The sequence below is a fragment of the Streptomyces sp. NPDC091279 genome, from assembly GCF_044757465.1.
GTDB lineage: Bacteria > Actinomycetota > Actinomycetes > Streptomycetales > Streptomycetaceae > Streptomyces.
Genome location: NZ_JBIVVA010000002.1, coordinates 230009 through 283446, shown reverse-complemented (window position 1 = coordinate 283446; position 53438 = coordinate 230009). Strand labels below are relative to the sequence as shown.

General features: G+C 70.3%; 34 protein-coding genes (1 of these 34 cut by a window edge). 8 read left to right on the top strand and 26 right to left on the bottom strand.

Annotation, left to right across the window (positions count from 1 at the left end; all coding sequences use genetic code 11):
* Positions 1 to 287 precede the first annotated feature (287 nt).
* Positions 288 to 1505, top strand: a complete 1218-nt coding sequence (locus ACIQOU_RS04920) for a thiolase family protein (RefSeq protein WP_401533917.1) — start codon at positions 288 to 290, stop codon at positions 1503 to 1505.
* Positions 1502 to 3631, top strand: a complete 2130-nt coding sequence (locus ACIQOU_RS04915) for a 3-hydroxyacyl-CoA dehydrogenase NAD-binding domain-containing protein (protein WP_401533915.1) — start codon at positions 1502 to 1504, stop codon at positions 3629 to 3631. Before ACIQOU_RS04920 ends, ACIQOU_RS04915 begins: the two co-directional genes overlap by 4 nt.
* A 158-nt stretch (positions 3632 to 3789) precedes the next feature.
* On the opposite strand, the gene ACIQOU_RS04910 is transcribed toward ACIQOU_RS04915, so the two are convergent.
* The 6 genes from ACIQOU_RS04910 to galE all read right to left on the bottom strand — a co-directional run bounded on the left by ACIQOU_RS04910 (position 3790) and on the right by galE (position 14160).
* Entirely contained in the window at positions 3790 to 8298 is a 4509-nt protein-coding gene (locus tag ACIQOU_RS04910) for a glycosyltransferase (protein WP_401533913.1), read from the bottom strand.
* Entirely contained in the window at positions 8298 to 9617 is a 1320-nt protein-coding gene (locus ACIQOU_RS04905) for a CDP-alcohol phosphatidyltransferase family protein (RefSeq protein ID WP_401533911.1), read from the bottom strand. The genes ACIQOU_RS04910 and ACIQOU_RS04905 overlap by 1 nt, the downstream gene beginning before the upstream one ends.
* Before the next feature lie 385 nt (positions 9618 to 10002).
* Positions 10003 to 11601: a hypothetical protein gene (locus ACIQOU_RS04900; protein ID WP_401533909.1), complete on the bottom strand. Its 1599-nt coding sequence runs from the start codon at positions 11599 to 11601 to the stop codon at positions 10003 to 10005.
* A complete protein-coding gene (locus ACIQOU_RS04895) occupies positions 11598 to 11855 on the bottom strand; it encodes a hypothetical protein (RefSeq protein ID WP_401533907.1) in 258 nt (85 codons plus the stop codon). The genes ACIQOU_RS04900 and ACIQOU_RS04895 overlap by 4 nt, the downstream gene beginning before the upstream one ends.
* Positions 11852 to 12949: a hypothetical protein gene (locus ACIQOU_RS04890; protein ID WP_401533905.1), complete on the bottom strand. Its 1098-nt coding sequence runs from the start codon at positions 12947 to 12949 to the stop codon at positions 11852 to 11854. Before ACIQOU_RS04890 ends, ACIQOU_RS04895 begins: the two co-directional genes overlap by 4 nt.
* 209 nt (positions 12950 to 13158) lie before the next feature.
* Positions 13159 to 14160: a UDP-glucose 4-epimerase GalE gene (gene galE / locus ACIQOU_RS04885; RefSeq protein ID WP_401533904.1), complete on the bottom strand. Its 1002-nt coding sequence runs from the start codon at positions 14158 to 14160 to the stop codon at positions 13159 to 13161.
* Between the two features lie 179 nt (positions 14161 to 14339).
* Between galE and ACIQOU_RS04880 the strand changes: the two genes are divergently transcribed.
* Complete coding sequence (locus ACIQOU_RS04880; protein WP_401533903.1) at positions 14340 to 15443, top strand: LCP family protein; 1104 nt, start codon at positions 14340 to 14342, stop codon at positions 15441 to 15443.
* A 369-nt stretch (positions 15444 to 15812) separates the two neighbouring features.
* Here the strand turns inward: ACIQOU_RS04880 and ACIQOU_RS04875 are convergent, their stop codons facing one another.
* Complete coding sequence (locus ACIQOU_RS04875) at positions 15813 to 16829, bottom strand: hypothetical protein (protein WP_401533901.1); 1017 nt, start codon at positions 16827 to 16829, stop codon at positions 15813 to 15815.
* Positions 16830 to 16940: 111 nt separating this feature from the next.
* On the opposite strand from ACIQOU_RS04875, the gene ACIQOU_RS04870 reads away from it, so the two are divergent.
* Positions 16941 to 17840 (top strand): NAD(P)-dependent oxidoreductase, encoded by a 900-nt coding sequence (locus tag ACIQOU_RS04870; RefSeq protein WP_401533899.1) that lies wholly within the window; start codon positions 16941 to 16943, stop codon positions 17838 to 17840.
* Between the two features lie 31 nt (positions 17841 to 17871).
* Positions 17872 to 18246 (top strand): NTP pyrophosphohydrolase, encoded by a 375-nt coding sequence (locus tag ACIQOU_RS04865; protein ID WP_401533898.1) that lies wholly within the window; start codon positions 17872 to 17874, stop codon positions 18244 to 18246.
* 134 nt (positions 18247 to 18380) lie between these two features.
* Here the strand turns inward: ACIQOU_RS04865 and ACIQOU_RS04860 are convergent, their stop codons facing one another.
* The 10 genes from ACIQOU_RS04860 to ngcE all read right to left on the bottom strand — a co-directional run bounded on the left by ACIQOU_RS04860 (position 18381) and on the right by ngcE (position 32254).
* On the bottom strand, positions 18381 to 19832 hold the full coding sequence (locus ACIQOU_RS04860) for an ArnT family glycosyltransferase (protein WP_401533897.1): 1452 nt from the start codon (positions 19830 to 19832) through the stop codon (positions 18381 to 18383).
* Between the two features lie 72 nt (positions 19833 to 19904).
* Complete coding sequence (locus tag ACIQOU_RS04855; RefSeq protein WP_401533896.1) at positions 19905 to 21407, bottom strand: amino acid permease; 1503 nt, start codon at positions 21405 to 21407, stop codon at positions 19905 to 19907.
* Between the two features lie 382 nt (positions 21408 to 21789).
* A complete protein-coding gene (gene dxs, locus ACIQOU_RS04850) occupies positions 21790 to 23718 on the bottom strand; it encodes a 1-deoxy-D-xylulose-5-phosphate synthase (RefSeq protein WP_401533894.1) in 1929 nt (642 codons plus the stop codon).
* Positions 23719 to 23898: 180 nt separating this feature from the next.
* Positions 23899 to 25197 carry a sugar ABC transporter permease gene (locus ACIQOU_RS04845; protein WP_401533893.1) on the bottom strand — a complete coding sequence of 433 codons (1299 nt, stop codon included), beginning with the start codon at positions 25195 to 25197 and terminating at the stop codon, positions 23899 to 23901.
* Entirely contained in the window at positions 25194 to 26003 is an 810-nt protein-coding gene (locus ACIQOU_RS04840; RefSeq protein WP_401533892.1) for an ATP-binding cassette domain-containing protein, read from the bottom strand. Before ACIQOU_RS04840 ends, ACIQOU_RS04845 begins: the two co-directional genes overlap by 4 nt.
* Positions 26004 to 26304: 301 nt before the next feature.
* Positions 26305 to 27408, bottom strand: coding sequence for a substrate-binding domain-containing protein (locus tag ACIQOU_RS04835; RefSeq protein ID WP_401534658.1), 1104 nt, complete (start codon positions 27406 to 27408; stop codon positions 26305 to 26307).
* A gap of 133 nt (positions 27409 to 27541) precedes the next feature.
* Complete coding sequence (locus ACIQOU_RS04830; RefSeq protein WP_401534656.1) at positions 27542 to 28741, bottom strand: ROK family transcriptional regulator; 1200 nt, start codon at positions 28739 to 28741, stop codon at positions 27542 to 27544.
* A 184-nt stretch (positions 28742 to 28925) separates the two neighbouring features.
* A complete protein-coding gene (locus tag ACIQOU_RS04825) occupies positions 28926 to 29846 on the bottom strand; it encodes a carbohydrate ABC transporter permease (protein WP_401533890.1) in 921 nt (306 codons plus the stop codon).
* A 4-nt stretch (positions 29847 to 29850) separates the two neighbouring features.
* Positions 29851 to 30777 carry a carbohydrate ABC transporter permease gene (locus ACIQOU_RS04820; RefSeq protein WP_401533888.1) on the bottom strand — a complete coding sequence of 309 codons (927 nt, stop codon included), beginning with the start codon at positions 30775 to 30777 and terminating at the stop codon, positions 29851 to 29853.
* 16 nt (positions 30778 to 30793) lie between these two features.
* Entirely contained in the window at positions 30794 to 32254 is a 1461-nt protein-coding gene (ngcE, locus tag ACIQOU_RS04815) for an N-acetylglucosamine/diacetylchitobiose ABC transporter substrate-binding protein (protein ID WP_401533886.1), read from the bottom strand.
* A 423-nt stretch (positions 32255 to 32677) separates the two neighbouring features.
* Here ngcE and ACIQOU_RS04810 point away from each other — a divergent pair, with 423 nt between their 5' ends.
* Entirely contained in the window at positions 32678 to 36421 is a 3744-nt protein-coding gene (locus ACIQOU_RS04810) for a GH92 family glycosyl hydrolase (protein WP_401534654.1), read from the top strand.
* A 20-nt stretch (positions 36422 to 36441) separates the two neighbouring features.
* Entirely contained in the window at positions 36442 to 38421 is a 1980-nt protein-coding gene (locus tag ACIQOU_RS04805) for an alpha-glucuronidase (RefSeq protein WP_401533884.1), read from the top strand.
* On the opposite strand, the gene ACIQOU_RS04800 is transcribed toward ACIQOU_RS04805, so the two are convergent.
* The 6 genes from ACIQOU_RS04800 to ACIQOU_RS04775 all read right to left on the bottom strand — a co-directional run bounded on the left by ACIQOU_RS04800 (position 38415) and on the right by ACIQOU_RS04775 (position 46283).
* Positions 38415 to 40427, bottom strand: coding sequence for a beta-galactosidase (locus ACIQOU_RS04800; protein ID WP_401533882.1), 2013 nt, complete (start codon positions 40425 to 40427; stop codon positions 38415 to 38417). The genes ACIQOU_RS04805 and ACIQOU_RS04800 overlap by 7 nt on opposite strands.
* Positions 40424 to 41143 carry a hypothetical protein gene (locus ACIQOU_RS04795; protein WP_401534651.1) on the bottom strand — a complete coding sequence of 240 codons (720 nt, stop codon included), beginning with the start codon at positions 41141 to 41143 and terminating at the stop codon, positions 40424 to 40426. Before ACIQOU_RS04795 ends, ACIQOU_RS04800 begins: the two co-directional genes overlap by 4 nt.
* 101 nt (positions 41144 to 41244) lie before the next feature.
* Entirely contained in the window at positions 41245 to 42747 is a 1503-nt protein-coding gene (locus ACIQOU_RS04790; RefSeq protein WP_401533881.1) for a xylan 1,4-beta-xylosidase, read from the bottom strand.
* Positions 42744 to 44399 (bottom strand): extracellular solute-binding protein, encoded by a 1656-nt coding sequence (locus ACIQOU_RS04785; RefSeq protein WP_401533880.1) that lies wholly within the window; start codon positions 44397 to 44399, stop codon positions 42744 to 42746. Before ACIQOU_RS04785 ends, ACIQOU_RS04790 begins: the two co-directional genes overlap by 4 nt.
* A gap of 31 nt (positions 44400 to 44430) precedes the next feature.
* A complete protein-coding gene (locus ACIQOU_RS04780; protein WP_401533879.1) occupies positions 44431 to 45303 on the bottom strand; it encodes a carbohydrate ABC transporter permease in 873 nt (290 codons plus the stop codon).
* Positions 45297 to 46283: an ABC transporter permease gene (locus ACIQOU_RS04775; protein WP_401533878.1), complete on the bottom strand. Its 987-nt coding sequence runs from the start codon at positions 46281 to 46283 to the stop codon at positions 45297 to 45299. The genes ACIQOU_RS04780 and ACIQOU_RS04775 overlap by 7 nt, the downstream gene beginning before the upstream one ends.
* Positions 46284 to 46512: 229 nt before the next feature.
* Here ACIQOU_RS04775 and ACIQOU_RS04770 point away from each other — a divergent pair, with 229 nt between their 5' ends.
* Positions 46513 to 47517, top strand: coding sequence for an acetylxylan esterase (locus tag ACIQOU_RS04770; RefSeq protein WP_401533877.1), 1005 nt, complete (start codon positions 46513 to 46515; stop codon positions 47515 to 47517).
* Here ACIQOU_RS04770 and ACIQOU_RS04765 read toward each other — a convergent pair.
* From ACIQOU_RS04765 to ACIQOU_RS04755, 3 genes are all read right to left on the bottom strand, one after another.
* Entirely contained in the window at positions 47498 to 50752 is a 3255-nt protein-coding gene (locus tag ACIQOU_RS04765) for a GH92 family glycosyl hydrolase (protein WP_401533876.1), read from the bottom strand. The two genes, ACIQOU_RS04770 and ACIQOU_RS04765, sit on opposite strands and share 20 nt — an antisense overlap.
* A gap of 196 nt (positions 50753 to 50948) precedes the next feature.
* Positions 50949 to 52016, bottom strand: a complete 1068-nt coding sequence (locus ACIQOU_RS04760; RefSeq protein ID WP_401534648.1) for a lytic polysaccharide monooxygenase — start codon at positions 52014 to 52016, stop codon at positions 50949 to 50951.
* 366 nt (positions 52017 to 52382) lie between these two features.
* Positions 52383 to 53438, bottom strand: the 3' portion of a protein-coding gene (locus ACIQOU_RS04755; protein WP_401534645.1) for an ATP-binding protein. It continues 534 nt past the right edge of the window; the window shows 1056 of its 1590 coding nt (coding positions 535-1590); the start codon falls outside the window, past its right edge; its stop codon occupies positions 52383 to 52385.

The window sequence follows — 53438 nt, the reverse complement described above, 5'->3', positions numbered from 1 at the left end:
CGCGGACCTTGTCGCGACCTCGTGGCGGAGCCGCATGTCGATACAGCCCCGCGCCCCTTGGCGGTGATGCCCGGAGGTCGCTTGATGGGCTCGCGGGACCTTGTCGCGACCTCGCGGCGGAGCCGCGCATTGGCGCGGTCCCGGGGGATTTCGGGGTGGGGGGCGGTGTGATGTTTGGCTTTTGGGGGGTGTGGGGTGTGCAGGTACGTTACTGGTTAGTAGCATGGGGGTGAGCGCGCGCTCAGCGTGTCGTAGCAGTGCCGTCCCGCATCTGGAGGAGAGCCATCGTGCCTCGTACCGTCAAGGACGTCGTCTTCGTCGACGGCGTCCGTACCCCGTTCGGCAAGGCGGGTCCGAAGGGCATCTACCACGAGACCCGCGCCGACGACCTCGTCGTGAAGGCGATCCGGGAGCTGCTGCGCCGCAACCCCGGCCTCGACCCGAAGAAGATCGACGAGGTCGCCATCGCCGCCACCACGCAGATCGGCGACCAGGGCCTCACCCTCGGCCGCACGGCCGGCATCCTCGCGGGGCTGCCGCAGTCCGTGCCGGGCTACTCGATCGACCGGATGTGCGCCGGCGCGCTGACCGCCGTGACCACCACCGCCGGTTCCATCGCGTTCGGCGCCTATGACGCCGTCATCGCCGGTGGCGTCGAGCACATGGGCCGCCACCCGATGGGCGAGGGCGTCGACCCGAACCCGCGGTTCGTGAGCGAGAAGCTGGTCGACGAGTCGGCGTTGTTCATGGGCATGACGGCCGAGAACCTGCACGACCGCTACCCGTCGATCACCAAGCAGCGCGCCGACGAATACGCCGTGCGCTCGCAGGAGAAGGCCGCCAAGGCGTACGCCGACGGCAAGATCCAGCAGGACCTGGTGCCGATCTCGGTGCGCAACACCAACGCGGAGGTCGGTGAGACCGGCTGGGGTCTGGTCACCGCCGACGAGCCGATGCGTCCGGGGACCACGCTGGAGAACCTGGCCGGGCTGAAGACGCCGTTCCGGGTGCACGGCCGGGTCACCGCGGGCAACGCGGCCGGTCTCAACGACGGCGCCACCGCCTCGATCATCGCCAGCGAGGACTTCGCCCGCGCGCACGACCTGCCCGTGAAGATGCGGCTCGTGTCGTACTCGTTCGCCGGTGTCGAGCCGGAGGTCATGGGGTACGGGCCGATCCCGGCCACCGAGAAGGCGCTCGCCCAGGCCGGTCTGTCGATCTCCGACATCGGTCTGTTCGAGATCAACGAGGCGTTCGCCGTGCAGGTGCTCGCCTTCCTTGAGCACTACGGCATCGCCGACGACGACCCGCGCGTCAACCAGTACGGCGGCGCCATCGCCTTCGGGCACCCGCTGGCCTCCTCGGGTGTGCGTCTGATGACGCAGCTGGCCCGCCAGTTCGAGGAGCAGCCGCATGTCCGCTACGGCCTGACGACCATGTGCGTCGGCTTCGGCATGGGCGCCACCGTCGTCTGGGAGAACCCGCACTTCGAGGGGGACAAGTGAGCACCACCGCTGAGCTTTTGAAGGGTGCGGCCGAGCTGTTCCCGGACGAGGTCGTGACGTCCGCGCACGTCCGCCACCTCGAACTGCCCTCCGGCGCCGGGCGGTTCGCCCTGATCACGCTGGACAACGGGCTCGACCACACCAAGCCGACCACCTTCGGCCCCGCCTCGCTCGCCCGGCTGGACGCGGCGATCGACCAGGTCGAGAAGGAGGCCGCGGCCGGGGAGATCGTCGGCGTCGGCATCACCGGCAAGCCGTTCATCTTCGCGGTCGGCGCCGACCTCAAGGGCGTCGAACTCCTCAAGGAGCACGAGCACGCGCTCGCCATCGGCAAGGGCGGCCACGAGGTCTTCAAGCGGCTGGCCGGGCTCGCCGTGCCGACGTTCGCCTACTACAACGGTGCCGCCATGGGCGGTGGCGTCGAGGTCGGCCTGCACTGCGCGTACCGCACGGTGTCGAAGGCGATCCCCGCGTTCTCGCTGCCCGAGGTGTTCCTCGGCCTCGTCCCGGGCTGGGGCGGCTGCACGCTGCTGCCCAACCTGATCGGCGCCGACAAGGCCGTCTCGGTGATCATCGAGAACAGCCTCAACCAGAACAAGCAGCTCAAGGGGGCGCAGGTCTTCGACCTGGGCATCGCCGACGCGCTCTTCGAGGGCGTCGACTTCCTGGAGCAGTCGCTGATCTGGACCGCGCAGGTGCTCCGGGGTGACATCACCGTCGAGCGGCCCGCGATCGATCGCGGCGAGGGCTGGGACCAGGCCGTCGCCAAGGGCCGGTTCGTCGCGGACTCCAAGGTGCACGGCGCCGCCCCGGCCGCCTACCGGGCGCTGGACATCATCGCCGCCGCCAAGAACGGCGACCTCCAGCAGGGCTACGACGCCGAGGACGTGGCACTCGCCGACCTGATCATGGGCGGTGAACTGCGCGCCGGCATCTACGCGTTCAACCTGGTACAGAAGCGTGGCAAGCGGCCGGCCGGGGCACCGGACAAGTCACTCGCGCGTCCCGTCACCAAGGTCGGTGTGGTCGGCGCCGGTCTGATGGCCTCGCAGCTCGCCCTGCTGTTCCTGCGCCGGCTGGAGGTGCCGGTCGTGCTGACCGACATCGACCAGGAGCGCGTCGACAAGGGCGTCGGCTATGTCCACGCCGAGATCGACAAGCTGCTCGGCAAGGGCCGCGTCAACCAGGACAAGGCCAACCGTCTCAAGGCGCTGGTCTCCGGTGTCCTGGACAAGGCCGAGGGTTTCTCCGACGCCGACTTCATCATCGAGGCCGTCTTCGAGGAGATCGGCGTCAAGCAGCAGGTGTTCGCCGAGGTCGAGGCCGTCGCCCCGGCGCACGCGATCCTCGCCACCAACACCTCGTCGCTGTCGGTCTCCGAGATGGCGTCGAAGCTGAAGCACCCCGAGCGGGTCGTCGGCTTCCACTTCTTCAACCCGGTCGCGATCCTGCCGCTCCTGGAGATCGTGCGCGGCGAGCAGACCGACGACGCGGCGCTGGCCACGGCGTTCGGGGTCGCCAAGAAGCTGAAGAAGACGGCGGTGCTGGTGAAGGACGCCCCGGCGTTCGTCGTCAACCGCATCCTCACCCGCTTCATGGGCGAGATCCAGAACGTCATCGACGAGGGCACGCCGGTCGCGGTCGCCGAGAAGGCCGTGGAGCCGCTCGGCCTTCCGATGTCCCCGCTGGTCCTGCTTGAGCTGGTCGGTCCGGCGATCGGCCTGCATGTCTCGGAGACCCTCAACCGGGCCTTCCCGGACCGCTTCACCGTCTCCCCGAACCTCGCGGCCGTCGTCAAGGCGGGCAAGCGCGGCTTCTACGTCTACGACAGCGGCACGCCCGAACTCGACCCCGAGGTCGCCGCGTTGCTCCAGCAGGGCGACTCGGTGCTGACCGAGGAGCAGGTGCGGGACCGGGTGCTGGACGCGGTGGCGCAGGAGATCGGGCTGATGCTCGACGAGGGCGTCGTCGCCGAGGCCCAGGACATCGACCTCTGCCTGATCACCGGCGCCGGCTGGCCCTTCCACCTGGGCGGCGTCACGCCGTACCTGGACCGCGAGGGCATCTCGGAGCGCGTCAACGGCAAGCCGTTCCTGGCGCCCGGGGTGGCGTCCGTACCGGCGTGACCGGGTGACGGTCCGGCTGCCGGACCGTGAAGAGGGGGCCTCCGCGCACTGCGGAGGCCCCCTTTTTCTCAGCCCAGTTGGGATGAGAGGGCCTCAACCCCCGTTGGCGGAACGGGACTTCGTCCCACCCGGCCTCGCGGGGCTCAACTCCCCTGCTCTCAGGCCGCGTCCACCCAGCGGGACGCCGCCGTGTCCTGCTGGGGCAGGGCGCCGATCGGGCCGGGTGGGGCGAGGGCGGCCGCCGACGCGGTGCCGAGGGCGTCGATCGCCTCGAAGACACGCTCGCAGTTGCCGCCGCCCCGGTGCACGAAGAACTCCGCGACCCTCGCGCGGTGGACCGGCTCCACGGTGAAGCCCCGGCGGACAGCGGCGATGATCTCGTCGACGGCCTGGTCGACGGTCCGGCAGACCGGGCCGAAGCCGTCGTCGGCGAGATGGAAGTAGCCGCGCTTGTAGTGCCGCCCGTAGAAGTCCTCCTCGTCGAAGGGGACATGGACCAGCGGGATGCCCATGTACGCCACGTCGAAGAACACCGACGAGTAGTCGGTGACCATCAGCGAGCACTCCTTCATCGCCTGCTGGACACTGCGCCGGTGCGGGTCGGCGACCTCGATGGACGGCGAGGAGAACTGGAAGGTGTGCAGATAGGGGCGGATCTCGTAGTGCGGGAAGAACTCCAGGTCGACGCCGAAGTGGTCGAGCGCGCGGCCGAGTCGGGGGTCGGAGAGCAGCGCCTTGTAGAAGCGGTAGTACTCGGACTGGGTGAAGGTGGTCTTCGCCGGGCCCGCCGACTTCTTGTAGGAGGCGGTGACGATCCACTGCCGCCAGGTCGGCATCAGCAGGATGCGCGGTTTGTGTCTCGGCTCCCGCTGGAGGGCGTCGAACCGGGGGAACCCGAGCGCCTGGGCACGGTCGCCGTAACCGGCCTGAGACGCCATGAACTCCCGTTCCTGACGGCCCGCGGTGACCAGCAGGTCGTAGCTGGCGATGCGCTGGTCGGCACCGGAGGTCACGTCGTTGTAGGTGACGCCGTGCTGGAGGAACACCCGCTGGTATCGCACCAGTTCACCGAAGCGGTGCAGGAACAGCGCCTTCTTGTAGCCCTCGGGGACGAGGTAGGACTCCGAGTCGTAGGAGCCGATGAGTTTGGTGGCGTGCAGCAGATAGGCGCGGTGCTTGAAGGAGCCCAGCTTCAGAACGTTGCCGTAGCGGGCGACCTTGGCGTGGTCGGCGCTGGCCGGGTCGATGACGTAGTACACGCCCCGGCGCCCCCGGTGCTGCCGGGCCCATGTGAAGAAGTGGAACGAGTTGTCCTGCGCGGTGTCGGAGCGCTCGCCGACCAGCCAGATCTCCTTGCCGTGCAGGAAGGGATAGGTCAGCCAGTAGGCGAGGCGCATCCGCCAGCCGGGGTTGCGGGTCTTGAGGATGCGCAGCTCACGCCCGGTACGCCAGAGCGCGTGCCGTATCCGGGCCAGTGGGCCGCGTGCCACCACCCGCAGGTGCAGGGCGTCCTGGGCGCCGATGGTCAGCATGTACGGGTGCCCGCCGACCTTGCCGGGACCCTTGAGGCGGTGCAGGGCGAGCCGGGCCCGCATGACGACGTTGCGGTGCCGGGTGCCGTCGGCGCGGTGCACGCGCAGCCGGAAGTCACCGACGCCGAACCCGGTGTCGGCCAGCCGGGCCGCGGGGATCTCGGCGTACCAGCCGGCGTACAGGTCGCGGTTGCCGCGCGCGTTGTAGAGGTCGCGGCGGTAGACCTGGGTGAGCGGGACGGTGACCTTCAACTCCCCCACCTGGTAGACGAGTTCGAGGCGGTTGCCCATCGGGCGGCCGAGGTCGATGCCGGGGAAGGCCATGCACCCTTCGAGGACCAGCACGTCACCCCGGGTGCGGACGCTCTCCACGACGACGTTGGGGTCCTTGACCCTGGCCGCGCTGCTGGGGAGGTTGCCGCCGGGGAAGGTGCGGTAGAAGCCGTCGTCGTCGACCTCCAGGAGCGGCGGGGCGGCGGCGAGGGCCGGTTCCGGGTCGCAGAACAGCGGGAAGTTGCCCGTGCGGGCCGCGTAGTGGTCGAGCTGCTGGGCGGGGCTGGTGACGAACTCGGTGAGGACGTCGTCGGGGATCTGCGCGTAGTGCCGGTGCAGGTCAGGGAACATCTCGGCGAGCTGCGAACGGCCCATCACATTACGGGCGTTGCACAGGAAGCCCTTGTAGGTGCGGGTGGCGTAGCGCTGGAACATGCGGCGGATCTCGGGCCGTTCCTCGGCGCTGTAGTTCAACAGGAAGTGGTTGAGCCGGAGATGGTCGCGGTAGTTGGCGGGCTTGCTCCACAGCGAGTCCATGATGGAGGAGCCGTCGGGGCGCCCCCGGTACCAGTAGACGGGCCGGTCGACGATGCTGAGGGCACCGGCGCGCAGCAGCGCGGGCAGCGTCAGCCAGGCGTCCTCGAAGTGCACGCCCTCGCCGAAGCGCAGCCCGAGACGGCGCAACAGGGCGGTGCTGAACAGCTTGTTGCAGGCGGACCCGCTGAAGACCATGTCGGGGATCTCCGCGAAGTCGGTGACCAGCCGGTCGCCGGAGCCGAAGTACTCCTTCCACGGGCCGTAGGGCCGGTCAGGGAAGTTGACGAGGTCACCCATGACGACCTCGGAGCCGTCCCGCCGGGCCGCCTCGACCAGTGCCGCGAGGGCGTCCTCACCGAGGATGTCGTCGGAGTCGAGGAAGGTGACGTACGGCGCGACGACCTGGTCGAGCCCGGTGTTGCGGGCGTTGCCGAGGCCGCCGTTGCGCTGGTGGACGACGGTGACGTTGGCGTAGTAGGCGGCGAACCGCTCCAGCATCCGGGGCGTCTCGTCGGTGGCGCCGTCGTCGACCAGGATGACCTGCACGCGCTCGAAGCCGCGCTGGGCGGCGAGGGAGCCGAGACAGTCGTCGAGGTACCGCTCGACGTTGTAGCAGGGGACGACGACGGCGAGTTCGTAGCCGCCGGTGACCTGGTGGATCGGCGGGTGCAGGCGGCCGCGCCACCACATCCAGGGGGCGGCGGGGTCGTTCTGCTCGGTCTCGAAGGTACGCCGGCCCGCCGTCGCGGAGCGGAAAGCGAGGTTGCCGCTGACCGTGCGGTAGCCCTCGAACTCCTCGCCGTCGCGCGTGAAGGTCAGGCCGTCCAGGGCGATGTCGCGGACGTTCAGCGCGGAGCGGGAGCGGCTGCGCTTCCACTCGACGACGACGGAGACGTTCCACACGGTGGCGTCGGCGAGGTCGTCGCCGAGCAACGTGCCCAGATCGGCGGTGCCTTCGAAGGTGACGAGGCGTTCGTCGACGGCGGTGCCGGCGACCGGCACGAGCACGTCCCGTTTCGTGTGGCGGTTGCGGACGGCGAGGAAGAGGGAGACGGAGTCGGCGGCGGCGATCCGGCCGAAACGGTTGACGAGTTCGCCGGTGTAGGTCAGCTCGGTGCCCGTCACCTCCCAGCTGTCGAGCTGGGCGAAGAGCGGGATCTGTGTGACGGGGGCGGCGGCCAGGCCGAGTTCGGTGACGTCGAGCATGCGGCGGGCGTCGGGCAGGTGCAGATGGTCGGCGGACCAGTGGACCCGGCCGTCCTCCTCGACCAGGTGGGACGAGAACACGCTCTTGCGCTGTGTGTAGTCGAGCGTGGTGAGGGCGGCCTCGATCTCCTCGTACATCAGGAAGTAGGCGCGCACCCGGTCGACCGGGCCGCACAGTTCGAACGCCTCCTCGCTCAGCGAGAACAGATAGCCGCTGACGATCTCGGCGAAGCGCTGCTGGAAGTCGGCGTCGCCCTCGGCCAGCGCCCGCATGTACAGGCGCAGGTCATGGGTGAGGAACTTGGCGTCCTTGCGCACCTTCAGCTGCCACAGCCCGCGCTCCAGGAGGAAGCCGTCGGTGGCGCGGTGCACGGCGATCCGGTCGGTGATGCTGCGCAGTTCGCCGGTGCGCCCGGTGATGGAGGGGCCGTCGGGCTCCCACATCCAGCGGTAGACGGGCTCGGTGAGGACGGTGATCCCGCGCGCGAGGCACCCGACGACGGTGGAGAAGTAGGTGTCCTCGTAGAAGACGCCCTCCGGGAACCGGACGCCGGACGAGCGCAGGAACTCGACGCTGTAGAGCTTGGCGGCGGCGATCGGGTCGGACAGCAGGAGCGGGAACTCCTCAAGTCCGGTGACCGTGCGGCCCATCGCGTACACCTCGGGCGCCCAGGCCTCGGACTCGCCGGTGGCCCGGTTGACGCGCAGGGCCTTGCCCGCGGTGATGTCGCTGCCGGTCTCCAACGCGCTCGCGACCAGGCGTTCGCAGGCGCGCGGCGGGAGTTCGTCGTCGGCGTCCAGGAAGAGCAGCCAACGGCCCTCGGCCTGGGCGATGCCCCAGTTGCGCGGGGCGCCGACGCCGCCGCTGTTCTCGGTGCGGCGCAGCACCCGCACCCGGGGTTCGCTGCCCGCGAAGTTGGCGACGACCTCGATGGTGCCGTCGGTGGAGGCGTCGTCGACGACGATCACCTCGACCAGTTCGTAGGTCTGGTTGACGGCGGACTGGAGGGCCTTGCCGATGGTGGTGGCCGCGTTGTGGGCGGGGATGACGACGGTGACCCAGAGGTTGCCGTCGTCGTGGGCCCGGTGCTGCTCGGGGTGGCCGGTGCCGGGTCTCATCAGTAGTCCTCCCAGCCCGCCGGGGCCTTGCGGGACGGGCCGTGCCAGGCCTGGCCGATCTGGGTGAGCGGCATGGTGTCGCCGTGCGGCGGCGGGATGCCGGGGAGTCCTGGGGTGGGTTCGTCGGCCGGGTCGGCGGCGGGTCCGGCGGTGGGGTCGGCGGCGTTCAGGAGGACGGGGTTGGGGCGGGGGTACGGCTGGAAGAAAGGATTCTCTTCCGGTTCGGGCGCCCGGTACCGGTCGTCGTCGAGGAGTGCGTCGGCCGCGCCGCCGCGCTGGCGGTGCCGTCCCTTGTGCAGGTGCGGGGCGATGGTGCCGACGGTGTCGGTGTCGGGGTTCAGCTCCTCCATGACCCGGGTGAAGTCACGGGTGGAGAGCCAGAACTTGTACATGATCACCAGCTCGAAGGCGATCAGGAGCGCGGCCGACACCGCCGTCGTCCACAGGATCTGGCCGATCAGCGGGCCCACGATGAACACGAACATCTGGAACTCGATGCCGCTGATCAGATGCGGGCGGACCCGGGTGCGCAGCATGGCCCGGCGGATGCGGGTGTACCAGGGGAACTGGCCGCGGAACTGCTCGTGCAGGTCGACCACGGTGGGCGCACCGGCCCCGGCGCGGAGGGTCTCGGCGGGCAGGTGCGGGTTCTCGCGGAGGAGGTCCTCCATGAAGACGACCGGTGTGTCTCCGGCGCCCTGCTGGACGCCGGCGCGGGCGTCCCGTTCGGCCTGCTCTGACCGTTCCGCCCGCTCAGCCTGCTCTGCCCGTTCTGCCTGTTCGGCCTGTTCGGCCTCGGCGCGGGTCCGGGTGACCTTCTCGATCTTGGCCCGCATCGACATGCGCATCTTGTAGATCTGGAGCGCGTCGACGTAACGCAGCATGTCGAGGAAGACGACGACCAGGGCGGCGACGAGGTAGCGCTCGTCGTCGTGCGGGAAGAACTGGCCGCCCATCAGGGCGAGCGCGCAGAACAGGACGCGGATGCGGTCGAAGACGTAGTCGAGCCAGCCGCCGAAGACGGTACCGTTGCCCTTGAGGCGGGCGAGCTTGCCGTCGATGCAGTCGAGGACGAAGCTCAGGTGGTAGAGCAGGGCGCCGATGATCAGGGACTGCCGGTCGCCCCGGAGGAAGAACCCGCCGGCGGCCAGGCCGATGAACAGGGCGGCCCAGGTCACGCGGTTCGGGGTGATGAACCGGAACCGGGCGAAGACCAGCAGGAGCCGGGTGGCCGTGGGGTCGACGAGGAAGACCGTCCACCAGGCGTCTCGTTTCTTGCAGGTCAGTTTCTGGACAGCCCGCAGCGAAAGCCTGGCCATAGCCCCCCGTCACCCCTTTAAAAGAAAAAATCCCCCATGCCCGTCCCGACACACCCCGGGGCGGACCTGCCCATACGGTCGACTTTTCACAGTTCGATCACATGGAAGACCCGAACTTTAACAATCCTTCACCTCTCTGTCGACGCGCGTTGACCTGCGCATTGTCGCGAGCTTGATCACAGGAACCGGGTACAACCCTTTGCGCTCTTCGCGCGGGGGAACCACGAACGACCCTGGGTGCACACACGTCCCTCACCTGCTGAAGGGGGCGCGAGCACCGCACCGGCGCGGGTCCTTCGGTCGGAATCAAGCCATCCGCTTGGCTGTGGGGAACGTACGCCGACATGTGCGGTGATCGTCCGGGAAGCTGTGAAACGGCGCCTGCTCAGCCGCCGACCACGCGCCAGGCGCCGAGGGTGATCGCCGCACCGTGCTCGGTGTACTCGGCGTGCTCGTCACGGTCCGCCATGAGCAGCCGCCCGCCGGGCAGCCGGGCCGCGACGGAGAGCCGCCCGCTGCGGCCGACGGCGGCTGCGGGAACGCCGGGCGAGGGGTCTCCCGGCGTGGGCGTTCGGGTCTCCTGCCACCACGTCCCGGTGTCGGGGCGGCCCGTGGGGTGCACGCCGAGGGCTGGGCCGCCGTCGGTGCCCCGGCCGAGCAGCAACGAGTAGCTCCAGACGCCGAGTTGGATGCCGGGGGCGGTGGCCAGGGGCCCGGTGCCGGGGTCCGGTTCGGCGAGCGGGGCGGGGGCCGGGGTGCCGGGGCGCCAGTGGCAGGCGCGGCCGGTGCGGGCGTCGCGGAAGAGCAGCGCGCCCGGTTCGGCGGCGGGGGCGAGGCTGCCGGGGCGGGCGGCGAACGGCAGGGTGCGGTCCTCGGTCCAGGCGCCGTCGGGCCCCGGGTACCAGCGCAGGACGGCCGCCGTGTCCCGGGCCAGGGCGAACAGTTCGACGCCGCCGTGCGCGCCGGTCACCGCGACGAGTTCATCGGCGACCCGCAGCCCGCTCAGGTGCTGCCACGGGGTCCAGGTGCCGTCGGCGGTGCGGCGGCGGTGACTGACGCTGTGGCCGAAGTTCCTTACGAACACGCAGAGTTCACCGGCGGCGTCGAACGCGGCGGCGGGGAAGCCGACTTCGCGTCCCTTCTGCCAGGCGGCGGTGTTCGGCCCGCCCAGCAGGAGCCACGGCGTGAGCGGGCGCCCGGTGCGGTACTGGGCCGCGTGCACGACGTCGACGTCCACACCGCCGTCGTCACGGGCGGTGCGGCGCAGCGCGAGCAGATGGGGCAGCCCGTGCGGGTCCCTGATGACCAGGAGCCCGGGGGCGAGCGTGGGGCCCTCCACGAGTTCCGGCCCGTGCCAGTCGCCGCCGGGCACCTCCTCGTACCAGCGCACGATCCCGGCGGCCGTCGGCCAGAACGCCGTGAGCCTGCCGTCGAACCCGGCCGAGAGCCAGTTGACCGGCGCCGGGTGACGCGGGGTGACACCGGCACCGGCGGCCCGCTCGGCCCGCAGACACTCGACGTGCAACGGCCGTCCCGTTTCCGCCTGTTGGGCCCGTGCGGCGTCCAGGGCAACGGCGGCGGCCTCGGCGTGCGCGGCGGGCACCCCGTAGGACAGCGCGCCGCTCACCTCGTCGAGCCCGGTGTGGACGGGGTCGGGGTCGAGGGTGCTCAGCCGCTCGGGTGCGAGTGAGCGCAGCACCTTGCGCAGGGCGGCCGTGGCATCACCGGCGTCCAACACGCTGATCCCTCCGTGCAGTTGGCAGCCCCGGGCCTCGGCGGCGCCCAACGCCCGCTCCAGCGCGGCCCGTCCGTCCTTGGCCCCGGCCCGCAGGCAGAGCACGGCGATCCGGGCCCCGGCCCCCTCACGCTCGACCAGTGCGACCGCGTCCTGGGGCTCGGGCACGACGACGGCGACGAGCTGCGCGCGCCGGTCCGACACCGGGCCGGTGGAACGGGGCGCACTGCGATCGGCCTTACGGGTCATGCGGTCACTTCCCTTGCGGGGGCCGGGAGTTGGGCGGGGGTGAGGTGGGGGACGGGGGCGGGGGCGGTGGGGGTGAGCGCGGGGGTGGTGAGGCGGGAGTGGGGGGTGCGGGCGGGTGCGGGGACGGGTTCCGTGGTGGGCTCGGGGGCCATCCCGGCTTCGGCGGGGCCGGAGTTGGGGGTGCGGGCGGGTTCCGTGGTGGGCTCGGGGGCAGGTTCGGGTGGGCGTTTCGCCGTGGAGGTTCTCGGTTTCACAGGGGGTTCCAGTCGCCCAACGTCAGGCCCGGTTCCGGCTGTTGGCGGGTGAGCGCCAGTCGCCCTTCGGGGGTGGCGGCCAGGAGGGTGACGCGGCCGTGGGCGTCGTGGGCGAGGACCGGGTCGCCCTGACAGGACGTGCCGGTGTCGGTCCACCAGACGCCGTTGCCCTCGTCCTCCGTGCCGCAGACGCCCAGCACGATCCGCCCCCCGGTGTCGCGGTGGGCCAGCACCGTGCAGGGGTAGCCGTCGAGCACGGTGGTGAGGGCGGTGTGGCGGCCGTCGCCGGGGTTGCCGCCCAGCGGGATCGGCCAGGCCCCCGCGCGGACGGCGACGACACCGCCGCCGACCAGGTCGGTCAGGTAGGTGGTGACCCGCCCCGGCGAGGTCTCCAGCGCGGTCACCGAACCCGGCAGCGGAACGACGCCGATGTCGTGCCCGCGCTCCAACGGGGCGCCCGGAGCCGCCCCGGTCCAGGTCAGAGCGCCGGACGCGGTGGGCACGAGGAGATGCAGCTGCCCGGTGGCGGTGGCCGCGAGGGCCGGGGTGTCCACAGCCGCGGCGACCTTGAGATCCCGCCACGCCTCCCAACGCCCCTGCGCGTCCTCGCGCCGCACGGCCAACCTGCCCTCGGCCGTGGGGACGACGAGGTGCAGGGCGCCCGAGGAGTCGACGGCGCCGGTCGGGGTGCCCATCTGGGCGGTGCGTTCGCGTGTGGCGTGCGGGTTGCCGACCGAACGCCATTCGCTGAGGGGGCGGCCCGTCTGGTACTGGATCGCGTAGACGAGGTCCACGGCACGGGCGGCGCCGGTGCCGCGTACCCGGCGCCCGATGAGGTGGGCGTAACGGTTCCGGCCCTGGACGACGGTGAGTTGGGTCAGCCCTTTGAGGGGCAGCACGTCGGGGCCGGTCCAGTCGGGGCCGCCGGGGCGGGTCTCCGTCCAGCGCAGGACGGCGTCGTCGACCTGCGCGTAGGCGATGAGCCTGCCGTCGTGCCCGGTCAGCAGCCAGGGCCCGGAACGCACCGGGCGGCGCTCCGCCTTGTCGGCCGACCGCGTCCCGGCGACGCCGTCGCGCACGGCAGTGCCCCCCATGTCCGCCCCCGTTCCTCTCCGGGTCAGTCCCCGGTTCCCGCTCCGAGCCGGGCTACGGTCACTGCGGAACCCGACGTTGCATCATAGGTATGTCGTACGAAATCGCCGTTCTTTGTTGATCGTTGCCGTTCGTCGGCATTCGTTGCCGTTCGTTGCCGTTCGTAGGTGTTCGTTGTCGTTCGTCGGCGTGGCCCGAGGTCCGGTGTGGCTCAGCGGTCGGCCTGGGTGTGGCGGGCCTCTGGGTAGCGGTGGCACCAGCCCGCCCAGGCCGAGGTGACCACCGCGCGGGTGTCGTACCGGGCGGTCCAGCCGAGTTCGGCGTGGATGCGGTCGACGGAGGCGACGACCCGCGCGGGGTCACCGGCCCGCCGGGGCAGTGTCACCGGCGCGGCGGCCGGACCGTATCCGGTCACCTCACCGATCAGCGTGATCATCTCGCGCACCGAAACGCCCTCCCCGCGACCGATGTTGACCGTCAGGTCGCTGCCCGCCTCCCGCGTGGACAGCGCTCGGGCGGCGGCGAGGTGGGCGGACGCGATGTCCTCGACGTGGATGAAGTCGCGGACACATGTGCCGTCGGGGGTGTCGTAGTCGGCGCCGAAGACGGCCGGGGCCTCGCCGTCGGTGAGCTTCTCGAAGACCATCGGGACGAGGTTGAACACCCCTGCGTCCGCGAGGAGTTCGTCCGCCGCACCGGCGACGTTGAAGTAGCGCAGGCAGGCCGTGGTCAGCCCGTGCGCCCGGCCCGTCGCGCGCACCAGCCACTCCCCCGCGAGCTTGGTCTCGCCGTACGGGTTGACCGGGACACAGGGCGTGTCCTCCGTCACGAGGTCCACGTCGGGGGTGCCGTACACGGCGGCCGAGGAGGAGAACAGGAAGCGGCGCACGCCGGTGTCGACGACGGCCTCCAGCAGCGTCCGCAGACCCTGCACGTTCTCCCGGTAGTAGTGCAGGGGTCGTTCGACCGACTCTCCGACCTGCTTCTTCGCCGCGAGGTGGACGACTCCGGTGATGTCGAGGTCCCGCAGCGTGGCGCGCAGCAGGGCGCCGTCCAGCACCGTGCCCTTGACGAAGGGCACGCCGTCGGGGACGCGGGCGGGGTCGCCCGTGGAGAGGTCGTCGTACACGGCGACGCGTTCGCCCGCGGCACGCATCGCACGGACGACGTGCGTGCCGATGAATCCCGCACCGCCAGTGATCAGCCAAGTCATGGCGGGCATACTATTTCTTTGGTCGGCGTTTACAAATAGATCACATCTTGTGCGTGAACTGTCCGGAGTCTGCTTATAGTGCGTGACTGATCGGGCAGCACACGGACCGGCTCCCCCCATCCGCGTCCTCACGCCAACAGACCGCCCCGCGGGGCACGACCTTTGAGGACTCGACGAGGATGAGCCATGTCTCGACGCCCCGGCCCAGCGACTCCGACGCGCCTTCGCGGCGCGGCGGCAATCGGCGCCGCAAGCGCGGGCGCACCGGCAAGCGCCGTACGGGCCGCTGGATTCTGCTCTGCCTGGCCGCTGTGCTGGTCGCCGGGGCGGGCACCGGCTACTGGCTGTACCGGGGGATCGACGGCAACCTCGACGGCGTCGACCTCGACCGGGCGATCGGTGACGACCGCCCCGAGAAGTTGCCGACGTCGGGCCAGAACATCCTGATCCTGGGCTCCGACTCGCGGGCCGGTGCCAACGCCGAGCTGAACACCGGCACGGTGTCCGGGGCCCGTTCGGACACGGCGCTGGTGATGCACATCCCCGAGGGGCGCACCGAGGCCGTCGCGATCAGCATCCCCCGGGACACGCTGGTGACGCGTCCCGAGTGCACGACGTCGGACGGTTCGACGGTCGCCGCCGCGCAGCGCGTGATGTTCAACTCCGTCTACTCCAAGGCCGGTCCGGCCTGCGTGGTCAAGACGGTGGAGAAGATGTCCGGCATCCGCATGGACCACTACGTCGAGGTCGACTTCGCCGGTTTCAAGGACCTGGTGGACGCGATCGGCGGCGTCACCGTCACCGTCGACCAGGACATCAAGGACACCTCCAGCGGCCTCGAACTGACCGCCGGTACGCACAAGTTGAACGGCACGCAGTCGCTCCAGTTCGTCCGCACCCGGCACGGCATAGGGGACGGCAGCGACCTCGGGCGGATCGGTCTGCAACAGCAGTTCATGCTGGCGCTGCTGTCCGAGATCAAGAAGCAGGATCTGCTGGGCAGCCCGGTCAAGGCCTATAAGATCGCCGACCAGTTGACGGCCGCGCTCACCACGGACTCCGAACTCGCCTCGCTCACCGCGCTCGCGACCTTCGGCCGCAGCCTCAACGGCGTCGACCCGGCCACCATGGAGACCATCATGCTCCCGGTCGCCTACGACAAGACCGACCCGAACCGCGTCGTGGCCGCCGAACCGCAGGCCACGACCCTGTGGAAGGCGCTCCGCACCGGCACCACGATCCCGGACTCGGCAAAGAAGTCCCCGGCGACCGGCGGCAACTGACCCCGCCACCCCTACCTCACCAACGCCAGCTGCCCCCACCCAGCCGGGCCACCGGTGCCGGTCCCACCTGATCGGCCGGGCCCACAAGGACAGTTGGTGCCGCCCGGCCGGGCCACCGATGCGGCTCCGCCTGACCGGCCCTGCCATCAGGGGCAGTTGGCCCCGCCCAGCCGGGCCACCGGTGCCAGTCCATCCCGACCGACCGGACCACGTAAGGCAGTTGGTCCCGACCGGCCGGAAACCGTACGACAGTCGGACCCGACCCGCCCTGCCACCGGCGGCAGTTGATCCCGCTCCGCCGGACCACGTACGGCAATCCGACCCGAACCGCTGCTCCACCAGCGGCAGTTGGACCCGCCCCTCCCCGGGTCACACCTCCCGCCACGCCTCCAGGGCGAGGCCTGGTTCGGTTTTGCGGTGGGTCAGGAGGAGGGTGCCGGTGGATGGGGACAGGGTCGCCGCGACCACCCGGTCGGCGGCGTCCACGGCCACCGACACCACCGCGTCGGACGGGAGCCCGGGTCCCGACTCCGTCCACCAGGCGCCCGCCGACTCCCGCTCGGTCGGGTACGCGGCGAACGCGACCCGGCCACTCACCGAGCGCTGCGCGAGCAACGTGCAGTCGTGGCCGTCGAGTTCACAGCGCACGGCGGACACGGGCCCGGGTCCCGCCGACGCCAGCACCACGACGGGGTCGGCACCCGGACGCCAGACGCACAGGTCACCGGCGTCGTCGGTGTAGAAGAGGGTCGTGGCGTCGGCCGAGGTGGCGAGGGCGTACAGGGTGCCGGGCCTGGCCCGCGCCTCGACCGCCTCCGCCAGCACCGGCACGGCGCCCGCCTCCTCCTGGAGCCAGTGCAACAGGCCGCCCGGCACCGCCGCGTACAGCTCCACGCGCCCCGACTCCCCCGTCACGGCGGCCAGTTGGTCCTGGACATCCCGGCCCTTCAGGTCCCGCCAGGGGTCCCAGCCGCCCTTCTCCTTCTGCGCGACCATCGAGACGCCGCCGCCCTTGTTCGGGACGAAGACATGGGCCCGCCCCTCGGCGTCCACCGCGACGGCGGGCGTCCCGGTGCGGTCGCCCTTCCTGTCGGGGTGCCCGATCGACACCCAGTCGAGGGCGGCGAGCCGGGGCCGGAAGTGGGTGGAGTGCACAAGCCCGGACTCGCCGGGGACGGTGGGCCGCCAGCTGACCAGATGGGCGTAACGGTCCGCGCCGTGCCCCAGAGCGGGCGGCGGCAGCAGGGTCTGCTCGCCGCCGACGGTCCTGGCGGGCGCCCAGGAGGCACCGGGCGCGCGTTCGGCCCGGCACAGGACCGCGTCCTGAGTCGACAGATAGACACCGAGCCGCCCGTCGCGGCCCCGGATGAGCCAGTCGCCGTTCACCGGTTCACCTTAAGCGGAACGGGTCGGGCGCGGTCGGGCGGGGAGCACGAACCGGGCCGATGGGGGCAAGCTGGGGGTGAGTGATCACCGTTCGAGAGGGAGACCGACCTCATGGCCGACAAGCTCACCGTGGGCGTGCTGGGCACGGGCATCATGGGGGCCGCCATGGCCCGCAACCTGGCCCGCGCCGGACACACCGTCCGCGCCTGGAACCGCACCCGCGCGAAGGCCGAGCCGCTCACGGCCGACGGCGTCCAGGTCACCGCCACCGCGACCGAGGCCGTCGAGGGCGCCGATGTCGTCCTGACCATGCTGTACGACGGTCCCGCGACCCTGGAGGTGATGCGGGAGGCGGCCGCCGGGCTGCGTCCGGGGGCGGCCTGGACGCAGTCGACGACCGCCGGGATCGCGGGCGTCGCCGACCTCGCCGCCTTCGCGGACCAGCACGGCCTGCTCTTCTACGACGCCCCCGTGCTCGGCACCCGCCAACCCGCCGAGGCCGGTCAGCTGACCGTGCTCGCGGCCGGTCCCGTCGCGGGGCGGGCGACGGTGACGCCGGTGTTCGACGCGGTCGGCGCGCGCACGGTGTGGACCGGGGAGAACGGCGCCGACGCCACCGCGACCAAGCTGAAACTGGTGGCCAACAGCTGGGTCCTCGCCGCCACCGCCGCGACCGGCGAGGTGCTCGCTCTCTCGCAGGCCCTCGATGTCGACGTGACGCACTTCTTCGACCTCATCTCCGGCGGGCCGCTCGACATGGGGTATCTGCGGGCCAAGACGGCCCTGATCCTGGAGGACCGGCTGACCCCGGCCCAGTTCGCGGTGGAGACGGCGGCGAAGGACGCGCGTCTGATCGTCGAGGCGGGACGCGCGGGCGGGGTCCGCCTCGACGTGGCCGAGGCGAGCGCCGACCGCCTGGCACGGGCGGCCGCGCAGGGGCACGGGGACGAGGACATGGTCGCCGCGTATTTCGCCAGCTTCGAGGAGAGTGACGGACCACGGAAGGGCTGAGCCGGCCCCGGGTCCGTGCGAACCTGGCCCCATGAACGACACCACCCCGCTCCTCGTGATCGTCGACGCCGCCAATGTCGTCGGCTCGGTGCCCGACGGCTGGTGGCGGGACCGGCGCGGGGCCGCCGAACGGCTGCGGGACCGGCTCGCGGCGGACGGGGTGCCGGGGCGCGCCGGGCCCGTCGAGATCGTCCTCGTGGTCGAGGGCGCCGCCCGTGGCGTGGCGTCCGTGCCCGGCGTACGGGTCGAGTCGGCGCCGGGCAGCGGGGACGACCACATGGTCGACCTGGTGGCCGACGCCGGTGACCGCCCGGTGCTCCTGGTCACCGCCGACCGCGAACTACGCCGCCGGGTAACGGAGTTGGGCGCGGAGGTCGCCGGCCCCCGCACGGTCCGCCCCGCCTAGCCGGAACGTCGACGAGGGCGCCGTTCAGCCGGATCGGCAACGGCGTCGGCAGTCCCGTTGCCCGCGCCGGTCACCGCGTCGCCGTTGCGTCCGTGCCGTCGTCTCAGCGGCGGCGTTCCGCCCGTCCGGGTCTGTCACGGGGCCGGTGGTGTCGCGTCCAGGCGGGTGTACAGGACCGCTCCGTCGACGCGGCCGGTCTCCTCGTAGCCCTCGGCGAGGAGGCGGCGGAGGGTGGGGACGCGGTCGGGGCCGTAGGGGCGGCCGCGTGAGTCGTCGACGATCAGCACCGGCGGCCGGTGTGCCATCTCCCGCCGGAACGTCGGCCAGGCGCCCTCGACCGCGAACCTCTCCCCCACCCGTGGGCCGTCCCGTCCCCCGCTGAAGTTGGTGAGGAGCCCGGCGGTGAGGTAGCGGGTCGCCGGGAGCCGCCCGGCGAGCCAGTAGGTCTCCGGGTGTATGCCCCAGACCAGGACCCGTTCGCCGGGGCGGGTGCGGTCGGTGAGGGCCTGGGCGAGGCGCTGGACGTGGGTGAGTTCGGTGCGCGGCGCGCACAGGCCCCAGGCCAGGAACAGGGCGCAGCAGCAGACGGAGGTCAGCGCGGCGGCCACCAGCCGCTGCCGGGGCAGGATCTGGAGCGCGGCGGTCGCCAACAGGGCCAGCGGGGGCACGAGTTGGAGGTAGTAGTGGCCGAAGAAGTGGAAGCCGGCCAGCACTCCGCACGCCGACGCGGCGAGCCACAGCCACAGGTCGACCGAGCCGGTGCGGGCGATCCGCAGGACCCGGACGACCGGTGGCAGCAGTCCCGCACAACCGGCCAGCAGAATCGCCGAGTTGGTCAACCCTCGTACCAGGACGTGGAGTTCGGAGCCGGTGAAGGAGGCGTAGGCGCCCGATCCGGTGACCGTCCAGAACAGGAACCCGGCCGGGTCGGTGAGCGCGGCTGTGCACAACAGCGGGGCGGCGAGGCCGAGTCCGAGGCGTAACAGGCCGCCCCGGTGGGTGCCGCACAGCCACAGCACCGGCAGCAGCACCGCGCCGCCGGTCTGCTTGGCGAGGAACGCGCAGCCGATCGCCACCCCGGCCGCGCCGAGGCGGCGCCGGTCCGCGCACCACATGGCGGCGGCGGTGAACGGCAGCATGAACACCTCGAACCCGGCGGCCTGCGCGTCCTCGGGGTTGAGCCCGATGGAGGCCAGCAGATAGAGCGCGCCCGCGGTGCGGCCCGCGGTGTCGCCCCAGCGGCGCCGGGCGAGGGAGGCGAGCAGCACGGCGGTCAGGAGGTGCGCGAGGAGGGCGAGCACCCGGACCGGGGTCAGCGAGTCCGAGCCGCAGAGCGCGAACGCCGCCTCGTACAGCCAGGGCACCAACGGTGGTTTGCGGTCGACGACGGTGTCGTACAGGGTGCCGCCGTGCGCCAGCATCCGGGCCTCGACGGCGAGGAAACCCTCGTCGGGGTTCCACAGCGGGCGGGCGACGGAGGGGATGCGGGTGACGCAGGCGAGCGTCGCCAGCAGGGGCAGCAACCGTCTCCAGTAGCCGTGCGGGGCGGTGGCGGAGCGTGCCGGGGCGAGCTGCGCGACGAGCATGGGGTGCACGCTATCCGGCCCCGCACTCCGCATCGAAGCGGGACATACGGGGCCGGGTGACGGATACGGCGGCTACTCCGTGGCGCCGGTGGCCGGGGTGATCTCGCCGCGGGCGAGGCGGCTGTGGGTGCGGCCGTAGAGGAAGTACACGGCGAAGCCGATGGCCATCCAGATCGCGAACCGGAGCCAGGTCTCGGCGGGCAGGTTCAGCATCAGCCAGAGCGAGGCGGCCACCGAGACGATCGGCAGGATGGGCATCAGCGGGGTGCGGAACGAACGGGGCAGGTCGGGGCGGGTGTTGCGGAGGATGACCACGCCGACGGCGACCGTGATGAACGCGAAGAGGGTGCCGATGTTCACCAGTTCGGCCAGCTCGCTGAGGCTGGTGAAGCCGGCCACGATCGCGATGATCACGCCGAGCAGGATGGTCGGCCGGTGCGGGGTCTTGAAGCGGGGGTGGACGTGCGAGAAGAACCGGGGCAGCAGTCCGTCCCGGCTCATCGCGAAGAACACCCGGGTCTGGCCGAGCAGCAGGATCATGCAGACGGTGGTGAGGCCGATGGCGGCGCCGAAGCTGATCACGCCCGCGTACCACGGGTGTCCGACGGCCTTGAACGCGTCGGCGAGCGGGGCGTCCACGGACAGTTGGCTGTACTTCTGCATGCCGGTGACGACGACGGACACGGCGACGTACAGCGTGGTGCAGATGACGAGGGAGCCGATGATGCCGCGGGGCATGTCGCGCTGCGGGTTGCGGGTCTCCTCGGCGGCGGTGGCGACGACGTCGAAGCCGATGAAGGCGAAGAAGACGACGGACGCGGCGGTGAAGATGCCCAGCACACCGAAGTTGGAGGGGGCCCAGCCCGCGATCAGCTGGATCAGCGGCGCCTTGATGTCACCGGCCGCCGAGGTCGACTCCGCCTTCGGGATGAACGGCTGGTAGTTGCTGCCGGTGATGAAGAACGCGCCCGCGACGATCACCAGCAGGACGACGGCGACCTTGATGGCGACGACGACCGAGGTGACCCGCGCCGACAGCTTCATGCCGAGCACGAGGATGCCGGTGAGGACGAGGACCAGGACGGCGGCGAGGATGTCGAACCCGAACCCGTGGGCGCCCTCCCGGCTGCCCAGCGCCGCCGGCAGATGCCAGCCCGCGGTCTCCAGGAGCGAGGCCATGTAGCCGGACCAGCCGACCGCGACCACCGCCGTACCGAGCGCCAGCTCCAGGATGAGGTCCCACCCGATGATCCAGGCGGGCAGCTCCCCCAGGGAGGCGTAGGAGAAGGTGTACGCCGATCCGGCGACCGGGATGGTGGAGGCGAACTCGGCGTAGCAGAGCGCGGCGAGCGCGCACACGACGCCGGCCACCACGAAGGAGAGGGCGACGGCCGGTCCCGCGTTGTTCTTGGCGACCGTGCCGGTGAGCACGAAGATTCCGGTACCGATGATCACGCCGACCCCGAAGACCGTCAGGTCCAGCGCGGACAGGCTCTTGCGCAGGGCGTGTTCCGGCTCTTCGGTGTCGCTGATGGACTGCTCGACCTTCTTCGTCCGGAAGAGGGCACTGCTCACGGGGTACCTCCCACGCTCGTCGTCCTCGACATGATCGAGAGGCAGCGCAAAAGGTATGCCCCGGCACACCCAAGATCACTCAAACACCACCCCCCAACCACCCCCCAGAAGCCAGGGCAGACGGAACCACGCAACCAACGGCCCGGCAACGCCGCTAAGGGGCGCGGGGCTGTTATCGATCTGCGGCTCCGCCGCGCGGCCACGCCAAGCCAGGGCGGACGGAACCACCCAGCCAACGGCCCGGCAACGCCCTAAAGGGGCGCGGGGAACGGCGCGACAAGCCCCCACCGGCCCGCACCCGCCCGACAACCCATAAGGGGGCGCGGGGAACGGCGCAAACCACCCGCACCCCCACGCCCCCTCACTCACCGAGGCGAGCGCCTCAATCTCGCGCGGGCTCCACCGAGTCCACGCCGGCGGCGTCCGTGCCGTACCGCCCGTCCAGCCGGGACACCAGCCCCGTGACCTGCCGGGCGATATCCGGCGCGGTCAGCCCGATCTCGGTCAGCACCTCCGCCCGCGAGGCATGGTCAAGGAACCGCGGCGGAATACCGAAGTCCCGCAACGGCACATCGACACCCGCGTCCCGCAACGCCTGCGCGATGGACGAACCGACGCCCCCGACCCGGCTGTTGTCCTCGACGGTCACCACCACCCGGTGCCGCTCGGCCAGCGGAGCCATCGCCTCGTCGACCGGCTTGACCCACCGGGGGTCGACGACGGTCGTGGTGATCCCCTGCTGATCGAGCAGCCCGGCGATCTCCAGGCACATCGGGGCGAGCGCCCCCACGGAGACCAGCAGCACGTCCGGCCTGTCGGTACCGGGCTCCCGCAGGACGTCCATGGAGCCGACGCGCCCCACGGCCGGCACGGCGGGGCCGACCGCGCCCTTGGAGAAGCGGACCACGGTCGGCGCGTCCTCGACCTGCACGGCCTCACGGAGCTGCGCCCGCACCTGATCGGCGTCGCGCGGCGCGGCGAGCCGCAGCCCGGGCACGACCTGAAGGATCGACATGTCCCACATGCCGTTGTGCGAGGCACCGTCGGTCCCGGTGACCCCGGCCCGGTCCAGTACGAACGTCACACCGCACTTGTGGAGGGCGACATCCATGAGGACCTGATCGAAGGCACGATTGAGGAAGGTGGCGTACACGGCGAACACCGGGTGCACCCCGCCTGCCGCGAGCCCCGCCGCGGACACGGCGGCGTGCTGCTCGGCGATGCCGACGTCGTAGATGCGGTCGGGGAAGGCGGCCGCGAACTTCTTCAGGCCGACCGGCTGGAGCATCGCGGCGGTGATGGCCACGATGTCCTCGCGCTCCTTGCCGAGTTCGACCATCTCGTCGCCGAAGACGGAGGTCCAGTCGGCGCCGGAGGCCTTGACCGGGAGGCCGGTGTCGGGGTGGATGGGGCCGATGCCGTGGAAGCGGTCGGCCTCGTCCTGGAGGGCGGGCTGGTAGCCGCGGCCCTTCTCGGTGAGGCAGTGCACGATCACCGGGCCGCCGAACCGCTTGGCGCGGGCCAGCGCGGATTCGAGCGCCTCGATGTCGTGGCCATCGATGGGACCGACGTACTTCAGGCCGAGGTCCTCGAACATGCCCTGCGGGGCGATGAAGTCCTTGAGGCCCTTCTTCGCGCCGTGCAGGGTCTCGTAGAGGGGCCGGCCGACGACCGGGGTGCGCTCCAGGAGGTCCTTGCCGCGGGCCAGGAAGCGTTCGTAGCCGTCGGTGGTGCGCAGGGTGGCCAGGTGGTTGGCGAGGCCGCCGATGGTGGGCGCGTAGGAGCGCTCGTTGTCGTTGACGACGATGACGAGGGGGCGGTCCTTGGCGTCGGCGATGTTGTTCAGCGCCTCCCAGGCCATGCCGCCGGTCAGGGCGCCGTCACCGATGACGGCGACGACGTGGTCGTCGCGTTTGCGGATCTGGTTGGCTTTGGCGAGGCCGTCGGCCCAGCCGAGGACCGTGGAGGCGTGGCTGTTCTCGATCACGTCGTGCTCGGACTCGGCCTGCGAGGGGTAGCCGGACAGGCCGCCCTTCATCTTCAGGCGGGAGAAGTCCTGACGGCCGGTGAGCAGCTTGTGCACATAGGACTGGTGGCCGGTGTCCCACAGCACCTTGTCCCTGGGTGACTCGAAGACGCGGTGCAGGGCGATGGTCAGCTCGACCACGCCGAGGTTCGGGCCGAGGTGGCCGCCGGTCTTGGAGACGGCGTCCACGAGGAAGGAACGGATCTCCTCGGCCAGCCGGTCCAGCTCTTCCAGGCTGAGCCGGTCCAGATCGCGCGGTCCCGTGATGCTGGTCAGCAGCGACACCCGTGCCTCCTTGCAGTAGAGCTGTTTCCGGGTTCGTCGAGTCTAATGTTCCGCCCTGGCGGGCGGTGTCCGGGCGGTGCGTCGTACGTCACGCGAACGGCTGTACCCAAGATCGGGCTTTCTTATGACATGACTGCGCCCGGTACCGCCGTCGGTACCGGGCGCAGGTGCGTGGGTCCGCTACGCGCGACCCGCCGTCTTCTGCGTCTTGCGGGTGATCGAGTCGATGACGACCGTGGTGAGCAGGACCGCCGCGGTGATCATGTACTTGACCGGTTCGGCGATGGACTCCAGCTGAAGTCCGTACTGGATGGAGACGATCACCAGGACGCCGAGCAGGGCGTTCCAGGTGCGGCCGCGTCCGCCGAAGAGCGAGGTGCCGCCGATCACGGCCGCGGCGATCGCGTTCATCAGCAGGTCACCGGTGCCGGCGCTCTGGTTGGCCGAGGCGATCTTGGAGGCCAGGAAGAGGCCGCCGATGGCCGCGAACCCGCCGGAGATCGCGAAGACCGAGATGCGGATCGCGGTGACGTCGATGCCCGCGCGGCGGGACGCCTCGACGCTGCCGCCGAGCGCGAACACCTTGCGCCCGTAGGAGGTGCGGCGGAGCAGGAAGTCGGTGCCGATCAGGAAGACCAGGAAGATCAGCGTGGCCAGCGGCAGCCCCTTGTACTGGTTGTACATCGCCGCCGCGGCGAACGAGATCACGGCCAGCAGCGCCGTCCGCATCAGGGTGTCGCTGAGCGGCCGGGACGGGATGCCGACGGCCTCCCGACGGCGGTTGCCGAGGAAGGAGGTGAGGAAGAACACCGCCACCACGACCACCGCGAGCCCGTAGGCGGCGGCCACGTCCGCGAAGAAGTACGTGGTGAGCTTGCCGATCAGCCCGTCGCTGTCGAGGTTGATGGTGCCGTTCTCGCCCAGGATCTTCAGCATGAACCCGAGCCAGAACAGCAGTCCGGCCAGGGTGACGGCGAAGGCGGGGGCGCCGAGCACCGCGAAGAAGAAGCCGTGGGCCGCGCCGATGGCGGCACCGGCGACGACCGCGATGAGCACGGCCGCCCATTCCGGCCAGCCCTGGTTGACGGCGAGGACGGCGGCGATGGCACTGGACGCGCCGCTGACCGAGCCCACCGACAGGTCGATCTCGCCGAGCAGCAGCACGAAGACGATGCCGACGGAGATCATGCCCGTGCCGACCATCGTGACGGTGATGTCGCTCAGGTTCTGCGCGGACAGGAACTGGGAGTTGAGGCTCTGGAAGATGACGCAGATGGCGATGAGGCCGATCACGACGGGCATCGAGCCCAGCTCACCGGCCTTCAGCTTGCGCCTGAACTCGCCGAGGTAGCCCGCGAGCCCCTGCTCCCGGACGAGCAGCCGCGGGTCCACGGCGGTCACCGCGGCGGCGGCCGCCTCGGGGTTGCCGACGGTGCTCGGGTCCTCGGGCGTCACGGGGGCGGTCTTGTCGACGCTCACTGGGAAACCTCCCCGTCGGTGCCGGGCATGCTGGTCGTGCGGGCGGCACGGCGGGTGACCGCGTTGTCGGTGGCGCCGGTGATGGCGGAGATGATCTCCTCCTGGGAGGTCGTCCTGACCTCGAAGACACCGTTGTTCTGGCCGAGCCGCAGCACGGCGACCTTGTCGGCGACGGCCTTGACGTCGGCCATGTTGTGGCTGATGAGGATGACGGCGTGACCGCGCTCGCGCAGCCGTTCGACCAGGTCGAGGACCTGCGCGGTCTGCTCGACGCCGAGGGCGGCGGTGGGCTCGTCGAGGATGACGAGCTTGGGCTCGCCCAGCATGGAGCGGGCGATCGCCACCGTCTGGCGCTGACCGCCGGAGAGCGAGGCGATCGGGATGCGCACGCTGGGGATACGGATGGAGAGCGTGCGCAGCAGCTCCTGCGAACGGCGCTCCATCTCGACCTCGTCCAGGACGCCCCACTTCTTCAGCTCGCGGCCGAGGAAGAGGTTGCCGACGACGTCGATGTTGTCGCACAGCGCGAGGTCCTGGTAGACCGTCGCGATGCCCAGGGCCTGGGCATCGTGCGGGCGGTTGATCGGAACGGCCCTGCCGTCCCACTCGATGACGCCCTCGTCGATGGGATGCACGCCGGCGATCGTCTTGACCAGCGTGGACTTTCCGGCTCCGTTGTCGCCCACCAGGGCGACCACTTCACCGGCGTGGACCTCAAGCTCGACATCGGTGAGCGCCTGAACGGCACCGAATCGCTTGGAGACCCCGCGCAACGCCAACACAGGCGTAGCGGACACGTGAACCATCTCCTTCGCCGCCTGACCCAGCGGAAGGTAATACAGAAAAGAACGGAGAGAAAAGGAAAGGGGGGAGGGCCGGGGAAATCCCACCAAGCCAACCCGAGCACATTCACCAACGGCCCCGGCAGCGCCCCACTAAGCCGACCCGAGCAATGTCACCAACGGCCCAGCAACGCCCCTGAAAGGGGCACGGGGCTGTGTCGATGTGCGGCTCCGCCGCGCGGGCGCGACCAGCCACGACGGCGCGCCAGCCGAAATTCGACCGAAGACCGCCGGCCGGCAATAAAACACCGGCCGGCAATCCCACCTACTTGAGCCCCAGCGCCTCACACGCCGACTTGTACTTGGCCGTGCAGATGTCCGCGACCGTGTACACCCCGTCCTTGACGACGGTGTCCTTGATGTTGTCCTTGGTCAGCGACTGCACAGGCACCAGCACCGACGGCACGTCCTGGACACTGGAACTGGACACCTTGTCCTTGGCGACAGAACCCAGACTCTGCCCCTTGGCCAGCGCGACAGCCATCTCCGCGGCGGCGTCCGCCTCGGGCGCGTACGGCTTGTACACGCTCATGTACTGGTCCCCGGCGACAATGCGCTGCACGCCCGCCAGCTCCGCGTCCTGCCCGGTGACGGGAACGGACACCCCGGCCGCCTTGAGGGCGGTGATGATGCCGCCGGCCATGCCGTCGTTGGCGGAGTAGACGCCCGCTATCTTCTTCGCGCCGACCGCCGAGATCGCCGTCTCCATCTCGGAGTTGGCGTTGTCCGGCGACCATTCCGGAGTGTCGTACTCCTTGGCGATGGTGACCTTGCCGTCGAGCGCGGCGTGCGCGCCCTTCTTGAACTGCGCGGCGTTCGGGTCGGTGACCGAGCCGTTGATCATCACGATCTTGGTGGCCTTGGTGGCCTTGTCGCCCAGGGCGGTGAGCAGGGCCTCGCCCTGCGTCTTGCCGACCTCTTCGTTGTCGAAGGAGGTGTACGCGCTGATCGGGCCCTCGGCGAGGCGGTCGTAGGCGACGACCTTGATGCCGGCGTCGACGGCCTTCTGGACCGAGTTCTTGATGGCCTTGGCGTCGACCGCGTCGACGATGAGGACGTCCACCTTGTCGGTGATCATCGTGTCGACCTGCTGCGCCTGGAGGCTGGCGTCCTGGCGGGCGTTGTTGTACTGGACCGTCGCCTTGTTGTTCGTGAGTTCCTTGATCTTCTTCTCGATCAGGGGGCGGTCGAACTTCTCGTAGCGCGCGGTCTTGTTCTCCGGGAGGAGGAGACCGACCTTGATGTTGTCGCCCTTGGCAGCGGCGGATTTCGAGGAGTCGGCTTTGTCGCCGGATTCCTTGGCGCTGCCACAGGCGGCCATCGAAACGGCCATCGCCCCCGCGGCGACGGCAAAAGCGGCACGACGCATACGCGTGTTCACTTCAGAGACCTCCCTGACGAGGCCGCGTCGTTGCGGCCGAGGTGGCTGGAAGTCAACTCGGCCATACGTTCGGCGTCAAGAAGTAAATTCTTAACGGGTTGGCAACGGTGCCATCCGTTTTCTAAGTGAAGGCGGGGGTCGCCGCGGGCGAGGTGCCGTCGAGGAGCGTCGAGTCGCCCATCTCGCTGAGGGCCAGGGCGAGCGCCCCGAGCACCTCGGCGCGACCGCCAAGTGCCCCGGGGAGCAAGGTGAGTTGGCGGGCGGCGCTGGGGATGGCGTAGCGGCCGACGGACTCCCGGATCGGGCCGAGGACCAGCTCACCGGCCTCGGCGAGGTCGCCGCCGAGGACCACCCGGCTGGGGTTGAGGAGGTTGCAGAGGTTCGCGACGCCGCTGCCGATGTGGCGGCCGACGTCGGCGACCACGCGGCGGCATCCCGGGTCGCCGTCCCTGGCCAGCCTGACCACGCCCTCCATGGTCAGGTCGGTGCCGTGGCTGGACTGGAGCAGCGGCAGGACGTAGCGGGCGGCGGCGAAGGTCTCCAGGCAGCCCCGGTTCCCGCACCGGCAGACCGGTCCCGACTCGTCGAGGGTGATGTGCCCGATCTCGCCCGCGGTGCCGCCGGGGCCCCGGTAGATCCTGCCGTCGATGACCAGGCCTGCCCCGACACCGCTGGCGACCTTGATGTACGCGAGGTCGCGCACGCCCCGGCCGCTGCCCCACACCAGCTCGCCGAGGGCGCCGAGGTTGGCGTCGTTGTCCACGTGGACGGGTACGCCGAGGCGGGCGCGCAGCTCCTCGGCGGGGCGGGTGCCGGTCCAGCCGGGCAGGATCGCGGTGGAGCCGAGGGTGCCGGATTCGACGTCGATGGGGCCCGGGACGCCGACGCCGACCCCGGCGACTTTGGAGAAGTCGCCGACGGTTGCTCCGATCAGGCGGTTGACCAGCTCTTCGGCGCGGTCGAAGCCCTGTGTGGCGGAGGCGTCGACGTCGAGCGGCTCGGACTCCTCGGCGAGCACCTGGTGGGCGAGGTTGCCGACCGCGACGCGCAGGTGGGTGTGGCCGAAGTCGACGCCGATGACGATGCCCGCGTCGCCGCTCAGCGAGACGCTGCGGGCCCGTCGGCCGCCCGCCGAGGTGGGGGTGACCTCGACGGTTCCGCCGGTCTTCAGTTCCCGCACGATGTTGGAGACGGTGGCGGCGGACAGGCCGGTGGTCCTGGCGATCTCCGCCTGCGTGAGCGACCCGGCGAGCCGGACGGCCCGTACGACCCGTTCCAGGTTGGCTCGGTGCAGCGACGACTGCGACCCCGGAGTCTCCACGACGACCTCCTGCGCGCGGGGCCGCAGCGACGAGACCCCGTATATGTCCAACTAGTGAACCCTAAGCTGAGCCGTTCGGGTTGCCTCCCGTCAAGAGGTTGAACCGTATGGAGGGCGCCCGGCGCACGCCTGAGCGCCGTCCCCGCGGGGTGCGGGGACGGCGCTCGTCGAGGTCGTCGGGGCGCTACTTGAGCGCCCCCGCGGTGAGGCCCTGGACGACCTGGCGCTGGAAGACGATGTAGGCGGCGAGCACCGGCAGCATCGCCATCACGAGCCCGGCGAAGAGCCCGGACCAGTCGCCCTTGTAGCCCTGGCTGACGGCGAGTTGGACCAGGCCCTGGGTCAACACCCGTTTGTCCGGGTCGGTGTTGAGGACCGTCGGCAGCATGTACTGGTTCCACTGGCCGAGGAAGTTGAAGATGCCCACGCTGATCAGGCCGGGCTTGGCCATCGGCAGCATGATCTGGAAGAACGTCCGGCTGTGCGAGGCCCCGTCGACGAAGGCCGCCTCCGCGACCGACGACGGCAGGGTGCGGAAGAACGCGGTCAGGAAGAAGACCGTGAACGGCAGCGAGTAGGCGATGTAGACCAGGATCAGGCCATGGATGGTGTTGAGGAGGCCCATGTTGTTCACGACGAAGAACAGCGGGACCAGCGCCAGCATGATGGGGAAGCTCATGCCGCCGACGAACAGGTAGTAGATGAGGCGGTTGCCCGGGAAGTCGAACCGGGCCAGCACATAGGCCGCCATCGAGCCGAGCACCAGCGTGCCGACCAGTGAACAGCCCACCACCACCACGGTGTTGAGGAAGTAGCCGCTCATGTTGGCTTCGGTCCAGGCGCGTGCCCAGTTGCCGAAGTGGAGCGTGTCCGGCAGCGCCCAGGGCGAGCTGAAGATGGCCCGGTCGCTCTTGAAGGACGTCATCACCGCCCACAGCAGCGGCAGCACGACCATGAACGCCCACAGGACCAGCATCCCGTGGGAGAACACGTTCAGGACGCCGCCGGTGCGCCGCTTGGCGCGGCTGGGCGGCGGGGCGGGGATCTTCGCGACGCGGGTCTCGGGGGCGGTCGGCCGGGGGGCGGGGGGTTCGGTCGTCGTCATCTGGTCAGTACTCCAGCCGCTCGCGCCGGCCCAGCCGCATCACCACGGCCGCGAAGGCCAGGGTGACGACGAGCAGGGCGACGCCGATGGTGGTCGCGTAGGCGGCCTGTCCGTCGCGGAACGCCTTCTGGTAGACGTACAGGACGAGGACGGTGGTCGAGTAGTCGGGGCCGCCGGGACCGGTCGTCATGATCTGGACGACCGCGAACGACTCGGCGCCCAGCGCGAGGATGCCCATGTAGACCCAGCCGGACTGCACGGTGTCCCACAGCAGCGGCAGGGTGATCCGGAAGAACGTGGTGGCCCGCCCCGCCCCGTCGAGCAGCGCGGCCTCGTACAGATCGGTGGGGATGGAGGCCATCCCGGCCGAGAAGAGGACGACGAAGAAGCCGACGGTGGACCAGACCAGGACCGCCATGACGCACCACAGGGCCAGGCTCGGGTCGCCCAGCCAGAGCGGCTGGACGCTGTCGAGGCCGATCCCGCGCAGCAGCGAGTTGATGGCGCCGCTGTCCGGGTTGTAGGCGAAGGCGAACAGCAGGGCGACGATCGCGATCGACAGCACCTGCGGGAAGAAGTAGACGATCTTGTAGAAGGAGGAGCCCCGGACGCCGGAGACGACCGGGCCGCCCCTCCTTCTGGGGCCGCCCACGTTGATCATGAAGGCGAAGAACAGCGCGAGGCCGAGCGTCACCAGCGGCAGCACGACCGCGAACATCAAGCTGTGCTGCAAGGACTTCCAGAAGATCTCGTCGTTCAGCATCCTCCGGTAATTGTCCAGGCCGACCATCGTGAACTCGGGGCTCAGCCCGGTCCAGTCCGTGAACGAGTAGTAGATGGACTGGATGAACGGCCAGACCACGAAGAGCGCGTACAGTCCGAGCGGCAGGGCCAGGAACCCCACGACGAACCGGTACTTGCCGTGCTGCATCACGTCACCGGTCCGTCTACTGGTGCTTGTAGTGCTTGATCGACGAGTCCTTGGCGGTGGCGTCGGCGAACGCCTGGATCTTCTTGACGGCCTCGGCCGGGGTCATCCGCCCCGCCATCATCTCGCCGAGCGCGCCGACGCCGATCTGCTCCTTCTGCAACTGGACGTACCAGTCCTGGAGTCGGGGGTTGACGACGTTGCTGCCGGCCTTCTTCAGGGCCGCCACGCCGGACTTAAGGCCGGGGGTGAGGGTGATGCCGGTGGTGCCGCCGTTGTAGGCGGTGAGCGACTTGACCTTGGTGGTGAAGTTCTTCGACGAGGCCTCGCTGAGCATGATGCGCAACTGCTCCATGCCGCCGGGGGCGTTGGCGGCCTTGGCGGGGACGATGAAGGGCTCGCCGCCGGAGGCCCAGATCGTGCCGAACGGCATCGCGTCGGAGGCGTCGAGTCCGGTGGGCGCGGAGACGGTGAGGTCGAAGTCCTTGGGGATGACGTTGGCCGACTCGTTCTCCACCCAGGAGCCGTTGGGGATGAACAGCGCCTTGCCCTCGGCCCACGCGGTCTGCGACTGGATGTGGTCGAGACCGGGGGTGCCCTTCAGGACGTACCCCTTCTTGTACAGCTCGTAGTAGGCCTCGAAACAGGCCTTGACCGCCGGGTTCTTCCAGGCGTTGGGCTCCAGGTTGTCGATGGCGTCGAGCACCTGGCGGCCGCCGACCTTGCCGATCATCGGGTAGAGCGAGAAGGGCAGGTAGTACGGGTACTTGCCGGCGTACGTCCAGCCGGCCATGCCCTTCTTCTTGGCCTTCGCGCAGACCGCGAGCATCTGGTCCCAGGTCTCGGGGTACTGCTCGTCCAGGCCGTCCAGGGCCTTCTTCGAGTACCAGACCCCGTACACCGTGTACGCGTAGTACATGATCCAGACCGGGTCGCCGTCGAGCTGGCCCATCTCGACGATGCCGGGGCGCAGGGTGTCGCGGACCTTCTTGGCCGGGTCGTCGTAGGAGGGCGCGTCGAGCAGCGGGGTGAGGTCGGTGAGCTGCTTCTTGCTCGCCAGGACGCCCATGTCCATCTGTTCGGCGCCGGAGTTGTCGATGAGGTCGGGCGGGGTGCCCTGGTTGAAACGGGGCTGAAGGGTGGACTGGATCTTCTGGGTGGCCGAGAAGGTGACCTTGACTTTCGGAAAGTCCTTTTCATACAGCTTCACGGCATCCTCGGCATACTCCGTGCCGAAACCGCCGTTGAAGACCACGAATTCCATGGGCGCGCTGTCATTGACGGCAAGGGGGTTTTTCGCCGTCTTCTTGCCCGCCTTCGCCTTCTCTCCGCCGTCGCCGCCGCTGCTGGCGCACGCGGACAGGAAACTCATCGTGGGCACGGACAGCAGACCGAGGGCGGCGGACCGCCTGATCAGATCGCGTCGGCCGACACCCCGGGTGCCGTCCGTGCCGTTGTACTCGGCGGAAGTGGGTCCCATGCTCAAGTCCTCGCCTTCTCCAGGACTCAGGCGGTGATCCGGACACTCCCGGCACCGCGGTCGGGTCAAGCAGGGTCGTGCAGGCTCTACGGAAAGGATGTACGGAAGGGGTGAATCGCCGACAGGTATAGTCCACTTTCGGTCGGCGGAGCAAGATCGAATGCAAGGTTGGCCATGGGTCTTTTCCGAGTTGAGACCTGCCGGAAATATGAGATGTCCGTGGACACCTTGCCGGAAAAATCCGCGACATAGGCCCCGTACGCCACATCCAACGCCCTTGACATCACTGGTCACTTGACCACTTACTGGTGATTGCTTGACCATTTGACAACGTTATCCAGGTGGAGAGTGTGAGCACATATGCAACTGCGGAGAACTCGGCACAGGTGGGGTCCGGCGATCGTGTGCGCGGCGGCCTTCACGCTGGCGGTGGGCTCCCAGGGGGCGGCGGTGGCGCTGCCCGCGAAGGCTCCGGCGGGCGAGCGGTCGTTCGCTTCCTCGTTCGAGGACGGTGATCCGGCGCCGGACTGGCTGAACACCGTCGACACCGGACCCGACGGCGCCCCGCGCGCCTCGGGCGTCGACGGCGGCTACCGCACCGGCATCCCCGGCAGCGTCACCGACCAGGTCACCGCGGTGCGCGCGAGCGCGGAGAACACGGCGGGCGGCGAGGTGAAGGAGAACCTCGTCGACGGCGAGGCGAGCACCAAGTGGCTGGCGTTCGAGCCGACCGGGTGGGTCGAGTTCGACCTCGACAGACCCGTCAAGTTAGCCGCGTACGCGCTGACTTCGGCCGATGACGCCGCCGAACGCGACCCCGCCGACTGGACCCTGAAGGGCTCCGCGGACGGCACCGCGTGGACGACGCTCGACACCCGCACCGGGGAGAGTTTCGCGGAGCGGCTCCAGACCAGGACGTTCGATCTCGCGGCGCCCGCCGAGTACCGGCACTTCCGGCTCGACATCACCCGCAACAACGGCGCCAAGGGCATCGTGCAACTCGCCGATGTGCAGTTCTCCGACGGCACAGCGGACGCCCCGGTGCCGCCGGACATGCTGACGCTGGTCGACCGGGGCCCGAGCGGGTCACCGACGGCGAAGGCGGGCGCCGGGTTCACCGGAAAGCGCGCCCTGCGTTACGCCGGACGCCACACCGTCGACGGCCGGGCGTACTCGTCCAACAAGGTCTTCGACGTGAACGTCCCGGTGCGCCGCGACACCCGGCTGTCGTACCGGCTCTTCCCGTCCATGGCCGACGGCGACCGCGACTACGACGCGACGAACGTCGCCGTGGACCTGGCCTTCACCGACGGCACCTATCTCAGCGACCTGGGCGCCACCGACCAGCACGGCTTCCCGCTGTCGCCGCGCGGGCAGGGCGCCGCCAAGAGTCTCTACGTCAACCAGTGGAACGACGTCCAGGCGTCGATCGGCTCGGTCGCGGCCGGCAAGACCGTGGACCGGGTGCTGCTGGCGTACGACTCACCGAGCGGCCCGGCGAAGTTCCGGGGCTGGCTGGACGACGTGACGATCGCGCGGGCCACCCCCGAGAAGCCGAAGGCCCACCCCTCCGACCACGCGCTCACCACCCGGGGCACCAATTCCAGCGGCTCCTTCTCGCGCGGCAACAACTTCCCGGCGACGGCGGTGCCGCACGGCTTCAACTTCTGGACGCCGGTGACCAACGCGTCCACGCTGAGCTGGCTGTACGACTACGCGCGCGGCAACAACGCCGACAACCTGCCGACGATCCAGGCGTTCAGCGCGAGCCATGAGCCGAGCCCCTGGATGGGCGACCGGCAGACCTTCCAGGTGATGCCGTCGGCCGCCTCGGGCACGCCCGAAACGGGCCGTGAGGCACGGGAGTTGGCGTTCCGGCACGAGAACGAGACGGCTCGCCCGTACTACTACGGGGTGCGGTTCGAGAACGGCCTGAAGGCCGAGATGACGCCGACCGACCACGCGGCCGCGCTCCGCTTCAGCTACCCGGGCGACGACGCGAGCGTCCTGTTCGACAACGTCACCGACCAGGCGGGCCTGACCCTCGACCGGGACAGCGGCACCTTCACCGGGTACTCGGACGTCAAGTCCGGCCTGTCCACGGGGGCGACCCGGCTGTTCGTGTACGGCACCTTCGACCGGCCGGTCACCGGCGGGTCGTCGAGCGGCGTCAAGGGCTTCCTGAAGTTCGACGCGGGCCGGGACCGTACCGTCACCCTGCGGATCGCGACCTCGCTGATCAGCGTCGACCAGGCCAAGGACAATCTGCGCCAGGAGATCCCGGACGGCACCTCGTTCGAGAAGGTCGAGCGGCAGGCGCAGCGCGCCTGGGACACGATCCTCGGCCGCGTCGAGGTGGAGGGTGCCACGCCGGACCAGCTGACCACCCTGTACTCCAGCCTGTACCGGCTGTACCTGTATCCCAACTCCGGTTTCGAGAAGGTCGGTTCGAAGGAGCGGTACGCGTCGCCGTTCTCACCGATGCCGTCCCCGGACACCCCGACGCACACCGGCGCGAAGATCGTCGACGGCAGGGTGTACGTCAACAACGGCTTCTGGGACACCTATCGGACCACCTGGCCCGCCTACTCGCTCCTGACGCCCCGTCAGGCGGGTGAGATGGTCGACGGGTTCGTGCAGCAGTACAAGGACGGCGGCTGGACCTCGCGCTGGTCCTCGCCCGGCTACGCGGACCTGATGACCGGCACCTCCTCGGACGTGGCGTTCGCCGACGCGTATGTGAAGGGCGTCGACTTCGACGCGAAGGCGGCGTACGACGCGGCCGTGAAGAACGCGACCGTGGTGCCGCCGTCGTCCGGCGTGGGCCGCAAGGGCATGGCGACCTCGCCGTTCCTCGGCTACACCAGCACCGACACCGGCGAGGGCCTGTCCTGGGCGATGGAGGGCTACGTCAACGACTACGGCATCGCCCGCATGGGCCAGCGGCTCTACGAGAAGACCGGCGAGAAGCGGTACCAGGAGGAGGCGCGGTACTTCCTCAACCGCGCCCAGGAGTACGTCAACCTCTTCGACGCGAAGGCCGGTTTCTTCCAGGGCCGCACCGCCGAAGGCGCCTGGCGCCTGGACTCCGCGACGTACGACCCCCGGGTGTGGGGGTACGACTACACGGAGACCAACGGCTGGGGCTACGCGTTCACCGCACCGCAGGACAGCCGGGGCCTCGCCAACCTGTACGGGGGCCGTCGCGGCCTCGCCGACAAGCTGGACACGTACCTGGCGACGCCGGAGACGGCGGGGCCGGAGTTCGTCGGCTCCTACGGCGGGGTCATCCACGAGATGACCGAGGCGCGCGATGTCCGGCTCGGCAACTACGGGCACTCCAACCAGGTCGCCCACCATGTCCTGTACATGTACGACGCGGCCGGGCAGCCCTGGAAGACGCAGAAGAACGTCCGCGAGGTGCTCTCCCGCCTCTACACCGGCAGCGAGATCGGGCAGGGCTACCACGGCGACGAGGACAACGGCGAGCAGTCGGCCTGGTACCTGTTCTCCGCGCTCGGCTTCTACCCGCTGGTGATGGGCGGCGGCGAGTACGCGGTCGGCTCCCCGCTGTTCAAGAAGGCCACGGTCCATCTGGAGAACGGCCGTGACCTCGTCGTCAAGGCGCCGCGCAACAGCGCGGAGAACGTCTACGTACAGGGCCTGAAGGTCAACGGCCGTACCTGGACGAAGACTTCACTGCCGCACGACCTGCTCGCCAAGGGCGGCACGCTGGAGTTCGACATGGGCCCCAAGCCGTCCTCGTGGGGTACCGGCACGAAGGCCGCGCCCGTCTCCATCGCGCAGGACGACCGGGTGCCGACGCCCCGCACGGACGCGTTGAAGGGCGCCGGTGCCCTGTTCGACAACACGTCGGCGACGGACGCCACCGTGACCTCCGTGGATCTGCCGGTCCAGGGTCCGGTCAAGGGCGTCCAGTACACGCTGACGTCGTCGGCGGACCGGGCGAAGGCGCCGACCGGCTGGACGCTCCAGGGGTCGGACGACGGCACCACATGGCGCACGCTCGACCGGCGTTCCGGTGAGTCCTTCGCCTGGGACCGGCAGACCCGCGCGTTCACCGTGGACTCCCCGGGTACGTACCGGAAGTACCGCCTGGTGACCGAGGGGGAGGCGGTGCTTTCGGAGGTCGAACTGCTCGCCTGAGCAGCTGAGTTGGGGGTCCCATGCCGCTTCCCGCGCCCGCCCTGCCCGAGGGTGTCGACCCGGCCTGGCTGCCGGACGAGGTGTTCCGGCCGCTCGGCACCCGGCGGGTCCTGGTCCGTGGACCGGGTCCGCTGGTGGCCACGGTGCACGGGGAGGTGGCGGCGGCCTGCGCCCGCTTCGGGGGCCGCGTCGAGCGTGCCGCGGCCCCCGAACCGTGCGACCTGCTCCTGGAGTTGACCGGCGACGACGACAGCGAGGCGTTCACCTTCGGGCGGGGCGCGGACCGTACGACGGTCACCGCGTCCGGCCCGACCGGCCTGCTGTACGGCCTCTTCCATGTCGTCCGGCTGGGCGAGCGGGCCTTCGCGGGCGAGCACCGACTCACCGAGAACCGGCCCCGGTTGGGGATACGGATGCTCGACCACTGGGACAACGTGGCCGTGCATCCGGTCATGGGGCAGGTGGAACGGGGGTACGCGGGCGGCTCGCTGTTCTGGGCGGCGGGCCGGGCCCGCGAGGAGTGGGGCCGAGTGCGGGCGTACGCCCGGCTGTTGGCGGCCTGCGGGATCAACGCCGTCGCCGTGAACAACGTCAACGTGCACGCCACCGAGGCGCGGTTGCTGACCGACCGGATCGGTGAAGTGGCCGCGCTGGCCGAGGCGTTCAGGCCGTACGGCATCCGCACTCATCTGTCGGTCACCTTCGCCGCGCCGATGGTCCTCGGCGGGCTGCCCACCGCCGACCCCCTCGACGAGGACGTGCGGGCCTGGTGGGCGGAGGCGACCGGGCGGGTGTACGCGGCGATCCCGGACTTCGGCGGGTATGTCGTGAAGGCCGACTCCGAGGGCCAGCCGGGCCCGTTCGCCTACGGCCGCTCCCACGCCGAGGGCGCGAACACGCTGGCCGCCGCGCTCGCCCCGCACGGCGGAACGGTGCACTGGCGGGCCTTCGTCTACGACCATCGCCAGGACTGGCGGGACCGCACGACGGACCGGGCGCGGGCCGCGCACGACCAATTTGCCCCGCTGGACGGCTCGTTCGCGGACAATGTCCTGCTCCAGGTCAAGCACGGGCCGATGGACTTCCAGGTGCGCGAGCCGCTCTCCCCGGTCATCGGCGCCCTGCCGCGCACCCGCCTCGCGGTGGAGGTGCAGGCGACCCAGGAGTACACCGGGCAGCAGCGGCACGTGTGCTGGCTCGGCCCGATGTGGAGCGAGGCGCTGCGCTTCGGCCACGAGGGCCCGGACGGGCCGACGGTAGGTGAGCGGGCATCGGCACTGGTCGCCGTGGCCAACGTCGGCGACGACCCGTTCTGGACCGGCCATCCGCTGGCCCAGGCCAACCTGTACACGTTCGGCCGGCTCGCCTGGCAACCCGACGCCGACCCGGGTCAACTCCTCGACGAGTGGATCGCGTTGACGTTCCCGGGCGCCTCCGCGCAGCTCGCGGACGGAGTGCGGCGCGTCCTTACCGGGTCCTGGCGGACGTACGAGAAGTACACGGCGCCGCTCGGAGTGGGCTTCATGGTGCAGCCGGGCCACCACTACGGGCCGAGCGTGGACGGCTACGAGTACAGCCCGTGGGGTACCTACCACTTCGCCGACCGGGACGGCGTCGGCGTCGACCGCAGCGCCGCCACCGGCACCGGATACGCGGCCCAGTACGCCAAGCCGTGGGCCGAGATCTACGAGTCCCCGAGCACCTGCCCCGACGAACTCCTGCTGTTCTTCCACCACATGCCCTACGGCCACGTCCTGCACGACGGCCGCACGGTCATCCAGCACATCTACGACACGCACTTCGAGGGCGTCGAGGAGGTCGCCGAGGCCCGCGCGTTGTGGGCGTCACTGGCCCCGCTCCTCGACCGGCCGCGTCACACGCGGGTCGCCGAGCGCTACGACGAGCAGCTGCGTAGCGCCCGCGAGTGGCGCGACCAGGTCAACACCTACTTCCTGCGGACGTCGGGGGTGCCGGACGCGCGGGGCCGGCGGATCTACTGAAGTCGCAGCACGGCTACACCGTACGGGTCGAGGGTCAACGGCGCCTGTTTCTCGACCCGTTCACCGGTGAGCAGGTCGGTCGCCGGGGCGTGGGCGGTCAACTGGGCCGGTTCCGCCGCGTGGTTGAGGAGGAAGAGGAGGCGGGTGCCGTCGGGGGCGGTGCGGTGGGCGGTCTCGACGGCGGGCTGGTCGGCGTGGGGGCCGAGCAGGTCGTGGCGGGCGAGAATCCGCCGGACGACCCAGTCGACGCCGGGTTGTTCGAGGGCGGTGGCGACGTACCAGCCCTCGCCGCCGTCGGTGCCGAAGGCGTTGCGGGTGACGGTGGGCGTACCGGCGTAGAAGTCGGCGCCGTAGGTCCCGACCGGTTCGGCGCCGCGCGGCCGCACGATCTCGAAGACGAGCCGCGCCCCGGTGCTCAACTCCCCCAGCCGGACCGGCTGGACGACGTCCGGTGGCCGGGCGTCCCACTCGTCGACGCGGATGCCCATGAGCCCGGCGAGCGGGCCGGGGACGTCGGTGAGGAAGGCGCGGTCGTGCGCGTCGACGCGGCCGGAGAGGAACGTCGCGAGGACGGTGCCGCCCCGTGCGGCGACGGCTTCGAGGCGGGCGGCGAGATCGCCCTTGACCATGTGCAGGACGGGCGCGAGGACCACGTCGTAGGCGGTGAGGTCGGCGGTGTGCGGGACGACGTCGACATCGGCACCGGCCTCGCGGGCGGCACGGTAGTAGGCGTGGACGGTGTCCTGGTAACGGACGTGACGGGAGGGGCCGTCGGAGATCTCCAGGGCCCACCAGCTGTCCCAGTCGAAGACGAGGGCGGTACGGGCCAGGGTGCGGGCACCGAGCGCGACGGCCCCGAGCGCCGCCAACTCCGTTCCGATCCCGGCGACTTCGCCAAAGACACGGGTGTCGTCGCGACCCGCGTGCCCGATGACGGCGCCGTGGTACTTCTCGCAGGCTCCGCGCGAGGCACGCAGCTGGAAGTAGAGGGCGGCGTCGGCGCCGTGGGCGATCGCCTGGAACGTCGCGAGCCTCAACTCCCCTGGCCTGCGCAGCGGGTTGACGTCACGACAGGCTGTCGTCGACGGGGTCTGTTCCATCAGCCAGAAAGGGGCGCCGTCCTTGAGGCCGCGCATCAGGTCGTGGGCGAGGGCGGGCCAGGTCGGCGGCGCGTCCAGGGGCGGGTAGCTGTCCCAGGAAGCGAAGTCGAGGTGGGGCGCCCAGCGGTGGTAGTCCAACGGGCGGTACATGCCCATGAAGTTGGTGGTGACGGGGGTGTCCTGGTCGTGGCTGCGGAGGGCTTCCTTCTCCGCGAGGAAGCAGCCGAGCAGGGCGTCGGTGGTGAAGCGGGACCAGTCGAGGGTGGTGCCCTGGAACGCGGTGTGGTCGGGTCCGCGCCAGTGCTCGGTGAGGGCGCTGGGCGGCTCGATCTGCGCGAAGTCGGTGTAGCGGTGGGACCAGAACGTCGTGCACCAGGCGTCGTTGAGGGCGTCGAGGTCTCCGTACCTGTCCCGCAGCCAGTCACGGAAGGCGTCGGCGCACAGGTCGCAGTAACAGGCGCCGCCGTACTCGTTGTTGACGTGCCAGGCGAGCAACGCGGGGTGTCCGGCGTAGCGTTCGGCGATCCGGTCGGCCAGCGCGGTGGCGAGCCTGCGGTACGCGGGTGAGCTGGGGCAGAAGTTGTGCCGTTGCCCGTAGCGGTGTCTGCGGCCCTCGAAGTCGGTGCGGTTGACCTCGGGGTAGGCGTGGGCGAGCCAGGGCGGGACGGCGGCGGTGCCGGTGGCCAGGCAGACCCGGCGGCCCTCGGCGGCGGCCCGCTCCAGGATGCGGTCGAGCACGCCGAAGTCGTAGGTGTCCTCGGCGGGTTGGGTGAGCGACCAGGCGAAGACACCGACGGTCAGGGTGTCGATCCCGGCCCGCGTGAACAGGCGGTGGTCCTCGTCCCACACCTCCTCCGGCCACTGCTCGGGGTTGTAGTCGCCGCCGTAGCGGATCTTGTCGCTCATGCCGTGAAGTCCTTCGCGGTCTCGGTGATCACCGGACGACTGCTGTGCAGCAGGGAGAGCAGCAGCGGCGCGGCCAGCAGCGCGGGCAGGGCCTCGGTGAGCAGAACGGTGAGCCCGGCGGCCAGCGCCAGCAGGGAGCCGGCGGCGAGGGTGGCGCGGCCGTGCCGCAGCAGGAAGTAGGCGGCGAGGCGGGCGGTGTCCCGGGCCCGGAACGTGAACAGCGAGGCCAGCACCAGGGCGTGGGCGCCCCACAGCAGCGAGCCCGCCCCGATCCCGGCGAGCAGCAGCGCCCACCAGCCGGGCAGGCCGGTCAGCGCGAAGTGCGTGAGCGTGAACGCCACGACGGTGAGCCACACCGACAGCGGCACCCATATCTCCAGTACCGCAACGGCGTTGAGCCGCCAGCCCCGCCAGAACGTCCGGGCCGGGTGGAGGTCGGCCAGGTCACGCCCTCGGTGCTCAAGGGCGTACAGGCCGGCGGAGAGCGCCGGGCCGACGGGGAGGAGACAGAGGGCGACGAGGGGGAGGTTGGAGGCGTCGGCGCCGAGCAGGAAGAGACCGACGATGCCCGGCGAGGAGGCGAACAGCAGGAGCGCCTCCACGGTGAGGAGGGTGTGGACGAGGGCGGCGGCACGAGAGAGGGGACCGTCACCGAAGGTGCGGGCTGGGGGCCCGGGGTGGTCGGGGTCGGCCAAGGTGGCTGGGGGGTACGGCAGTTGACGTTCGACGCCCAACGTCCTTGAGGTGAACGGACGTTGGACGCCATCGCCCAACCAAGGCGCCCCGTCCCGCCCGTCTGCTCTCGTGTGTGCCGCCCTCATCGCCCTTCCCTCCCCAACAGCCGTCGTTCGTCCGACCATGGGGGCGTCTCGTCCTCGACGGGGTGCAGTTCGACGAGGGTGATCTCGTGGCGGGTGAGGGTCAGGTCGAGGGCGACGCGGCCGTCGGTCACCGGGAGGCGTTGGTGGCGGCGGGCGGGTTCGGCCGCTTCCCGGAGCAGGTCGAGGGCGCGTGGGCCCGGCGCGTGCGGGCTGCCCAGCTGCTGCCAGGCGGCGCGGGCGTTGCCGAACTCCTCGTCCACGGTGGACCGGTGACTGAAGGCCGCCCTCGCGCGCAGCGGCACGGACAGCCGCACCCGGTGCCGTTCGGGTCCCGGGGTGGCGCCGCTCGCGTCGACCGGGGCCCAGGCGAGGACGGTGACGCGGCCGTCGGGGTGCCGGGTGACGAGGTGGTCGTCGCCGCGCGCCAGCAGGTGACCGCCCATCCGGGCCAGGAACGCGTAGAGGTGGTAGGTCGGTTTCTTCACCTGGCGGTGGGTGAGCAGCCCGAATCCGCCGTGGAAGAGGGCGGTCGGCACGCCGGTCTCCTCGAACATGTCGCTGAACGTCCAGTAGGAGAAGGAGTCGACGTGGTCGCCGCCGGCCGCGAGCACCGGGGCCAGGTAGGCGGCGTGGAACGCGGTGTCGTGGATCGGGTTGTCCGGGCGGTAGGAGGAGTTGAACTCCGTGATGTGCACGGGCAGTTCGGCGAGTCCGGTGCCCTTGAGGCGTTCCCGTGGGGTGGCGAACTGGGCGAGCAGGTCGGCCGCCGGGGCCAGCGTCTGGTGGACGCCGAAGGGGACGTGCTGGGCGGGGCCCGAGGTGTAGGCGTGCTTGGACACGAAGTCGACGGGCACGTCCCGGCGTTGGGTGAACTCGGCGAAGCGTTCCAGCCAGTCGTCGGCGCCGGGCGAGATCGCCGGGCCGCCGACCTGGAGGCCCGCGTCGACCTCCTTCAGGGCGTGCGCGGTCACCTCGTACAGGCGGTGGTAGGCGTCCTCGTCGGCGTCCTGCCAGAAGGCGGTGAGGTTGGGTTCGTTCCAGACCTCGATGGGCCAGGTCCGTACCTCGTCGAGGCCGTAGCGGTCGATGAGGTGGACGAGGGTGGCGCGGACCAGCGCGGCCCACTCCTGGTGCGAGGCGGGCGGGGTGACGTTGCCGCGCCACCAGAACACCGTCTGCTTGCCGGACGCCAACTCCTCGGGCATGAAGCCGAGTTCGAGGAAGGGCCGGATGCCGAGCGCCAGGTAGGCGTCGATGATCTGGTCGACGTAGGTGAAGGCGTGCCGGACCCGGCGTTCGTCCTGCCAGGTGTAGGGGCGGTAGACGCCCATGCCGTCGCTGAAGAGGCCGTGGCCCCGGATGTGCCGGAAGCCGATCTCGCGTTGGATCAGGGTGAGGGAGTCCTGATAGTCGCGGCGCAGGGCGAGTTCGAGGCGGCCGGTGCCGACGCAGAACCGCCAGGCGTCGGTGAAGGTGCCGACCGGTTCCTCGGGGATCACCCGTTCTCCTTCTTGAAGCGCTCGTACGCCGCGTTGTGCAGGTCGACCAGCTGCTGCATGTTCTTCGCCTTCAACTCGGCGAGGTAGGTGTTCCATTGGGACAGCGGGCGCCTGCCCAGGATGAACTGGAGACAGTTCTGGGTGACGTGGTCCTTCAGCGGGGTGTCCCAGAGGGAGGCCTGCTCCTGCTCGGTGGAGCGCAGCGGGTGGGCCGGGTCGATGGGCAGTTGGGTGCGCCGGGCCATGGCGGCCTGGAATCTCGTCTCGTCCGGCAGGAAGGAGGAGGAGACCAGCGCCCACCTGCCGCCGTAGGTGAAGACGCCGTTGAAGAAGCCGTAGTCCTTCTGGAGATCCTTCGGGGCGGACGGGTCGGAGCCCATCAGGCTGATGCCGTCCTTCAGCCGGTACGTGCCGTCGCTGTACGTGTAGGTGACGCCCTCGACACCCCACTTGGAGAGGCGCTGGCCCTCGTCGGAGTACCAGAGCCAGTCCACGAACTGCATCATCGCGACGAAGTCGGCGCTCCCCAGGGCCTTGCTGGAGATCATCACCCCGTTCTCCAGGCGGAGTCCGCTCGGCAGCACCGCGCCCGAGGGTCCGAGCGGTACCGGGATCATCTCGATCGTGGCGCCCTTGACCTGCTTGGCCAGGTTGTAGCGGTAGTTCTGCACCAGCTCCTGCGGGTTGGCGCTGATCGCGAAGGACTGCTCGGAGAGGAGCTTCTTCACGGCGTCGTCGTCGGACTGGGTGAAGCTCTCCGGGTCCATCAGCTTCTCGGCGACCAACTTCCGCAGATACTCGATGACGTGGCGGAAGCTGTCGGTGGCGCCGGTGAAGACGAACGTCTTCGCGCCGTCGTCCCAGCTGATGTTGTCGTAGGACCAGCCCGCCCGGGTGCCGTAGGCGGTGCCGAGGTAGTTGAGCAACGCGCCTACGGGGAACGTGGTGTTGGTGCTCCAGCGGTCGGAGAAGGGGTAGCGGTCGGGGTACTCCCGCCTCAGCGCCTTGAAGACGTCGTACACCTGGTCCCAGGTGGTGGGCAGGGTCAGGCCGTGCTTGTCGAGGATGTCCGTGCGCAGCGCCAGCGAGTATCCGGAACGGGGTCTCTCGTGCAGGCCGGGCAGCAGGTAGTACTTGCCGTCGGCCTGCCGGATGGAGTCGATCTCCGGCTCCAGCTTCCAACTCCTCACCTTGGCCTGGAAGTTGGGCATCAGGTGGACGTACTCGCTGACGGGCAGGATGGCGCCGGAGGAGACGAAGGCGGCCTCGGCGGGGTGGTACGTCTTGGGGATCAGGAAGGGCGCGTCGCCCGCGCCGATGAGCAGGCTGCGCTTCTTCTCGTAGTCGCTCAGCGGCACGTCGACGGGTTGGAGGGTGACGCCGGTGCGCCGGGTCACCTCCTTCCAGAACAGCCAGTTCTTCTTCAGGGGGTAGCCCGGGTTGTCGTTGTGCAGCATCGAGAAGGAGAGCGCCTTCGTCGCCTTGAACTGCTGACCGGCGCGATACTCGGGCATCGCGCCGTGCTGCTTCTTCGACAGGTCCTTGGTGTCGGCGCCGTCGGCGCCGCTGCCGCAGCCGGTGAGGGTGGCGAGACCGGCGAAGCCCGCCACGGCGAGGATCTGACGCCGCGTCAGATGTCCTGCGTTCTGCACGGATAACTCCCTTGTTCCCGTGGGCCGGGCGTCAGCCCTTGACGGCGCCGAGCGTCACGCCCGACACGAAGTAGCGCTGGACGAACGGGTAGACGCAGAGGATGGGCAGCGCGGTGAGCACGATGGTGACCGCCTGGATGTTGGCGGCGACCTGGGTGAGCTGCTCGGTCCCGGCGCCCGCGTTGCCGCCGCCGGTGGCGCCCGCGATGAGGTTGCGCAAGTAGACGGTGACCGGCATCAGTTCGGGCCGGTCCATGTAGAGGAACGCGCCGAACCAGGAGTTCCAGAACGACACCGAGTAGAACAGCACCATCGTCGCGACCACCGCCTTCGACAGGGGCAGCACGATCCGCAGCAGGATGCCGTAGGTGCTGAGGCCGTCGATCTGCGCGGCCTCCTCCAGTTCGGTCGGCAGGCCCTCGAAGAACGCCTTCATCACCAGCAGGTTGAAGACGCTGATGGCGTTCGGGATGGCCAGCGCCCACACGGAGTTCTTCAGGCCGAGGCTGGTGATCAGGACGTAGGTGGGGATCAGGCCGCCGGAGAAGAACATGGTGAACACGGCGACGCCGACGAGGAGTCCACGCCCTCTGAGGTTCCGCTTCGACAGGACGTAGGCGTAACAGGTCGTCAGAATCATCGCGACGACCGTGGAGAACACCGTGTAGTAAAGGGTGTTGCCGTAGCTGCGCCAGAACGTCCCGTCATGCAGCACGATCCGGTACGTGGTGAGGTTGAACCCCTCGGGCCACAGCTGGACTTCACCCGCGCGGATCTGCCGTTCCCCGCTGAAGGAGCGGGCGATGATGTTGACGAAGGGATACAGGGTGACGAGCACGACGAGGGTGAGGACCACGCCGTTGACGCCCTGGAAGACCCGGTAGGACCGGCTCGGCCTCACCACAGGCTCGTCCCGACCGCGCGGCGCGACACCTGGTTCGCGGACGTGATCAGCACCAGCCCGATGACCGCCTCGAACAGCCCGATGGCGGCGGCGTAACTGAAGCTGTTGGACTCGACTCCCGTGCGGTACAGGTACGTGGAGATGACGTCGGCGGTCGGATAGGTCAGCGGGTTGTACAGCAGCAGGACCTTCTCGAAGCCGACGGCCATGAAGGTGCCGATGTTCAGGATGAGCAGCGTGATCATGGTGGGGCGGATGCCGGGCAGGGTGACATGCCAGGTCTGCTGCCAGCGGTTGGCGCCGTCGATGCGGGCGGCCTCGTAGAGGTCCTCGTCGATCGTGGTGAGCGCGGCGAGGTAGAGGATCGTTCCCCAGCCGGCGGTCTGCCAGACCTCCGAGCCGATGAACAGGGTGCGGAACCAGCCGGGTTCCTGGATGAACCGGATCGGGTCGTGGCCGAACCGGCCCAGCAGATGGTTGACCGGCCCGTCACCGGCCAGCATCTGCATGGTGATACCGGCGACGATGACGATCGACAGGAAGTGCGGCAGGTAGGACACCGACTGGACGAACCGTTTCAGCGAACGGCGGCGTACCTCGTTGAGCAGCAGGGCCAGCACGATCGGCACCGGGAAGCAGAAGAGCAGGGTCAGTCCGCCGAGCCAGAGCGTGTTGCGGAAGACCTGCCAGAAGGTGGGGTCGGTGAGGAACATCTCGACGTAGCGCAGGCCGACCCACTGCTCGCCCAGGATGGACCCGCCCGGTTCGAAGCGGCGGAAGGCGATGACGTTGCCGATCATCGGCAGATAGCGGAAGACCAGGAAGAACAGCAGCGGCAGCGCGGCGAGGGAGTACAGCTGCCCGTCGCGGCGCAGGGTCCGCCGCCACCCCGGGCGCGCGCTCGGGCGTGGCGGCTCGGGGGCGTTCGGGGGCGGGTCCTGGGTGCCCGGTGGAGAGGCCGACGTGGTGGAGGTGCTCATGCTCGGTCCTCTCGGACGGAGGGCGCGGAACCGAAACTTTCGAGCTTCTTACCGGTAACTTCGCGGCAACTTAAAGCCACTCAGAAAGCGCTGTCAATGGGTACAGCAGCGCTCTGTTGATACGTGTGTGGAGAGTTGAAAGCGCCGCCGCCCGGGGTAGAACCCGGGAACCGAAGCCAGCGAACTCCGCAAGTTTCCATGCCTGGACCGACTCCTGCGAGGTGCCCCTGTGCCCGCGTTCGATCTGCCGTTGCCCGAGTTGGAGCGCTACCGCCCGGCCGTCGAGGAGCCCCCGGACTTCGACGCGTTCTGGCAGAACACCCTCAAGGAGGCCGACCGGGCGGACCCCGTCGTCTCGGTCCGGCCGGTCGACTCGGGGCTACGCCTCACCGAGTCCTGGGACGTGACGTTCCGGGGCTTCGCCGGCGACCCGGTCCGCGCCTGGTTCACCCGCCCCGCCCGCACGCCCCAACTGCTGCCCGCCGTCGTCGAGTTCGCGGGCTACGGCCGGGGCCGGGGCCTCCCGCACGAGCGGCTCACCTGGGTGAACGCCGGGTACGCGCACCTGCTGATGGACAACCGCGGCCAGGGCGACCAGTACGGCAACGGCGGCGCGACCCCCGACCCGCACGCCTCGGCACCGGGCGGCCCGGGCGCGGCGGTACGCGGCCTGCTCGACGCCCGCGACCACCACTACCGGCGGCTGATCACGGACGCGGTCCGCGCGGTGGCGGCCGTGCGCGCGCTGCCGGGGGTGAACGGCGCCCAGGTCGCCGCCGTCGGCAACAGTCAGGGCGGCGGGGTCGCCCTGGCGGTGGCGGGCCTGGTCCCGGATCTCGCGGCGACGCTGGTCACCGCACCCCTGCTCTGCGGTATCCGCCGCGCCTTGGACCTCACGGACGCGGGCCCCTACGGCGAGATGGCAGCCTTTCTGGCCGTCCACCGGGGCGCCGAACCGGCCGCCTACCGCACGCTCTCCTATCTGGAGGGCATCTCCTTCGCCCGCCGCGCCCACGCACCGGCCCACTTCGGGGTGGGCCTGCGTGACACGGTGTGCCCGCCGAGCGGAGCGTACGCCGCCTTCAACCGCTACGGCGAGCTGACCGGCACCACCACCCGCAAGGAGATCCACGCCTACCCCTACAACGGCCACGAGGGCGGCGACGCGCTCCACGTACGCCGCCAACTCGACTGGATGAAGGGGCTGTTGGAGGTCAGCCCACGGCCAACGTGAACACATGCAGATCATGGTCCACCGGCAGCCGCACGCTCACGATCCTCTTCCCCTCGGGTGCGGTGAAGGGCTCGGTGGCGAACACATGGGCCGCCACCGCGTCCTTCCCCCCACCGGCGACATTCCGATAGGCGGCCTTGCCGACGACGACGTTCCCGTACCGGACCGCCCCGCCCCCACCGCCAACGGTCCAGTCGGTCAGACCCAGTGGGAGGACGCCGGTACTGCCATCGTCGTAGGTGACCGTGGCCGCCCCGCTCCGATCCCCGTTGACCCCACTGCCGATGAACGACAACCGCCTTACACCACCTGCCAGTTGAAGGACCTGCCCATCGGCGGAGATATGGTCGACCCGTCCGGAGGGCGAGTCGGGCCAGGTGAACGCCAGCCCCTCAACCGTCCCGCGCCCGCCCGGCGTGAGACCGGCCGCCGCGAGCGCCTGACGGGAGTAACTCCGGCCACCCCCGTCGTAGTCGGCCTCGTCATGCTCACCCACGTCGTCCGAGACGCCGGTGTTGCCGTACGCGGCCAGCAGGGTGCCCGGCGCGGCGACGGTCAGGGCGAGCGGCTGCCGGTAGGAGCGCCCACCGGAGGTCACGGTCACCGAGGCGTCGTAGAACCCCTGACGGGCCCCGCCGGACGCGGTGAGCGTGATGCGCCGAAGCCCGTCGACGACGGCACCCTCGGCAGGGTCGGCACTCACCCCGCCCGGCGTCTCGACCCGGAAACGCACCTCGGGCCTGGCGCGCCCGCCCAACGACAGCGCACGCACGGCGACTTGAGTACGGGCACCCGGTGCGATCGTCGCCGTGGTGGGCCCGACGCCGATCTGATAGGGCTGCTCACCCGCCCGGAACGACGGTGGCGGCTGGGCGGCTCCCCAGTCCCGGTCGGCGACGGAGGAGAGGGCGTAGTCGAGCTGTCCGCCGTCCCGCACGAAGGAGGCGGGGAGCCAAGGGCGGTCACTGGAGCGGCCGTTGACCTTCAGGGAGCGGATGTAGGGGGCGTCGGCGGCGGCGCCGGATGCCCGGATGGTGAGGTGGTTGCCGCGCGGCCGGGCGATGTCCACGCGGGGGAACAGCGGTGAGGCCAGCACCAGTTCGGCCCGCGAGGGCACCTGCGGATACATGCCGAGGGCGGAGAAGACGTACCAGGACGACATGGCGCCGAGGTCGTCGTTGCCGGGGATACCGCCCGGCTCGGTCGACCAGAGCCGACGCATCGCCGCCCGCACGGTCTCCTGCGTCTTGTAGGGGGCACCGGCGTAGTCGTACAGATAGGGCACGTTGAGGGAGGGCTCGTTGTCCAACTCGGACTTGGCACCCCCGCTGCCGGTGAACGCCCACCTCCCGTCGCCCGCGTGGAAGAAGGAGTCGAGCCGCTCCACGGCACGGCTCTCACCTCCCATCGCGGCGAACAACCCGGCGGGGTTGTGCTGCACCATCCACGTGTACTGGGCGGCGGTCCCCTCCACGAACCCGTTGCCGGTGGACGGCGTGAACCCGGTGACCCAACTGCCGTCGGCCTTGCGGTTGGCGATGTAACCGCCACTTCGATCGGCGGCGACGTTGAAGGTGTTCTGCCACCACTGAGCCCGCTCGGCGAACTCCCCGGCAACGCCCATCTCACCGGCTGCCGAGGCCAGTTGGGACAGCGCGAAGTCGGCGGTGGACATCTCCAGGGTCTCGGCGGCCCCGCCCCAGGCATGGGACACGGACGGCATGTAGTGAAGCTTCAGGTACGTGTCCAGCGAGGGCCGCTGCCCCACCGCCATCACGGGTTTCCCGGCCGCCGACAGATCCTGCCCGGTCGGCACGGTGGCCGCCTTCACCAACGACTCAAGTGCCCCGCGCAGATCGAATCCGGTGCCCCCGAAGGCACGGATACCGGCGAGGGCGGTCGGCGAGGGATCGCCGTTCATGACGTGCGTGCCGCTCGCCCCGTGCAGCCAGCGGTCCCACACCCCGCCGTTCTGCCGGGCGAGTCGGTAGAGCGACTGGGCGATGTCGGAGCCGACGTCCGGGTCGAGCAGCGTCACCAGTTGCACCTGGTCGCGGTAGACGTCCCACCCGGAGAACGTCCCGTACTGGGCACCGTGGCGCCGTCCGACCCGATGCACCCGACCGTCGCTCCCCCGATAACGCCGGTCGGCGTCGCTGATGACGTTGGGATGCAGCAACGAGTGGTAGAGGGCGGTGTAGAAGATGGTCCGCTCGTCCTCGCTCCCACCGCCGACCCGCACGGCACCGAGCCGCTCCCGCCAGGCCTGCCGCCCGGCGTCCCGCACGGAGTCGAAGGTACGACGCGGAGGATTCTCGGCGTCGAGATTGGCAGCGGCCCCGGCCCGACTGACGTAGGAGATACCGACCTTGACGTTCACCTCCCCGGTCCCGGGAGCGAACCGCACGTACCCCCCGGCCCCCTTCCCCGCAACCGGCCGCCCACCGACCCCGAACCCCCCGCTTCCACCAGAGGCCTTCACACTCCCGGGAGCCAACTCCCCATCCACCCAGGCCCCTTGGCCATCAAAGGCACGATCGAACCGGGCCACGAAATACACCGTGTAGTAGTCCCGCCGCCCCTCGGGGTCCAGATACCCACAGAAGTTCCCGGAGGTGACGGACCCCGACACGGTCCGCGTCACCGGATCGATGGTCACCGTCGAACCGACCGACCCCACCTCGGAGTTGGCGGTACGGACGAGCATCGAGGCGGGCTTGCCGACCGGAAACGTGAAGCGCCCGGACCCGGTACGAGCCGTGGCGGCCAGCTCGGCGGTCACCCCGGAGGAGAGCCCCACCTTGTAGTGCCCGGCCTCGGCGACCTCGTCGTCATGACGGAAGTCGGCGGCATAGACGGCGTCCTGGGTATCACGGGCGGGCGAGGAGGTGACGTCCCCGGCGTACGGGAAAAAGGGAATGTCACCGCTGCCCCCGGCACACCCGGTCCCCGACATATGGGTGAGGCTGAAGCCCCGCACCCGGATGGCGTCGTAGTGGTACCCGCCGGGCGCGGCCGTCCTGGTGGCATCGCCCCGGGTGTTCTCCGGACTCCAGGAGAGCATCCCGAACGGCACGACAGCCCCGGGAAAGACATCGCCGCCGTTGGCGGTCCCGATGAGCGGATCGACATAGGGGACCGGATCACCGACCACCCCAGGAGCGGCGAAGGCAGGCCCGACACCACTGACCACGAGAACGAGGACAACCAACACAGACACCGGACGGACACGCATGACGCGACCCCAACTCCTCCACCCGGGCCGCGCACCGAAGGACACACAAGCCGCAGGGACAGTACCGAGCGCCAGCCCTACCACAGAGAGACGATCCCCCCGGGAAGGCACCACGCCACCCCACCCGAACGGCCCGCAGGCCCGGCACCGTCACGACCGGTACCGGACCCGCACCTCGCATGACAACCGACGCCGATCAACCGACCTGACAGGGCAGGCCGGTGGCGGTGTCACCGCCGGAGCCAAGGACGACGTACCCGAAGGTGGTGCTGGCACCGGGGGCCAACGACCCGTTCCAGTCGGCGTTGTGGACCATCACGTCCTGCCCGGTATAGGTGGCGTTGCCGTTCCAGAGGCTGTCGACGGTCTGCCCGCCGGGCAACGTCCAGTCGACCATCCAGCCCAGCATCGGCACGTCACCGCTGTTGGTGACCGTGACCTCGGACTGGTACCCACCGCTCCAACTCCCCGTGGTCCGACGGCTGGCGGTGCACTTGCCGGGGATCGGATCGGTCGGGTTGCCGGGTTCGTGGATGCCGGTGACCTCACCGTTGCCGCCGTCGAAGACGACGTCGGAGCACGAGTAGAAGGTCTCGGCACTGTCGGACCGCTGCCACACCATGTAGACGATGTGCCGCCCCGACTTGCCCGACGGAAGCTGCCCGCTCCACGCGTAGTTGGCCTCGACGGTGCCGGGACTGCCGTTGAGCGGCGGGTGGTCGACGCTGAGGAACGGGGTGTCCTCCATGTCGTCCCAGGTGAGGGTCTTCGTCGGGTCGTAGCCGTCCTTGGTGAGGTACACGTAGAACCAACCCGGGTGCGCGGCCCAGGCGTTGTAGGAGAAGTCGACGGTGGCCCCCGAGGTCAGATGGGTCAACGGCCAGTCGGTGCGCGGTTGGTTGAAGCCGGTGAAGTTGGGATTGCCGCCGCTGCACAGCTCACCGTCGGGCACGAAGCCCCGGGTGCGCCCGGCTCCGTCGGAGCGCAGCACGGAGAACCAGTTGTAGAACGGCGTTGTCCCGCTGACCTGTTGGGCGGCTCGGCAGGCGGGGTTGATCGGCTTGATCTCACCGGTGTCGGTGAGGGCGTCCTGCCAGCACAGGAAGGTACGGCTGCCCGGCTTCATCGGAGTCCCGTGAGCCTCGGCGCGACTGCCCGTCGACACCACGAGCCCCAGGGCGGGAACGGTGGCAAGCAGCGAAACCATGACGAGAAGCAACACTCTGGCGCGTGCGGGAAACACCTTCCGCGCCAAACTGATCATGCCCATGTCACATCACACAACTTCCTTCACATACGGCGGCGTGGGGTGCACTACGCGCGAACGAGCGAAGCGGGAACCCAACATGGGAGCGCTCCCACCCACCCGCACCGGGAAGCTAGCGCCAACCCCCTGACTTGTAAACGCCCATCCCCACCAGACCCAACCCCCCAGACCCCACCCCAACCAGCCACCCACCAGACAACAGAACCCCCAGCGCACCCCCACGCCCCCGGCGTCGATGAAGGCCTGCGCCCCCCGGGGCAGGCCGGGACTCCCCGGCGTTGACCGATGACTCCCCCAGGGGTTGGCCGGGATCGATACGGGAGTGGGGCGTGGGGGCGCGGCGAAAATCCGCCGCTTACCCGGTCACCAATCGAGTTCAGCCGTGGCAGCAGACAGCGGGGCCCGAGAGGCGGCGGATTCGCCGTGCCCACACGCCCCCGACCCCCCACCGGCGGCCGCCGCACCCCCACCGGCCGAAGCCGCCCCCTCACCGGCCGCCGCCGAAGCCGCCGACCCCCCACCACCGACCGCCGCCGCCCCCGCACCCGCACCCGCCGCAACCGGCAACTCCAGCGTGAACTCCGTCCGCCCAGGAACGCTGCTCACCCCGATCCGCCCCCCATGCGCCCCGACGATCGCCGAAACGATGGCCAACCCCAGCCCCGCCCCACCAGAACCCGCACCGGCCCGCCCACCCGACCGTGCCCGAGCCCGAGACGCGTCCCCCCGAGTGAACCGCTCGAACACCGTCGGCAACAACGCGTCCGGAATCCCCGGCCCGTCGTCCCGCACCCGCACCACGCACCGCTCCCCCACCACCCCCACCTCAGCCACCACAGTCGTCCCCACCGGCGTATGCACCCGCGCGTTGGCCAACAGGTTGGCCACCACCTGATGCAACCGAGCCCCGTCCCCGACCACCAGCGGTATCCCACCGTCCAGCTCCAGCCCGAGCCGCCACTCGTGCCCGTCCCCCGCCACCCGCGCGTCCCACACCGCCTCGGCGACCACCGCCGCGAGGTCCACCTCGCCGGACTCCAACGGCCGCCCCTCGTCGAGCCGCGCGAGCAGCAGCAGATCCTCCACGAGCCCGGTCATCCGCGCGGACTCCGCGGACACCCGCCGCCACGCCATCAGCGGCTCGATGCGATCGGTCCCCCGGTTCATCAACTCCGCGTACCCGGCGATGGAGGCCAGCGGCGTGCGCAGTTCATGGCTGGCGTCGGCCAGGAACCGCCGCATCCGCTCCTCGCTGCGCCGCACCTGCTCCTCCCCGCGCTGCCGTTCGGCGAGCGAGGATTCCACATGGTCGATCATCCGGTTCAGCGCGGCTCCGACCTGCCCGGCCTCGCTCCCGGGGTCGGTGTCCCGCTCGGGGACCCGGGTCAGCCCGGTGACGACGCCGCGTCCCAGCGGCGA

Bases quoted from the DNA above. Each gene is read 5' to 3' on its own strand.
- ACIQOU_RS04910 (WP_401533913.1), bottom strand. From the start codon at position 8,298: ATGAGACCCGGCACCGGCCACCCCGAGCAGCACCGGGCCCACGACGAC.
- ACIQOU_RS04905 (WP_401533911.1), bottom strand. From the start codon at position 9,617: ATGGCCAGGCTTTCGCTGCGGGCTGTCCAGAAACTGACCTGCAAGAAA.
- ACIQOU_RS04900 (WP_401533909.1), bottom strand. From the start codon at position 11,601: ATGACCCGTAAGGCCGATCGCAGTGCGCCCCGTTCCACCGGCCCGGTG.
- ACIQOU_RS04890 (WP_401533905.1), bottom strand. From the start codon at position 12,949: ATGGGGGGCACTGCCGTGCGCGACGGCGTCGCCGGGACGCGGTCGGCC.
- galE (WP_401533904.1), bottom strand. From the start codon at position 14,160: ATGACTTGGCTGATCACTGGCGGTGCGGGATTCATCGGCACGCACGTC.
- ACIQOU_RS04880 (WP_401533903.1), top strand. From the start codon at position 14,340: ATGAGCCATGTCTCGACGCCCCGGCCCAGCGACTCCGACGCGCCTTCG.
- ACIQOU_RS04870 (WP_401533899.1), top strand. From the start codon at position 16,941: ATGGCCGACAAGCTCACCGTGGGCGTGCTGGGCACGGGCATCATGGGG.
- ACIQOU_RS04865 (WP_401533898.1), top strand. From the start codon at position 17,872: ATGAACGACACCACCCCGCTCCTCGTGATCGTCGACGCCGCCAATGTC.
- ACIQOU_RS04860 (WP_401533897.1), bottom strand. From the start codon at position 19,832: ATGCTCGTCGCGCAGCTCGCCCCGGCACGCTCCGCCACCGCCCCGCAC.
- ACIQOU_RS04840 (WP_401533892.1), bottom strand. From the start codon at position 26,003: ATGGTTCACGTGTCCGCTACGCCTGTGTTGGCGTTGCGCGGGGTCTCC.
- ACIQOU_RS04835 (WP_401534658.1), bottom strand. From the start codon at position 27,408: ATGCGTCGTGCCGCTTTTGCCGTCGCCGCGGGGGCGATGGCCGTTTCG.
- ACIQOU_RS04825 (WP_401533890.1), bottom strand. From the start codon at position 29,846: ATGACGACGACCGAACCCCCCGCCCCCCGGCCGACCGCCCCCGAGACC.
- ACIQOU_RS04820 (WP_401533888.1), bottom strand. From the start codon at position 30,777: ATGCAGCACGGCAAGTACCGGTTCGTCGTGGGGTTCCTGGCCCTGCCG.
- ngcE (WP_401533886.1), bottom strand. From the start codon at position 32,254: ATGGGACCCACTTCCGCCGAGTACAACGGCACGGACGGCACCCGGGGT.
- ACIQOU_RS04805 (WP_401533884.1), top strand. From the start codon at position 36,442: ATGCCGCTTCCCGCGCCCGCCCTGCCCGAGGGTGTCGACCCGGCCTGG.
- ACIQOU_RS04800 (WP_401533882.1), bottom strand. From the start codon at position 40,427: ATGAGCGACAAGATCCGCTACGGCGGCGACTACAACCCCGAGCAGTGG.
- ACIQOU_RS04775 (WP_401533878.1), bottom strand. From the start codon at position 46,283: ATGAGCACCTCCACCACGTCGGCCTCTCCACCGGGCACCCAGGACCCG.
- ACIQOU_RS04765 (WP_401533876.1), bottom strand. From the start codon at position 50,752: ATGCGTGTCCGTCCGGTGTCTGTGTTGGTTGTCCTCGTTCTCGTGGTC.
- ACIQOU_RS04760 (WP_401534648.1), bottom strand. From the start codon at position 52,016: ATGATCAGTTTGGCGCGGAAGGTGTTTCCCGCACGCGCCAGAGTGTTG.